We start from the raw sequence: 57671 nt of genomic DNA, 5'->3' as shown, positions 1-57671 counted from the left end.
TACTTCCTGCCAGAAAGGGTCGCGATGCGCTTTACTTTCAACACTGCCCGGATTGCGGCTGCGGCGGCTTGTCTCGTAGGATTGGGAACGGCCGCGATTGGCGCTCCGGATGCGCCGTCGGGCGAAGCTTTGCTGAAGCAGCGCGGCTGCACGGTCTGTCATTCGCTGACGATGGGCAGGAATTTGAACGGCCCTTCGCTTGCGGGTGTCTACGGAAGGCCGATGGGAAAGGCGGCGGGGTACAAGTATTCGGCCAGCCTTAGCGCGGCGAAGGGGAAATGGGACGCGGCCACGCTGGATCGGTGGCTGGCCGACCCGCGCGCTATGGTGCCGGGTACGAAGATGGCGGTAAAGGTTGCCTCGGCCGCAGACCGGGCTGCTCTTATTGCCTACCTCAAGAATGCACAGGCAAAGTAGACCGGCGGTTGCGCAGCGTTTCGGAGGGGCTGCAACCGTACTGTTGCCGGTAATACTGGGCATAGCGGCCGAAATTGGTGATACCGCAATCAAGCATCTTCACGGTGATGCTCGATTGCGGATCGCCGGTGCTCAGCGCGGCATGCAATTGTTCCAGCCGGTGCCGCCGCACGTATTCGACCGGCGTAAGGCCAAGGAACTGGCGAAAGCCGTTCTGCAGGCTTCGCACGCTGACTCCCACCTGCATGGCAAGATCGGTGACGGAAATGGTATCTTCCAGCGCGCCATGGATGATGTCACGCGCGCGCCGCACGTGCCAGGGCGTGATGTCATTCCCATGCAGCGAAAGCTGATCGGAATAGCTGTTGGGAAAATGGTTCAGCAGCAGATCTACCATAACCGTTGCATATTGCCGCTGGGTCTGTGGAGAGGCCATCAGTGCGGGCGCGATTTCCAACTGCGTGATGATGTGCGAAAGCAGGTTGCGCCAGACTTGCGGCAGTTCGCGTCCACTTTCGGACCCGGCGCGAAAGCGCACCGGGCGACTGGCCGGGATATGCATGAACTGCGTCAGGTAATCTTCGAAGGCCCGCGTGGCGATGCGCACGGTAAGGTGACGGCATTCGCGCGTCATGCGGATGCGCGTGCCCTGTCCGGGGCAGCTGATGTAGAGGTTGTCCGGCTGGATGAAGTGTTCCACCCCGTCCCCCCAGATCGAGGTGCGGCCCTGCATTGCCGCATGGATCAGGAAGTGTGCATCCAGATCGATCGCCTCAATCGCCACATCGGCGCCATAGGCGATATCGACCAGGTGGGCCTGCGCAATCTGGAAGCTGCGCAGCTTGAGATCCATCGCCTCCGGGTTGGGCATGTCCATCCCGTGGGGCGCAAGGCTGCGGCCGACATAGTCGACGATTTCGTCTGCATTGCGCGAACGAAAGTCGCTGACGGCAGGTGGCCTTGCGATGGCGGACGTCATGGTGGCGGTTGCAGTAAGCACGGCTCCTCCTTGCCGTCATTGCATGGTGACGGATCGATTCGAGGCAGTATTTCGAGCTTGGATTTTCTTCCCTGAACGCCAAGGAAAACGCGATTTAGTTGAATTGTCAAGCGCTCGTTGAGCTTGCGGAACGTACAGCGTTTATCTGCCTGATCGGTACTGGAACTGCGCTTTGCGCATAGCGGCGTGTGAACGGCGCCTTAGGCTCAGCGCTGCTACTTCATCAGTTCCCGAGAGGATTCCATGCGCGAAACCGCTGACCAGACCAGCCTGCTTTCGGAGGCCGGGCGGGCCTTCGTGTCCACGCCGCTGTCCATGCTTATCGACGGTGAGTGGACCGCGTCCGAGACAGGGCGCACCATTACCGTAACCGATCCGGCAACGGGGCTTGCGATCACCACCGTTCCCAAAGGTTCCGCCGCCGACGTCGACCGCGCCGTCGCCTCGGCGCGGCGGGCGTTCGAGGGGCCATGGGCGGCGACCCGGCCGGTTGAGCGCGAACGCCTGTTGTTGCGGCTGGCCGACATGCTCGAAGCGCGCGGCGATGAGTTCGCGGAACTGGAGACGCTGGATAACGGCAAGATCCTGATGATGGCGCGGTATGGCGATCTCAGCCTTGCGGTGGATTCGCTGCGCTACATGGCGGGGTGGGCAACCAAGATAGAGGGCACCACGATATCGCCTTCGTTCGCATATGTGCCCGACATGCGCTTCACCTCCTACACCCTGCGTGAGCCGGTGGGCGTTATCGGCCAGATCATCCCGTGGAATTTCCCGCTTGTCATGGCGATCTGGAAGATTGCTCCGGCGCTGGCGGCGGGCTGCACGGTGGTGCTCAAGCCCGCGGAAGACACGCCGCTCAGCGCACTGCGGCTGGGCCAGCTGATCTGCGAGGCGGGCTTCCCGGACGGCGTCGTCAACATCGTGACCGGTGATGCGGAGCCGGGGCAGGCGCTGGTGGATCACCCGGATGTCGACAAGATCGCCTTCACCGGTTCGACCGAGGTGGGCAAGATCATCCAGCAGCGCGCGGCGGGCACGATGAAACGCCTGTCGCTCGAACTGGGGGGCAAATCGCCGGTGGTGATCCTGAAGGACGCCGATGTCGGCATGGCCGTGCAGGGCGCGGCGCAGGCGATCTTCTTCAACCACGGGCAGGTCTGCACCGCCGGGTCGCGGCTGTTCGTCGAGCGGCCGATCTACGACGCGGTGGTCGACGGGTTGGCGCAAGTGGCGGACGGCTTCCGGCTGGGATCGGGCTTCGACCCGGAAGCCCAGATGGGGCCGCTGGTATCCCCGGCGCAGCGCGCGCGGGTGCAGGGCTTCCTTGACCGGGGCCTTGCCGAAGGTGGCCGTCTGGTCGCGGGCGGTGGCGAGGTCGACGGGCCGGGCAATTTCCTGCGCCCGGCGGTTTTCGCGGACGTGAGCCCGGACATGACGATCTACCGGGAGGAAATCTTCGGGCCGGTCCTTGCCGCCACGCCTTTCGACGATGTCGATACGGTAACGGCATTGGCCAACGACAGCAGTTACGGCCTGGGCGCCAGCGTCTGGACGGGCGACATGCGGCTGGCCAACCACTTTGTCCGCAAGCTCAAGGCGGGCAACGTCTGGGTCAATGCGCACAACCTGCTTGATCCTGCGGTGCCGTTCGGAGGCTATCGCATGTCCGGCTATGGCCGGGAACTGGGCCATGCGGCGCGCGATCTCTACACCGAATCCAAGTCGGTGACGATGGCGCTGTGACCCGATGGGCGCGCGCGGGCCGTTATGGGCACCAGCTGCGCGCCCTTATTTCCATACCCAAGGTGCATAACCGCTTCGCAATCGGGATAGCCCGCGCAAGCGCAGCCTGACAGCATCACCGTGCAAGATCGGCATCAAAAGACCGACCACGCCCGCAGGACGCGCCGCCGCAGCGGCTCAGGGCCAAGAACCAAGTGCTTCGCAGGATCATCGATCACGCGTCCCGTCGGGAAACGGTTCCGACGGGGCGACAGGGTTTCAGGGGGAAATCACATGACACTTGCCACAACACGAAAAGCAATGCGCCTGCGCTGCGTCATCGGGATGTTCGCACTGGCCGGCGCCGGGGCCGGATACGCTGCGCCGGCACTGGCGCAGGACGGTGCCGAACCCGAAGGGCTGGAAACGATCACCGTCACCGCGCGCAAGCAGACCGAGAACCTTCAGTCCACGCCGATTTCCATCACCGCCTTCAGCGCGGAACGGCTGGAGGCGCAGGGGATCACGCAGGTCAACCGCATCCAGGACTTCACGCCGAACCTGACTTTCGCGAACATCCCGTCGAACAGCGGCATCGCCTCCAACGCGGCGGTCTATATCCGTGGTATCGGCCAGAACGACTTCGCACCCACGGTTGAGCCGGGCGTGGGCATCTACATCGATGGCGTGTACCTTGGCCGCACGGCAGGCGGTGTGTTCGACCTGATCGACGTGGCATCGATCGAGGTTTTGCGCGGGCCGCAGGGCACGCTGTTCGGCCGCAACACGATCGGCGGCGCCATCAACCTCACCACCTTGCAGCCTGATGACACGCTGCGCGCCAAGATGGACATGAAATACGGCACCGACGATCTGGTGAACGTGCGCGCGATGGTGTCCGGGCCGCTGGCGGATGGGCTGTTCGCCAAGGTCAGCGCCGGGATTTCGCGCCAGGACGGCTATGTCGATGCACCCAACCTTGGCGTGAAGTTCGGCAACAAGGATACCAAAACGGTGCGCGGCGCCTTGCGCTTCGCCCCCGGCGGCAGCCCGCTGGAGGTGACCCTGGCGGGGGACTATACCCGCGACAAGAGCAACGGCGCGCCGGTAGTCGTCACCGGCATCGACGAGACGGCGACCGGCAGCTTCGTGACCCTTGCCAACGTGATCGGCAGCGGCACCGGCAACCCCGGTGACTGCCTTACCGCAGCGGCCGCCAGCAACACCGCCTGCTACAATTCGCGCCTTTACAGCCGCGATACCAACTATGCCACCGATCCCACCTTTTCCGACCTTGAACTGTGGTCGGCCGCGCTCACCGTGTCCTACCAGCTGGCGGACGAGATCGAGGTCAAGTCGATCACTGCGCTGCGGCGGATCAACGGCACTTTCGCGCAGGACCGCGACGGGTCGAACCTGGGTATCAACTACGTCTACGACACCTTCACCCAGAAGCAGTTCAGCCAGGAATTCCAGATCGTCGGAAAGGCACTGGACGGGCGCCTGAACTGGGTCACCGGCCTCTACTTCTTCAAGGAGAAAGGCAAGGATATCAATCCGATCGACTTCCTTGTCGTCTACGCCAATTCGGGCGGATACTACGATTACAAGAACTGGGCGGCCTTTGCGCAACTGGGTTTCGAGATCACCGACGGGCTGACGCTGACGGGCGGAATCCGCTATACCGACGATCGCAAGTCCTACCTGCCGGATCAGTACGTCATATCGACGCTGGAGCCGTTCCTTTCGATCCCCACCGGCACGCGTATCGTTCCTTATGAATGGGTCGATGCCAACGTGAAGAAGTGGACGCCGATGGCGAACCTTTCGTGGCAGGCAACCCCTGACCTGATGGCTTATGTAACCTATTCGCAGGGCTTCAAGGGCGGCGGTTACACCCAGCGGGTCTTCCCGCCGGAGGAATCGCTGCCCAGCTTCCGGCCGGAGACGGTCGATTCCTACGAAGCAGGCTTCAAGCTGATGGCGCTTGGCAACCGGCTGCGCTTCAACGGCGCGGCATTCTACACCGATTACAACGACATGCAGTTGCTGGTTGCCGATGCATCACGGGTGGGACCGTTCATCACCAACGCAGGCAAGGCGCGCATCCAGGGCTTCGAATTGGAAACCAACATCGCGCCCGGCGGCGGCTTTCGGCTCAACGCGGCGGTCGGCATGACCGATGCGAAGTTCAAGCGGCTGGAAGATGGTGTGCAGGGCCTGACGCTCGATTCCAAATTCGTGATGGTGTCCAAGTGGACGGTAAGCGCATCTGCCGAAAAGGAATTCCTGATGGATGCGGCAGGCACGCTGACGCCGCATCTGGACTGGTCCTATCGATCCGGCTTCTACACCAATGCCAATGGCATCAATACGCCCGAACTTTATCAGCCGGGCTACAGCGTCTTCAATGCCAACTTGCGCTGGCAGGATGAAGGGCAGCACCTGTCGTTGACGCTGGGTGTGGACAATATCGGCAATCGCAAGTTCCGCACTTTCGGCGATTACCAGCCGTCTTTCGGCTTCTACATGCAGGCCTTCGATCGCGGTCGGCAGTATTACGCAAAGCTTGGCTACAGCTTCTGATCAGGGATATGACCATGACTTTCACGCTTACCCGCCGCGCCGTGGTGGGCAAGATGGCTCTGGCCGCAATGCTGCCAGCCATCGCCGCCAGCCCGTTGTCCGCAATCGCTGCCACGTCCACACCAAAGCCGACGCCGGAGGAGCCGGCCACTGCCGCGCTGCTGCACACAGCGTTCCCCCATGCCCGGTTGGACGCGGCATTCTATTCAGGGGCCGCCGGCCGCTATCTGGCGGAGATCGCGAAAGACCCCGCCGCAATGGCCGAGCATCGCCGCGGGCTGGCGCTGCTTGACGGCTCCTACATCGCCCCCTTCGCGCAACTGCCTGAAATGGTGCGCCGCTCGATGGTGGCCAGGTATGATCAGGAGCCGTTCTTCAAGGCGCTCATCTGGCGCGGGGCGGAGCTGATCTATCGCGATGCGGCAGTCTGGAAGATGGTCGGCTACGAAGGGTCGTCGGTCGAATATGGCGGCTACATCGAACGCGGCTTCGACGACATAGACTGGCTGCCCGCTGCGGGAGGCGCGAAATGACGCAGTTCTCGCTGGATGACAGTTCGGTCTTCGTCGTCATCGGTTCGGGCGCGGGCGGCGGCGTTCTGGGCAATGAACTGGCGCAAAAGGGGCATAAAGTGGTGTGCCTTGAGGCCGGGCGGCGGCTTGAAATGTCGGACATCGTCAACGACGAGGCCGAGATGTTCGGCAAGCTCACCTGGCTCGACAGGCGCATGGCGACCGGCAAGCCGGACCCCAACTTTCCGGTATGGGGCTGCAAGACGGTGGGGGGCACGACCATGCACTGGACCGGAGCCTGCCCGCGCTTCGAACCGCATGAAATGCGGGCGCGAACTACGTACGGCGCGCTGCCGGACACCACGCTGGTGGACTGGCCGGTGACGCCCGAGGAAATCGCGCCGTGGTACGACAAGGCCGAAGTGCGCATGGGTGTGACCGGGCGGCAGGGCATGCCGTTCCTGCCGCCGGGTAACAACTTCAAGGTGCTGGAAGCGGGCGCGCGCAAGTGCGGCTATACCGACATCGACACGCACAACATGGCGATCAATTCGATCGAGCGGGACGATCGCCCTTCGTGTCATCAGCTGGGCTTCTGCACGTCGGGTTGCGCGGTCGGCGCGAAGTGGTCCACGCTCTATACCGAAATCCCGAAGGCGGAGGAGACAGGCCGCTTCGAACTGCGCCCCGAATGCATGGTGACGGGTATCGAACTGGGGCCGGACGGACGCGTTTCGGGCGTCACGTATCTGCACCAGGGCAAGCGGGTGACGCAAAAGGCGCGCGCGGTCGCAGTGGCGGGCAACGTGGTGGAAACCACGCGCCTGCTGCTCAACAACTCCAGCGACCGGCATCCGCAGGGACTGGCCAATTCCAGCGGACTGGTAGGGCGCAACTACATGCGCCATTTCACGATTCAGGTCATGGGCGTGATGCCCGGCAAGGTTCACTTCCACCGTCAGACGCATCTTGCGGGCGTGGTCCGGGACGAGCGCGGCCACCGGCCGGAGCGCGGCTTTGCGGGCGGCTTCCTGATTTCGACTGTGCCCTTCACGCCTGAAATCCTGGCGAAGAACATGATCATCGGCGGCTGGGGGCGCGATCTGACCGAAGTGCTCGACAAGTATGACCAACTTGCCGGGATGCTGCTGACGGGAGAGGATCCGCCGCAGCTGTCCAACCGCATCACCCTGCACCCCACCGAGCGCGACGGCTATGGCCTGCCGGTGCCGGTGATCCATTACGAGGACCATCCCAACACGATCGCGATGAAGGAATATGCCTGGAAGGCGGGGCGGCGCATCTACGAGGCGCTGGGAGCGGAGAACGTGATCGAGATGGGCGATTACATCCCCGCCACCCACAACATGGGCACTGCGCGCATGGGTGATGATCCCAGGGCAAGCGTGTGTACACCGTTCGGCCGCACGCACGATGTCGCCAATCTCTACATCGCCGACGGCAGCCTGTTTCCGACGGCCGGCGGCTGCAATCCCACGCTGACGATCGTGGCGCTGGCCTTGCGGCAGGCGCAGCACATCGACCGCGAGGTCGCGGCGGGGAGGTTGTAGAAATGGCTTAACATGCGGTGGCTGCCATGCGATGCAACTTGAAACTTCAACTAAAATCGCGTGAGGCGCGCATGAAGATTGCAGTCGTAGGAGCAGGCGCGATGGGCGCGCTGTTCGCCGCGCGCATGGCGGCTGGCGGGCTGGCGGTCACGCTGGTCGATATCGATCCGGTGCGGATCGCGCAGATTGCCGCCGATGGCCTGCGGGCAAGTGTCGCAGGGGAGGCGCTGTGCAGCCATGTGCCCTGCGTGGCGCCCGATGCGTTGGACGGCGGGCAGGATCTGATCGTGCTGTTCACCAAGTTCGCCGCCCTGCGTCCGGCTCTGGCGCAGGCGTGCCATGCCCTTGCGCCCGATGGCATCGTGGCCGTGCTGGCGAACGGGCTGGATGCGGCGGGGCAACTGGACGGCCTTGTGCCCGCCGAACGGCTGGTCATCGGCGTTACGGACGTGGCGGCGGACTTGCGCAATGGCATCGCCCATAGCGACGGCTCGGGCGTGGTCAAACTTGGCATGGCTGATCCGGCATCGTCGGCCCGTCCCTGCGGGCGTGTTGCAGCGTGGCTCGAAAGGGCAGGCTTTGCGGTAACACAGCAGGCGGATATCCGGACTGCCGTGTGGGAAAAGGTGGCGTTCAACGCCGGCTTCAATGCGCTGGCAACACTCGCCGATGCCTGCGTGCGCGATCTCGACAATGAACCCGGACGGCGGATCGTCGGTTCGGTGCTGGACGAAGTGGCCGCCGTCGCCAAGATCGCTGGAGTGCCCTTTGACCTGGGTTCGGTACGCGCGCGCGTGGATGCGGCGTTCGCGCTTCAGGGCGGGCATCGCCCCTCCATGGCGCAGGATCGCCGGGCGGGCAGGCGCACGGAAATAGAGGCGATCAACGGCGCCGTGGCCGCCTGTGCCCAGCGGTTGGGAATGGCCGCGCCGATCAATCTGACGCTGACTGATCTGGTCCTGTTGACCGGCGGCTAAGATGATTTCTGGCACGCACTATTTTACTTGAAATATCAATTGAGACGAAGCAGCATGCGGCCACAACCAAACATATAAGCACCTTCGGGGGGTAAAGTGGTTCAGCAACAGCATCGGCGCGCCTGGCTGGTCGTGGCGCTATGCATGATCGCCTACGTGTTCTCTTTCATCGACAGGCAGATCCTTGCGCTGCTGATCGAGCCGATCAAGGCCGACCTCTCGCTTAGCGATACGCAGTTCGGGCTGCTTCAGGGGTTGGCGTTCTCGTTGTTCTACGCGACGATGGGCATACCCATCGCCAGCCTTGCGGACCGCTATCCGCGTCCGCTGATCATCGTTGCAGGCGTCGCCTTCTGGAGCGTTGCCACGATGGCCTGTGGGTTTGCGCGCAGTTTCGGGCACCTGTTCGTGGCGCGCCTCGGTGTGGGGGCAGGGGAGGCCGCGCTGTCTCCGGCAACGTATTCGCTGATCAGCGACCTGTTCCCGCGTGAGAAACTGGGGCGCGCGGTTGGCGTCTATTCCATGGGATCGTTTCTGGGCGCGGGTATCGCGTTCCTGGTCGGCGGCAGCGTGATCGGCATGGTCGCCTCGCTGCAGGGGATGGAAGTGTTGGGGCAGCCGATGGCGTCATGGCAGCTGGTCTTCGTGATCGTCGGCCTGCCGGGCGTCGTGCTTGCCGCGATCATCGCCCTGCTGGTACGCGAACCGCGCAGCGCCACGGGCGAAGTGCGCGGAAAGGACGTGCCTTCCACCCCGGCGGTGTTCCGGTTCCTGTGGAGCAGGCGGGCGATCTTCGTGCCGCACATGCTGGGCTTTTCGCTGATGGCGACGTCGCTTTATGCGGTGCTTGGCTGGTCCCCGGCCTATCTGATGCGCACCTTCGGCATGACGGCTGCGGAGTGCGGCCTCAGACTGGGCGTGGCGGCACTGACGGCGGGCGCAGCGGGCGTCTTCGCCAGCGGCTGGTTCATGGACCGGCTGACGATTGCCGGTCGCCGTGATGCGCCGTTTGTCACCGGCATCGTCGGCTCGGTGGGCGCCATTGCTTCGGTTGCGGCGCTGCCGTTCACGACTTCGGGCAACGTGGCGACGGTGCTGCTGGGCTGCGCGCTGTTCTTCGTATCGACCCCAATGGCCCCTTCCACCGCCGTGATGCAGGTAGTGCCGCCCCCCTCCATGCGATCGCGGGTTTCGGGCATCTTCCTGTTCTTCAACAGCTTCGTGGGGCTGGCGATGGGCTCTGCCGTGGTTGGCCTGCTGAACGACAAGGTCTTCTCCGGCGTGGGCCAGTCGGTAGCGACGATCGTGGTGCTGGCATCGATCCTGGCGATCGCGCTGCTGAGTGCGGGGCGCAGGCCCTACGCCGCAGCGGTGGCTGGCTGAATGCAGATCGGCCCGGCTTTTCCGTTGAGGAAGGCCGGGCCGACAGAGGGAAAGATTGACGCTGCGCGTTACTTCAGATCGGTCAGCCTGATCCGGTAGATGGTGGCGACCCCGCGTTTCGGCAGCGAATTGGCGAAGACCTTTTCCGACAGACGCGCATCGGCGATGTAGAGGTATCCGCCCGCCACGGAGAACCCGTCCCCCCAGGCGATCGCTTCCGTTTGCGGCACCACATGCGATGCCAGCGTGCTACCGGTGGAGCGCAGGCCGACGATGCCGCCATGTTCCAGATCGCCGCCATAGAGCGTGCCCTCGGGTGTCATGATGATCCCGCCGGTGATCGGGCCTTTGCCAAGGAACTCCACACTGGCGGACAGCTTCGCGGCGGGCAGCGCTGCATCCGCCAGCGCGGCGGCGGGCACGCGCCAGTAGTTGTGATCGGTCAGCGTGCGATAGTAGACCCACTGGCCATCGGGCGACATTTCTATGCCGTCCGCATGGACGAGCGGCGGCTTGCCGCTGCGCAGCAGGCCAACCTTGCCGCCGATGTGCAGGTGTTCTGCCGGGTCTGCGCGGGTAGAGCGGTCTGCGATCAGCACCTGCCGTGCCTTGCCGGTCTTGAGGTCAAGCACCACAAGACTGCCTTCGCGGTCGATGTTGGTAAGGTAGGCCAGCCCGCGCCGGTTATCGATCCTGAGATCGTTGAGCGAATCCCCGGCATCCACCGCACCTTCGAAATCGTAGGTGCGTTCCACCCGGTTGCCCGCCAGGTCGAATTTGACAAGCTTCGCCGGGCCGGTCGGCGCGGGCGAGGGGAGGGTCGGGCGGCCTGAGTCCAACACCCACAGGGCGCCGGCATCGTCCACCCACAGCGCTTGCGGCGCGAACCAGCAGTGCCGGGTGTCTTGCCCCGATACCTGCCAGCCGGCGGCGGGAAAGGGGGTGATGGCGCCGGTGCGGGGATCGATCTCGATCACCTTGTTGCCACTGGTCGCGGCGGGAGCGCTGGCGAAGATGCGCCCCGCCGGGGTGACGGCGACCCCGATCAGGCCGAACCCGTCCAGCTGCCGCACAACTTCCAGTCGTTCGGCAGCAGGCGCCGGTGCGTCGGCAAGCGCGCCCCCGCCCCCCGCCAGAGCGCCCGCCAGCACCAGCGCGACGGCCAGCAGCGATGCCCGCGCCCTCATTGCACCGCTCCCCGGATTGCGGGCATCATGTCGCGGTGGCGAAGCATTGCCACGAATTCGCTCAGCCGTCCGGCGCGATAGGCGGCAAGATCCATGTCCTGATAGTCATAGAAGCCCTTGCCGTCGCGCACGCCGTTGTGCCCTTGCGCCATGTTGCGTTCGACCACTTCGGGCGCGGCGAAGCGCTGCGGGTCAAGCGTACCGGAAAGGTAGCGGCTGGCATGGAACAGGATGTCGCCGCCGCCCCAGTCGATGAATTCCAGCAGGCCGAGCACGGCGAAGCGGAACCCGAAGCCGACGCGGATGGCGGTATCGACATCCTCTGCGCTGGCCACGCCTTCCTCTACCAGTCGCGCCGCTTCGTTCATGGCCAGCGCCTGGATGCGCGGCACGATGTAGCCGGGTGACGAACGGCACACGACCGGTACTTTGCCGATGCCGCGCAGGATCGCGCACAGCGCCTCCACTTTCGCGGGATCGGTGACGTTCGCGGGGCTGACCTCGATCAGGGGCACCAGATGCGCCGGGTTCAGCCAATGCGCGTTCATGAAGCGCTGCGGCCCCGGCAGCATCTCTGCCAGCGTATTGGCATCGATGGTGGACGTCGTCGACGCGACAAGGGCATCGGCGCGCACGGCCTCCCCGATCGCGGCGAAGGCTTCCTGCTTGGCCGGGATGGTTTCGGGCACGGCTTCGAACACCAGATCGCAGCCCGCCAGAAGCGCGGATGCCTCTGCGGCCGGAGCGACAAGGACGTCGTCCAGCACGCGTGCCATGGTTGCGGCGTCAAGCAAGCCCGCTTGCGCAAGAAAAGCGACGTCACGTTCCACGTCGAGGCGGGCGGCGGCGGCAAGGTGCGCAAAGTCTTGTGCACTGCGCTGGCGCAAGTCGAGCAGGCGCACCTGATGGCCCGCCAGGGCAAAGGCGGTGGCGATGCCCCGGCCCATGCGCCCCGCTCCGACCACCCCGATCACGGCGTCAGAACCCGTCATGGAGACGTTCCTGCAAGGTTGCCCGATCGCAGTCCGCAAGGCCCAGACGTTCCAGCGTGCGGCCGGCGGCATAGAGGTCTTCCCCGGTGATCGCCGAGGCCAGCGCCAGCAGTCCTTCGCCCACCGGCATCGGCTTGCCCGCCCAGCGTGCGATGGAGGTGAACAGGGAAAGCCCGATCGCGGTGTCTTCGCGCATGTAGCGGTGAGTCTGCAGGTTGATCTTCTCGCGCCAGTCGCCGCTGTCGGTCAGCTTTTCATGCGCGGCATTGCCGTACATCCACTCATCGCCATCGGGGCTGTAGTGGTCGGCCAGCGGGAAATGCGGAGCAGCATAGCCAAGATGCTCGCGCACTGCGATGCGTTCGGCATCCAGCGCATTGGTGACCGCGCGGATCGACGGCTGGGTGCCTTCGTTGTGGATGTCCCACGCGTCGAAATGCTCAAGCGGCCCGGCGTTCATCATGATCAGCGGGGGGTGGATGATCGGCCCGGCATTCATGAGCGCGCCGGAAAGCACGTCACCGGCAGGCTCGACGGAGGGGTAGGCCTGCTGCAGCAGCGCGATCACCTCGTCCGCATCGCGCGCGGGGAACACGCCGGTCGGCAGGCGCGTGGCATAGACGCTGACGACGATGCTGGCGGGGCCGTGCTTGCGCACCAGGTAGGGCAGGGTGCCGGTTTCGGCGAAGCGCACGCGGGCCTCGTTCCCGGCGGCGCGGGCGGCTTCCACGAAGATCAGCGAACCCAGCGTGCCGGGCGGCAGGAACACCACCTGCCCATCGCGCCAGTGCGGGGCGCAGGCCCTGGCAAGATCTTCATGCGCCGTGGCAGGCAGCGGGATCACGACCAGTTCGGCTGCCGACAGAGCCTCTTCCAGTGAAGAGGTGAGGTGGGCGATCGGCACGGTGCGCGTTCCCGCATGGTCGCGCACTTCGATCCCGCCCTGCGCTTCGATGGCGGCGAAGGCACCCGCATCGCGGCGCCAGAACCAGACCTCGTGACCCCTCTCGCTCATTTCCGCCGCGGCGGCGTAAGAGCCGTGTCCTCCGCCCAGTACTGCGATACGCATGATGCTCTCCTTGATGTGATGGAGGGCATTGTGCGCAGGCGCGCCGCCATGTGCTATCCGCTTCGCGCAACGCCGTGCGCGAGGTGCAGCAAAATGCGGCTCAATCGTCTTCGAGGCGCACCACTACCTGACGCAGCTGACGGTTCAGAGCGTCGAAGTCCATGCCCTCATCCCCCGTGAACACGCGCGAAAAGATCTTGCCCGCCGTCTGCCAGGCGCGGGTGCGGGCGGCCAGACCGTCCTTGGTCAGCGAAACGTCGGTGACGCGCCCGTCGGTGGCGCGCGCCTCGCACGAAACAAGGCCCTCTGCCTCCATGCGCTGGATCAGCTTCATCATCGTGGGCAGCTTGACGATGGCCAGTTCGGAAATCTCGCTCACGCTAAGCGCCTGACCGGGCTGCACGCACATCAGCACGCGCCAGCGGCCGATGTCGAGGCCGACCTTCTTGAGCCCGCGCTCAAGCCTGCTGAGGTAGAGGCCGGTGGCATGCGTCAGCCAGAAGAACGGCCATTCGCGCGCGTCGAATTCGCTGCCGTCCGAATTCGGATCGGGCGGGGTCGAGCTGCGTCGCTTTGCCTTTGTTGCCTTGGTGGCCATAGGCTCCTGCTCCACGTCCTTCATTTTTACAGTCTTTCTCCGAGTATACGATCGCCGTGCCGGAGTGAATGCCCAGCATATCTCACTTGAAATATCAATTATTATGCGGCAGCCATACCAGAACAGGGTAGGCTTCTGCAAACCTGTGCGATTTCCTTGGGTTTCGCGCCCATTCAGGCGACGCCGGGGCGATCGGCGAATCTTCAGGTAAGCGAGGGCGAGTTGAGAATTCGGGCAAGCCGATCATCCAAATCCGGGCATCATCGATGCTAGGCGCGCCGCTTTTGCCCTCGCGCCGGTATCGCCTTCGCGGTGATCCGCAGCGAGCGCTGTCGATCGCCGAATTGCGCGCCATGGCGCTGCATCGATTGCCTGCGCTGGCGGCGGAGTATCTTGAAGGCGGGGCCGAAGACGAGATCGCGCTTGCCGCCAATCGTCAGGCTTTCGACCGCTTGCGGTTCCGTCCGCGTCTTGCAGAGGGTGACGCACCTGCGGGCGAATGCCGGTTTCCCTACATTATCGCACCCACCGGGCTCAACGGGCTTTACTGGCACGGAGCCGACATTGCGCTGGCGCGCGCTGCGGCGAAGGCCGGGGTGCCTTTCACGCAAAGCACCGTCTCCAATGTACTGCTGGAGGATGTGGCAAAGGTGCCGGGGCTGGAGCACTGGTTCCAGCTCTACATCTTCAGCGAGATGGCGCTGGTCGAAAGGCTGCTTGGGCGGGTGGCAGCGGCCGGTGTTCGAACGCTTGTCGTGACGATCGATGCCAACACCTTTGGCAACCGGGAATGGAATGCGCGGCTCTACGCGGCAGAGGGGCAGGCAACGCTGGCCGCACGGATGGATGCGCTGCGCCACCCCCGCTGGATGGCGCAGGTCTTCCGCAAGGGACTGCCGGGCTTTCCCAACATCGCCGAATGGTTGGGCGCCGGTTCCGCCGATCTGCTGGAGGCAAGCCGCTGGCTGCGGCAGAACATCGCACCGACCGTTTCCTGGCGCGAACTGGAGCATGTGCGGGCGCTCTGGCACGGGCGGATGCTGATCAAGGGCATCGGGCACCCTGCTGACGCGCGGCGCGCCGCCGACATGGGGGCTGATGGCGTCGTGCTGGGCAACCATGGCGGCCGCCAACTTGATGGAGCCGCCCCCGGCCTTGAACTGCTTCAGGCGACCCGCGCGGAACTGCGCGCGGACGTTCAGGTGCTGGTGGAAGGCGGTGTCCGGCGCGGTGCCGATATTCTCAAGGCATCCCTGCTGGGCGCCGACGGCGTGATGGGCGGCCGCGCAACGCTCTATGGAGTGGCGGCGGGAGGCGAAGCAGGCGCGACGCGGGCGTTGGCGATACTTGAACAGGAATACCGGCGGGCGCGCATCCTGCTGGGTGACGGCGACATGACCTGCGAGAAAATATAATATTCAATTGACATTGTTATAACGCAGGGCATGCTGCGGCACTCAGGGAGCCAGCCCGAGAGAGGCGGCACGGCAACGCACCGGGGAGGTGTCCGGGCATTGGTGTTCAGGCAGGAGGGCTGTTTGATGATCTCGTGGATGTTCCCGCGCCGGCAATGCCGCGCGGCCGGGCGGTTCAAGTCGTGAGGGATGGGGTATCGCTGCGATACGCGCTTGATGACGGCCCCTGGACCCGCTTCCAGAAACAGGCGGGGATCCTTGCGATTCTCGCGGTCGTTCTCGACGGGTTCGACATCCAACTGATCGGCGTTGCAATCCCGGCGTTGATGAAGGCGTGGTCGCTTCCGCGAGAGGCGTTCGTGCCGGTGTTGGGGCTGGGGCTTGTCGCCATGAGCGTGGGGACGGCGATCAATGGCTGGCTGGGCGACAGGATCGGTCGCAAGGCAACGCTGCTGGCCAGCATGGTGGTGTTCGGGCTGGGCACCCTGGCTTCGGCGTTCGCGGGCGGGATGACGCTTTTCCTGGCCAGCCGTCTCGTCGCTTCGGTTGGACTGGGCGGGGCGATGCCAAGCGCCGTGGCGCTGCTTTCCGAATTCACGCCCGTGCGCCGGCGCAGTTTCATGGTGACCTTCGGGATGATCTGTACCCCCGTGGGCGGTGTCATGGCGGGTCTTGTCGCGGCATGGCTATTGCCTGCCCACGGATGGCCCGCGCTGTTCCTTGTCGGCGGCGCCCTGCCGCTGGTCCTTGCACTTGTCATCGCGGCGGTCCTTCCGGAATCGCCCCAGTTCCTTGCGACCCGCCCGGCGCGCCGCGCAGAGCTTGAACGGATCGCACGACGCCTTGGCGCGGCAGACGCAGGGGGCTTCGGCCCCATCGCCGGGCAGGCGCCTGTGGCAAAGGCAGGTTACGGCGCCTTGCTGCAAGGGGAGGAACGCCTGCCCAGCATCATGCTGTGCGTCCAGTTCCTTGGGGTGCTGACGGCTGCCTACACTGTGTTCAACTGGCTGCCGGTGTTCAGCGTAAGCCGGGGGCTGGACATGGCGGCGGCAGGCACCTTGCTGGCGGCCTTCAATTTTGGCGGCATGGGCGGGGCGCTGATCGGCGCGCTGCTGATCGACCGGACCGGATCGCGCAAGCTGACGCTGACGTTCGGGATCGGCGGCGCACTGGGTTGCCTGCTGACGCTGGCGGCCTTTGCGGCGGGCGCTTCGATGCCGGTTCTGGTGGCGGGGCTGGCGCTTGCCGGACTGTTCATCGCCGGGTTGCAGCCAATGCTCTTTGCGATCGCGGCCAACGCCTATCCTGCTTCGATGCGATCGACGGGCATCGGCGCTGCGCTGGCGATCGGACGGTTCGGCGCGATCGCCAGCTCCTTCATCGGCGCGATGCTGGTCGGTGCGGGGGCGGGCGCGTTCTTTGTATTTCTGTGTACCATGATGCTGATCGTGACGGGCGCCCTGTGGTTCATGCCAAGGCACGTACCGGGCCGCAGCCAGACGGGAGAATGACCATGACCACCTGTTCCGACGAGGAGTGGAAGCTGCGCCACGATCTGGCGAACTTCTATCATCTGATCGAATATTTCGGCTGGCACGAGATGATCATGAACCACATCTCGGTGCGGTTGCCGGAGGGGGATCGTTACCTCGTCAATCCGTTCGGCCTGAACTATTCCGAGATCACGCCCGACAACCTGCTGGTGGTCAACGTCGACGGTGAACTGGTGGGGGAATCCGAATACTGGGCCAATCCGGCGGGCTTCGCCCTGCATGGCGCGATCCACACGCATCGTCATGACGTGCACTGCGTCGCTCACACGCACACCATCCCGATTTCGGCGGTGGCGATGAAGGATGCAGGCTTCGATCATAACAACTTCTACGGCGCACAGCTGATCGACCGCGTCGGCTATCATGAATTCGAAGGCATCACCCTGTTCGCGGACGAGCGTGACCGCATGGTCGCCAGTCTTGGCGACAAGCACGTGCTGGTCCTTCGCAATCACGGCGTCGCCGTGTGCGAACGGGACATTCCATCGACGTTCATGCTGCACTACATCGTCCAGCGCGCCGCCGAAGTGCAGTGTCAGGCGGGCATGATCCCCGGCCCCGACCGCAAGATCGGCCCCGAAGTCATGGAGCGCTGCCGTACTTCCGCCGCTCGTCTCAACGAAAGCAATCGCTTCTCGGCACTGCTGTTCGAAAGCCAGGTGCGTGCCATGCGCAAGGCGAAGCCTGTCGACTGGTATCGGCCCTGACCATGCGGCAGACCTTCGCCGCCTTGCCGCAGCGGATCGAGACGCGAGATGCCGACGCAGTGGTCGCGATGCTTTCGCGCATACTGGCCCCGCACGAGATGGACATGCGGGAAACAGGCCGCACGATCCGCGCGCAAGTGCGCCACGTTGCGGCAGGGCCGTGCCGTCTGGCCGACCTGACTTACGGAGCGCCCGTGCGGATACGCTCGCGCGTGCCGCAGGGGCGGATACTCGTCCATGCCGTTGCCGAAGGGCGCAGCCGGATGGCGCTGGGCGATCGCAAGGTTGCCGTGCTGGAAGCGGGCATGATGCACGTGTCCCCTCCGGGGTCGCCGCTGGACATCGCGTTCGAAAGCAGCAGCCGGCATTTTACGGCAAACCTGCCGTCCGGTCTGTGGCCTGCGGTATCGGGGCGCTACGACGCGCTTGCCGGCGGTGAGGCGATGGTGTGGATCGATCTCATGCGCTTCATGCTCGGCTGGGCGGAGCTTGGTCCGGGAATGCCGGACCTGTTCGGGGACCGGGCGGAAAGGCTGATCACCGAATTCCTGCGCGACCGGACACACGTGTCGAGGCCCGAGGTCGGCGCAGCCGTGCCGTGGTTCGTGAAGCAGGCAAAGGCGGCGATCGCCGGTCTTGTCGCGAATGGTGCGCACACGATTTCCCTGTGCGAGATCGCGGCCGATGCGGGTGTAAGCGTGCGAACGCTCCAGTCCGGGTTTCGGCGCTTCCTTGGTCACACGTTTGGAGAGGAAGTGCGCGAGCAGCGGCTGGAACGGCTCGATCACCTGATCGTTGAACGGGGTGACCAGTTTGACGTCACCGCATTGATGCAGGCTTGCGGAATCGTCAGCATGGGCCGGTTCGCAGGATACTATCGCGACCGATTCGGCGTGGCCCCATCGGACCGTCTGCGCCGCCGACATTGATCGCCGCAACGCGCGCGGATCAGCGGAAATTCGCTTACGGTATAAATTGACATTTCAAGTGAAACAAATATGAGTCTGGATATGTCACGCAACAACGCCATCTTCACGCCGGTCAATCTGGGAAGCGGTGCTGTCACCGTTGCGGTTAAGGACTGCATCGATATCGCAGGGATGCCGACGAAGGGCGGCAGCGCCGCTCTTGATGACGCACCTGCCGCCGAAGCGAATGCCGCAGTAGTCGAAGCGCTGCTGGCGGGCGGCTGCCGGATCGTCGGCAAGGCGAACATGCATGAACTGGCTTACGGCGTTACCGGCATCAATGCCTGGACGGGTTCCGCGATCAATCCGCACTTTCCCGATCGCGTCCCCGGTGGTTCGTCAAGCGGATCGGCTGTCGCGGTTGCCGAAGGGCTGGTGGACTTTGCCATCGGCACGGATACCGGCGGCTCGATCCGAACGCCCGCCGCTTGCTGCGGCGTGTTCGGGCTCAAGCCCACGTTCGGCAGGGTAAGCCGGGCAGGGGCTTGGCCGCGCGCATCGTCGCTGGACTGTATCGGGCCGTTTGCCCGTTCCATGGCGCAGATCGAGGCGGCAATGCGCATCATCGCGCCCGGCTACGCCCCGTCGGCAGATGCCCCGCCACGTTTCGCGATCGTCCAGGCAGAGGGCGTCGACGCTGCCGTGCAGGCGGCGTTCGATGAAGCGATGGCGCCGTTTTCTGCGAATGCGCAGGTCAGCCTGGCACAGCTGCCGGACGCCTATGGCGCCAACATCGCGGTGATCGCGGCGGAAACTTACGCTGCCTTCGGGCACCTGCTGGCGGGCGGAAAAGTCGGTGCGGACGTGGCAGCGCGGCTTACCGCGGCGGCAAACGTGGATGCGCAAAAGCTGGCGCAGGCCGAAGTGGTGCGCGCGCGCTTCACCGCTGAGGTCGATGCGCTGCTTGAACAGCATGAACTGCTGGTGATGCCGACGATGCCGTGTTTCCCGCTGGCGCTGTCCGAAGCCGGCGATGCTGCCGCCGCGCTGCGCATGACGGCGCTGGTGCGCCCGTTCAACCTTTCGGGTCATCCGGCGCTGACCGTTCCGGTGCTTGCCGCAGAAGGGCTGCCGATCGGCATTCAGGTGATCGGCCGGCATGGTGCGGATGAGGCCGTCTGCGCCTTTGGCCGCATGCTGGAAAATACAATTTCCGTGATCATGGACCCAGCAGGGGAGGATACCAACCGATGACCGTTGCCGATATCTCCAAGCCGGGCGAGGCGGCGCTGGGCAAGGCTGAGGCGCTGGAGCGACTGCTTGCCGCCGCGCGTGAACGCCATGCGGAGTTTGCAGGGCAGACCCATGTAAGCGCCGACGTGATCGAACTGATGAAGCAGGCCGGCGTCTACCGCGCCATGGTGGCCAGGCGGTTCGGCGGCGATGAAATGCACCCGTCCGATTTTCTGCGCCTGATCGAGACGATCAGCGAAGCGGACGGGTCTACCGGATGGGTGGCCAGCTTCGGGTTCTCTGCCGTCTATCTCAGCTCGCTGCCGTTGCCGACACTTGAAAAGATGTACGCAAACGGCCCGGACGTGGTCTTTGCCGGCGGTATCTTCCCGCCGCAGTCCGCCGTTCCCGTGGAAGGCGGCGTAGAGGTTTCCGGCCGCTGGAGCTGGGGTTCGGGCTGTCGCGGCGCCGACGTGATCGGCGTGGGCATCAAGGTGGAGGGCGGCGGCCCTACCGGCGGCCTGCCGCTGATCGCGGTCATGCCCGCATCCAGCATCGAGATCGTCGACAACTGGAACGTCACCGGCATGCAGGGCACCGGCAGCCACGACATGGTGGTCGACAAGGTGGTCGTGCCGCAGGAGTGGACCTTTATCCGCGGCGGTGCATCCAGTCTGGATACCCCGCTCTATCGCTATCCCTCGATGCCGCTGGCGGCGCAGATGCTGGCGGTCGTCGGTCTGGGTGTGGCGCGTGCTTCGCTGGACTGCCTGATTACGCTGGCGGGCGGGCGCACGTCCATCACCGGGGCGCCGACGCTGGCTGACCGCGCCTATGTCCAGACCGATATTGCCAAGGCCGAGGCGGCGCTGCGTTCGGCGCGCGCGTTCTTCTACGAAACGACCGATGCGGCCTTTGCCCAGCTGGAAGCGGGGGCGGAAGAACTGGACGTGACCACGCGTTCCCTGCTGCGGCTTGCCTCCACCAATGCGGCGCATGTCGCGGCTGAAGTGGCGGGCACGGTCCACAGGCTCAGCGGCACCACCGGGATCGGCGCGGATCACCCCATCGCGCGCTACTTGCGCGATGCGATGGTGGTGCCTCAACATGCCTTCCTGGCCGATGGCACCTGGCAGAACGCCGGCAAGATTATCCTGGGGCTTGAAGCGGCCCCCGGCTTTCCCTGATCGAGAAGGATGCAAAAGACATGACCGATACCCCTGCCACCAAGCCCCTGCGTGTCCTGTTCTGCGGCGCTGTGCTGCAGAACTTCTTCGACCTGCCTGCCGCCGAGATCGGCAAGGTCTGGGCCGCGACCGGAGAAATGCTCAAGGGCATTCGCGACCTGCCCGGCGTGACCGTGCTGGGCACGCTGGACGATGACGAAACGATGGTTGGCACCTCGCCCAACGGCTGGCCCTGGACGTTCTATATCCTTGCCGACGTGCCCGACCGCGCCACTGCCGTTGCCGCCTGCAACCTGTTCCGCACGATCGAGGTCGGCGAATACCGTCTGTGGAAGTATATGCGGGTAGAGGCGCGCATCGGCCGCGAACTGGTCATCCCTGCATGAACGAAATGGCTCTTCTGGCCCGGCGGGTCGCGCTGCTGGAGGCGGAAGTGGCGGTGCGCCGCGTGGCCATGCGCTACTTCCGCCTGTGCGACACGCTTGGCCCGGAAACGCCTTTCGACGAGTTGGGCGACCTGTTCGCTGCGGATGCGGTGTGGGAAGGGCGTGGACGCTACCGCAAGGCTTTCGGGCGGCACGAAGGGCGCGACGCGATCGTGGCGATGCTGGCAAGCTATTCGAACCCGCCCCACTTCGCGCTCAATGCCCACTACCTTTCTTCCGAGGTCATCGAGGTTACCGGCGATGACAGCGCTACCGCGGGCTGGATGATGCTTCAGGTGTCGACTTACCGTGATGGACGCTCGGACTTGCGCAGCGCGGCCCTGACGCTGGATTTCCAGCGTCAGGACGGCGTCTGGCGCATCGCCCGCTTCGTTACCGAGAACATCTTTTCCCGCGATGTCGGGCCGTGGAACGACGAGGCGCCGATCTCGGTGCCGGACGCATCAGAATAACGACACACATCAGGAGGCAGCTATGAGCGACCATGACTACGCCACGCTCGTCCGCGAAGACCGGGTCCATACCTCGCTTTATCGCGACGGGACCATCTTCGACGAGGAGATGGACCGCATCTTCAAGAACACCTGGGTCTGGGTCGCCCATGAAAGCGACGTTCCCGTAAAGAACAGCTTCAAGACATCGTGGGTCGGCCGCGAGCCGGTGATCGTCACGCGCGACCGCGAGATGAAGGTCAACGTCCTGCTCAACCGCTGCCGCCACCGCGCCGCCAGCGTGTGCGAGAAGAAGAAGGGCAAGGCCAGCGTCTTCGTCTGCCCCTATCACGGCTGGAGCTACGATCCCGACGGCACCTTGCGCAAGGTGCCGCACGCCGCCGGTTACCCGGAAGATTTCGACAAGAGCGAATTCCCGCTGATCTCGCTGCGCGTCGAGACGTACCAGGGCATGATCTTCGCCACGTTCAACAATGATATCGAACCGCTGGTCGATTACCTCGGCCCGGCGCGCAAATGGATGGACCTGTTCATGAAGCAGGGCGCCGGTTACGGCGTGAAGACCCTTGGCGAACACAAGTTCCGCTTCCCCGGCAACTGGAAGATCCAGCTGGAGAACACGACGGACGCCTACCACTTCCCGATCGTCCACAAGACCTTCCTCGACAGCCTCGATGCCGAGACGGAGAATGTGTTCGACGTGTTGGGGCAGGGCGGCTGGGTCGAGGATCTGGGCAATGGCCATTCGGTCATGGTGATGATCCCCGATCTTATCGACCTTGAAGACAACCTCGACGCGCCGATCCCCGATCGCTTCGCGGAACTGGCGCAGGAACTGCGTGACGAAGGCCACGATGACGCCACGGTGCGCAAGGTCGTGCGCGCGGTGGGCGGTTCGGGCTTCAACCTCAACCTGTTCCCCAACGTCGCCTGTTCGATGGCGTTCTTCCGCGTGCTTCGCCCGGTCACTGTCGAGGAAACCGAGATCATGCACGTGGCGATCGGGATGGACGGCGGCCCGGCGGCGGGCAACCGCGAGCGTCTGCGGCTGCACGAACACTTCCAGGGCCCGATGGGCTTCGGGACCCCCGACGATGCCGAGGGGTGGGAGCGCGTCCAGCGCGGAGCCCACGCGGGCGAGGACTTGTGGATCATGCTCAACCGCGGCGTCGATGCGCCCGCAGGCGTGGCCGAGCCGGGCCATAACGCGGGCGACGTCAGCGCCGAAACCGGCATGCGCGCTGCCTACCAGCAGTGGAAAAGGATGATGACGGCATGAGCGAGGCGCTGGAAATGACCGCAACGATCACGCTGGCCGAAGCCACGCAGTTCATCTGGGCCGAAGCGGACCTGCTTGACCGGCTGGACTACAAGCCCTGGCTCAAGCTTTGGACCGAAGGCGGCAAGTACATCATCCCGACCGAGCGCGATCCGGCCGACTACGCCGAAGTGCTCAACATCGTCTACGACAACAAGGTGATGCGCGAAGCCCGTGCCAAGCGGCTGCTTTCGGGCTTCTCGATGTCGTCTGCGCCGCCCGCGCGTACGGTGCGCACGGTGTCGCGCTTTGTGGTGACGGCATCGGGGGACGACTTCATCGAACTGCGCGCGGCGCAGATGCTGGCCGAATACAAGTATGGCCACATGCGCTTCCTGCCCGCCGACATGCGTTATCGCATCGTGCGCGCCCCTGACGGCACCCTGCTGCTTGATGAGAAGATCGTCACCCTCATCAATGCCGAGGATTATCAGTTCGGCATCGGATACCTGCTATGAGCAGCGCACGGACCGTTTTGATTACCGGCGGCGCGCAAGGGCTGGGGGCGGCGCTATCCGCCGCCTTCCACCGCGCGGGTTACCGCGTGGGCGTATCCGATATTGACGAAGCGGCGGCGATCGCCTGTGCCGAAGCCCTTGATCCAGCTGGGGAAACGGCGGTCGGCTTCGCGCTCGACGTGCGCGATCAGGCCGCCTTCGAGGCCGCGCGGGACCGGCTCGTCGCGCTATGGGGTTCAGTCGACGCGCTGGTGAACAACGCCGTGGTCACCGTGGCGCGCCCGGTGCTGGAGATCGACCCGGACGAATTCGACCGCGTGGTGCAGGTCAACTTGCGCGGCACGTTCGTAGGTTGCCAGGTCTTCGGGCGCTACTTCAAGGAGCGGGGAGTGGGGCGGATCGTCAACATGGCCTCGCTGGCGGGACAGAACGGCGGCACTGCCACCGGGGCGCACTATGCCGCGTCCAAGGGCGGGATCATCACGCTTACCAAGGTCTTCGCGCGCGATCTTGGTCCGTTCGGGGTTACGGTCAACGCGATTGCGCCGGGGCCGCTCGACAGTCCTGCCGTGCGCGCGCTGGTGCCGCAGGACAAACTGGCGGGCATCGTCGCGGGGATTCCGGTGCAGCGCCTGGGCTCGCTCGATTACGTGGCCGACACGGCCGTGCATCTTGCCGGTGAAAACGCCTTCTTCGCCAATGGCGCCACCTGGGACGTCAACGGCGGGCTGTTCATGCGCTGAGGGCCGCTGCACGATGATAGAAAGCCCGGACTTCCGTGCGGCCATGGCCCGCCTTGGCGCTGCGGTGAACATCATCACCACGGATGGTCCGGGCGGCCGCCACGGGATGACCGCGTCGGCCGTGTGCAGCATCAGTGATACGCCCGCTTCGCTGCTGGTATGCATCAACAAGAGCGCGCGCATGCACGCTCTGGTCGAGGCCAACGGCGTTCTGTGCGTCAATGTGCTGAGCGCCGGGCAAGAGCCCCTTTCGGCACTGTTTGCGGGACATGCGGCAAGTGCGGATGAACGTTTTGCGCAAGGATCGTGGTCGGCCATGGCCAACGGCGCCGCAGCCTTGTCCGGTGCGCTGTGCACATTTGGATGCCGGGTTACCTCGATCCACGAGGTCGGGACGCACAGCATGTTCGTCTGCGCGGTGGAGGAACTGCGCATGCGCGAGGACGGCGATGGGCTGGTCTATTTCGGCCGCGCCTATCACCGCCTGCCGCAGACGGTGACAGGCTAGGCCGGCCTGGGCCAGCCGTCGAGTTATCCCTGCCCGGCCCGGAAGCGGCACAGGTCATGGATCAGGCGCGCCACTGGCATGGCAACGCCTGCCTCTTCGGCCAGATCGAAGACCGACTGGCAGATCGCGCCCAGTTCCAGCGGTGTGCCGCGCCGATAGTCCTGCGCCATCGACGTGTAGAACGGCCCGGCCCGCCCGCCGATCTCAAGCATCTGTTCCAGAGTGAGGCTGGGCTCGATCCCGTGCGCGCGCGCTAGCCGGATGGCCTCTTCGAGCGCCGAGATGACCACCGGCCGCAGCGAGGGTGAATGGAACTGCTGTTCCAGCGTGGCATCGGCAACCACGGACAGCGGATTGGTCGCAAGGTTGAGTGCCACTTTGGCCCAAAGTTCCGGGCGCAGGTCGGACACCGTGCGAACCTCTATCGGGGTGTCCTCGAACAGCGCGGCAACGGTCCCTGTGCCCGCGATTTCCCCGCTTACCGCAGGGCCAAGGATAAGGCGTTCCGCGCCGCGCACGTCGATCGCGCCATCCGCAGCAAGGGCACTTGTAAGGAATACGACTGATCCCACGACGCGCTGCGGGTCGAATGCCGCAGCCAAAGCGCCTTCCGGATCGACCGCCGTAATGGGCGCGGCCGCGTGCGGCTGCCGATACCACCAGGGGATGCCGTTGATCAGCGGCACCAGCAGGGTGCGGGGCCCGACGAGCCTGAGCAGGTCGGGCAAGGCTGCGGGAAGATCGCCGCTCTTGAGCGCGATGAAGACGATATCCTGCACTTCCACATCGCCGGCCGCGCGCGCGTGGACCCTGACGGTGTGGCTGGTCCCATCGGCGCCGCGCATGCGCAGGCCGTTGGCGGCAATGTCCTGCAGACGCGCGCCGCGCGCCACGACTGTCACTTCGTTGCCGGCCAGCGCCAGTCTGGCCGCCACCATCGTCCCGATGGCCCCCGCGCCCATCACGCAAATGCGATGCGCCGCGTTCATCGGTGCCCCGCAACGCATATCTGTTGCAGCAGGTGTGGTAATACAATGTCGGACACGGTGCTTTCCCGGTTGCGAATGGGCTTCAGGCGAGAACTACGCAAAAAGCCGTGCGATGTGTGTGCGTTATCGCGCCGTTCCTCCTGGATTTTGCAACGAGCGTGCATGGTTGCGGCTTGTCGGTGCAAGCGCCCCTCTCGCCTGTCGGCCCGGATCGTTCAGCAATACTCCAGGCTTAGTGCTGTCGTGCTCTTGAGCTGCTGCATGATGATGAAAGTGCGCACATTGTCGACCTCGTTGCCGGCGAAAAGCTTGGAATTGATGAACTCGCTGTAGGATTGCAGGTCCTTGGTATGGACGCGGAGCATGAAGTCGATCTCTCCGGTGGTGTAGTCGCACGATACGATTTCAGGCAGCGTTTCCACTCGCTTGCGAAAGGACTGAACCAGTTCGGCGGCCTGCGATCTCAGCCGCACCGAAACATAGGCCGATATTCCAAGGTTCAGCTTTTCAGGATTGAGGATCGCTGCCGTGCGTTCGATATATCCTTCTTCCCGCAGCCGCTGCAGCCTTCGCGACGATTGAGAGGGTGACAGGTGGATCAGAGTGCTCAATTCGCTGGGGCCAAGGTCGCCGTTGCGTTGCACGAGTTCCAGAATCTTGCGGTCGAAGTGATCGAGGCGGTCCTTGGGCACAATGGAGCTCCTGTTGCGAAAAGAAGATGCGGACTGTGTGCGCATATTGGCGTGATTATGAGCGATCCGTGTGAATTACTGGCCTAAAACGCAGAAAAAGCAAACCGTGCGCAAGCGGTTGAGCGTACAAGGCCCAAAGATTTTGTCGATCAGGGAACGCAATGTTTTTCAGTTGTTTGGATGCGCAGAAGCCCGACCCCTTGTTGTCGCTTATCGAAGCCTTCGCCAGCGACCAGCGGCCGGGCAAGCTGGATCTGTCGGTCGGCGTTTACCGCGACGATCACGGCCGCACGCCGGTCATGCGCGCCGTCAAGCTGGCCGAGGAAAGGCTTGTGCGCGATCAGCCTTCCAAGTCCTATCTTGGTCCCGATGGGGATCGCCGCTTTGCCGAATGCCTTGGCGAACTTGTGCTTGGGCGCGGCCTTTCGGGGCAGGCGCGCGGAATTCAGACGGTGGGCGGCACCGGGGCGCTCAGCATCGCGGCGGGGCTGCTTGGCGCTGGCGGTGTTTCGCGCAAGATCTGGCTGGGGACGCCGACCTGGAGCAATCACTTGCCCTTGTTCGCGGCAGCGGGCCTGCCGGTCCGGACATATTCCCATGTCGACGAACAGGGCGGAGGCTTCGCGCTGGACGCATTCCTTGCAGCGGTGCAGCAGGCCAGTCCCGGTGACGCTTTCCTGTTGCAAGGCTGCGGTCACAATCCGACCGGGATCGATCCCGACATTGCCACGTGGACGAAGATCGGCCGTGCGCTGGCCGACAGGGGGCTGATCCCTCTGATCGACCTCGCCTATCAGGGCTTTGGTGCAGGTGTGGAGGAAGACGCACGCGGCATGCGCGATCTGCTCGGCGTCGTGCCGGAAGCTGTCATCGCGGTGTCGTGCAACAAGACCTTCGGGTTGTATCGCGACAGGGTCGGTGCGCTGCTATGCTATGGAAACGATGCGGCGGGACTGGATCTGGCGATGGCCAACGCCCGTGGCATCGCCCGGTGTTCATACTCCATGCCCCCCGATCACGGTGCAGCCGTGGTACGTACCATCCTTGATGATGCCGGTCTCGCCGCGATATGGCGTGAGGAACTGGACGCCATGCGCAACCGCCTGCGCGCGACGCGCCGGGCTCTTGCGGCCAGTCCCGGTGCCGACGCCCTTGGCCTTGGCGGTGTGGCAGGGCAGGGCGGCATGTTCTGTCTGTTGCCCCTTGATGGCGCGCAGGTGGAGCGCCTGCGTTCGCGCTTTGCCATCTTCGTGGCGCCTGACGGGCGGGTCAATCTGGCTGCCCTGCCGCTGGAGCGCGTCGGCGCATTCACTGAAGCGCTGGCAGACGTTGCGCTGCGGGTCGCTTCATAGTTCAGGGCTACGGCGCAAAGAAAAGGCCGGGAGTGGGGCGCCACTCCCGGCCTTTTTCATTTGTCCGAGTCTTCCTCAGCGCTGGCCTTCGGGCACCGGCGGCGGGGCAGAGGGCGCGGCATCGGTTGCGCCCAGCTGCTTCCAGTTGAGCATGGCGTTGTAAAGCATGCGGAATTCGCCGAAGTTCTGCCAGCGCCAGATCGGGTTCGTGGCGAACATCAGGATGCGGCCGTTGCCCTGCGGCACGTTGATGATCGCCGCCCGGTCCTTTACCGCTTCGGCTTCGCGCATGAAGCCGCTCATCACCCCTGCCTTGCCGCCGGGGAACTGCATCAGCACCTGCCCTTTCAGGCGATCTGGCAGGGCATACAGGGTGTTATCGGCCCAGCGAACCGGCATTTTCGCGTCGGTCATGTCGCCCTGATAGCCGTAGAATATCGGGCTTTCGGGCTTGAGCACCTTCGCCGACACGATCGGGCCGGGCGCGTAGAAGTCCTTCGGCGGGGCGCTGGTGGTGATATCATCGACAAGGCCGAACTGCACCGGCACGGCGCTGGCATTGCCCGTGGTGATCAGCGTGCCGCCTTCTTCGACGAACTTGCGAAGCGCCATCAGACCTTCCAGCCCCATACCGCCGCGGATATCTTCCGAAGAACCAAAGTCACCTGAAAAACGGTACTTTTCCGTTTTGGTATAAGGCAGCGGCTTGCCCTTCATCGGCAGGTCGAAGACGATGTCGCGTGCGGACTTGCCCTGATTGGGAAGGATGATCACGTCGAAATCGGCACGCAGGTTACCCTGCCGCACACGCTCCTTGTAGATCAGGTCATAGTCGATGTCCTGCTGGTCGAAGGCGTATCGCAGCCAGCCCACCTTTTCGGTGGCACCCCATGTGCTGAACACTGCGGTGCGTGGCAGCGTGCTGTCATGGGCGGTGAACGATCCGGATTTGCCAAGGCTCACCGTCTTGAGGCCAAGTTCCTCGACCTGCGGCTTGAGTGTGGCGTAAGCGCTGCCCGGCACCAGGAACGACCCCGCCGGGATCGTCTGGCCGCCGGCCTTCATGGGTGCATCGACAATGCGCACGCCCACGCCTTTCAGGCGATAACGCAGCGTCGCCATGTTGACGGAGCCTTCGTCAAGCACCGCATAGGTCGCTGCGCCCGGACCGCTGATCGATCCGGCCAGCACCGCCTTTGCATAAGGCGTCACCGGTACGTCGAGCACGGCCTTGTCGGTGATTTCGACGATCTTGGTGTGGGTCATCAGACCCATCGTCCATGCAGCGTCGTCGTAAGTCATGAGCTTTTCGTCAGGGTAATTATCCTGCAGACGCAACAGCATCTTGGCAAGGCGCCCATATGGCTGGTTCAGCTTCACCACAAGCGAACCGGCGGGGTAGGAGGCGTCCTTCAGCCTGATCGCCTGGCCTGCCCGGCCGATCTCGATACCCTGCATCTGCAGCACGTCGGTGACGAACTTGAGGCGCGCTTCATCCGCCTGTCCCGCCGGGATGATGTAGGCATAGGGAGCGTCCTTGGTGCCTGCCTCGACCGCGTTGGCGCTCTTCTTGTAGAAGTTTTCAAGGATTACGTTCGGAAAGCGCGATGCCAGATCAAGCGCGGTCAGCACCCCGGTTTCCATGTAGTTGGTATTGTTGCGCATCGACCACATGACTTCCTTATAGGGAGGCAGAGGGCGATACCAGTCACGCTTGGTGTAGTCGCCGCCGCGCACGGAAGACTGCACTTCAGGCGCCACGTGACGCAGCATGGTAGTTGCGCCGGCATTTCCGAAGGTTTCGTACATGCGCAACATGCCGTTGTGGTTCGACGACATGAAGGCAAGGTAGCCGGGGGTCCAGGCATCGACGAAACCGTGCGTCCACACGCCCGGCATGCCGTACTTGGTCATCTGCGCCATCTCGAAGTTCGAGAACCAGGGCAATTCGCCGAAGAGAATGGGGTCCAGATCGGGGTTCTGCGGCGCCTGCCCTGAATAGGTGTACATGAAAGGGACGGATTCATGCAGTTCGTGCATGATCGGCGGATGCCAGTCGAGGTAGAACTTCATCAGTTCGCGGGCACTGACGTCCGAGAAATTGATATCACGGTTATTATCGTGATAAATGTACTTGCCCCAGTACGGAGGTCCGCCGGGTTTGTTCATGTCATCGCGTTCGTCGATAAGGTTGCGATAGTACCAGTCGACGTAACGATCGCGTCCGTCGGCTTCGAGCACCGGCGTAAGTGACACGACGAGGTTTTCGCTGATGGATTTCATCAGCGGGCTGTCTTCCGTCAGCAGACGATAGGCCAGCTCCATCAGCATTTCCGGCGGCCCGGTTTCGGCCGAGTGCAGACCACCCGAGATGTGATAGATCGGCTTGGTCGCGGCGATGATGTCGGCCGCTTCGGCGGCGTTGATCTGGCGCGGATCGGCAAGACGGCCAAGGTTCTGGCGGTAGGTGTCGAGCTTCGCGATGTTGGCCGGCGAGGAGATCATGACGACCACGTTTTCGCGGCCTTCTTCGGATTTACCGATTTCGATGATCTTTACCCGGTCAGGCGCTGCGGCGGCGAGTGCGCGATAATAGCTGATGATCTGTTCGTAGTAGTGCAGCGTGTTCGGCGCGCCGATGTGCTGGCCCAGCACCTGCTTGGGCGACGGGATGGTGGACGAGGCGGGAAGATGATCCACCAACGGGCTCATGAACTCGGGCTTTGTGGTCCAGTTCTTGACGGAACTGGCGAAATCGCCGTCCATTTGCTGCGCGGATGCTGCGCTGCACAACAGGACGGCGGTTGCGGCCGCGGCAAAGCTCTTGGTGATCATCAGTCCTCCTGTTTCGAGACTGCACCGGCTGGAACCCGCTCCGACCAAGGCGTCGCAAGGGTGTCCTTCCGGTGTAGCTGGTATGGTTGCCCGCAGGCATCTTTTCCTTTTGGCTGCCTGGATGCAACAATATTTCTGTTTTTTGCCACAGGCTTGGCTAAACCATCGCGCAATCCTGCGGCAAAAATCGGTTTTCAGGGCATTGTTTTGCCGATGATCGTCATAAAACTGAACGATCGCGCAAGAAAATTCCATCTATCGTTTAAAAAATGTGATTTGGATGCGAATTGCTGCGGCAGTTCCGAAATATTTTGTTGACCTCCCCTCGCTCATATTCCACGCTGATCTGGCCTAAGGACCTGGGGACAGCATTGGGCCAAGCCACCGGAAAAGAGGCGGCATCATGGGGAGCGACCGTCCGGTCCAGCAACACGGGGTCATTGGAAGCTTCGTCAGGTGGCCATCGCAGATAGGGGCGATGGTGGGGAATATTGCGCCCGCGAAACATGGCGGGCGTGGCAACATGAGGGGTTACAGATGTCGAAATCGAAGTTGCGTCCTGCGTGCGGGCGCCGCACTCTTGCGACTGTGCTGCTGTTCGGGACGGCCGGAGTGGCGCCTTTTTCGGCGACCGCTCAGGAAACCGCGGAACAGCCGGTGGGCAACGAGATCGTCGTTACCGCGCTGAAGCGCAGCACGACACTGCAGGAAACCCCTATCTCGATCTCGGCGATTACCGGGGATACGCTGTCGAAGTCCGGCGTGCAGAGCATCGGTGACCTTTCGGCAACTACGCCGGGCCTCAATCTGGTCGACGGCGGCCCTTCGCAGCGCCGCGTCGTGATCCGTGGCATTCAGGGCGCAGGCGAGCCGATGATCGGCACCTACTATGATGAAACCCCGGTCACAGGCATGATCGGGGCCAGCAATGACGCTGGTGGCTCCACGCCGGAACTGCGCCTGTTCGACGTGGAACGGGTCGAAGTTCTGCGCGGTCCGCAGGGCACGCTTTACGGCGCAGGTTCGATGGGCGGCACCTTGCGCATAATCTACAACAAGCCGGTGCTCGACAAGGTCGAGGGCACGGTCGATGCGGGTCTTTCCAACACCGATCATGGCGGCTGGAACTACGAAGGCAGCGCGATGATCAACGTGCCGCTGGCGACCGACAAGGTCGGCGTGCGCGCGGTCGGCTTCTATCGCCGCCAGGACGGCTTCATCGACAATACCGCGCTCGATATCGACAACATCAACGTTCTCAAAAGCTACGGCGGCCGTATCATGCTGCGCATGATGCCGTCCGAACGCTGGACCTTCGACGTTGCCGCCTTCATCAACCGTACCCGGACCGACACCGCCGGGTGGGTTGAGGACGCGGGCAAGTACAAGTCCGATGCCTACACGCGCCAGCCGGTGCGCGACGATGTCGAACTTTACAGCATCACGTCGAATTATGAGTTCGATTTTGCCACGCTGACCGCCTCCGGCTCCTACATGCATCGCGAACTGTCGTCGGTAAGCGACGTTTCCCGGTATATTCGCGGGCAAAGGACTGAAGCGCGCTGCCAGACTCTCGTGGGCGGCGGTTCTCCCTGTAGTGGCACGCAACTTTCAAACTTCTACGATCTGGTGGATTCCCAGTCGACCTCCGCGCTTTATCCGCAGCAGGAGATGGACGCCTGGACCGCCGAACTGCGCCTGAGTTCGAACGGCAACGGCCCGCTGAACTGGACGGTCGGCGGCTACTATTCCGATCGCAACATCTTCGTGCAGAACCCGCAGGTGAACGCAGATCCGACCACGGGCCAGATCATCCGCCCGCTGGAAATAGCCACGATCCGCACGATCGACGACACGCTGACCCAGCTGGCCGGGTTTGGCGAAGTTTCGCTGGATGTGTTCGAGGGCTTCAACCTGACCGCAGGTGCACGGTATTTCCACTATGAAAAGGACATCGTCGGCGAGACGACCGTGCCTTCCATCCTTGTCGGCGCAAGGCTGACGCCGCCCACGCGGGTGGCCTCTTCGGAAAATGGCTGGGTGTTCCGCTTCAACGGTTCGTACAAGATCACGCCTGACATCATGCTCTATGCCGAAGCGGCGCAGGGCTTCCGTCCGGGCGGTGCCAACCAGGTGCTTGGTCTTGATGCCGGACTTACCGCTTACAACTCGGACAGCCTGTGGAACTATGAAGTCGGCCTCAAGACCAGCTTCCTCAACCGCATGGGTACTTTCAACGTCGACGTCTATCGTATCGACTGGAGCGACATGCAGATCACGCTGCGCACGCCCAACGGTGCGTTCTCGTACCTGGGCAATGCGGGCAAGGCGCGCGTTGAGGGTGTCGAGGCCGAACTGGGCCTCTTCCCGATCGACGGTCTCGCCATTCAGGGCAACCTGACGTACATTGATGCGCGACTTACCGAAGACCAGAACACAGGCGTGACCGCCACTTCGGGCCTCGATGGCGATCGCATCCCCTATGTGCCCAAGTGGATGGGCGGCGGTTCAATCCAGTACAGCTGGGCGCTGACCGAAAAGCTGGGGGCGATGGCCCGCGTCGATGGCAGCTACGTCGGCGGTTCCTGGTCCGACTTCCGCCACACTTACGTCTATGCGCGTGAAGTGGACGGTTACGCGCTGGTCAATGCCCGCGTCGGCATCGAAGGGCCGGACAAGGCTTGGGGCGCTTACCTGTTCGCCACCAATCTGTTCAACGCCACCGCTATCACCCGCGCCAGCTCAAGCGCAATCGCCGTCGGCCGTACGCTGGTGAACAGCGCCACGCCGCGCACGATCGGCATCAACGTGCGCCACAGCTTCTGACGCCGTACCGGCCCTTCCCGCATTTACGGCTCGCATTTACGGATAGATACAATGAATGTTTCGATGTTGACCAAGTCCCTGCCGCTGGCGATCGCCATGCTATGCGGCGCATCCGGCACGGCCATGGCGCGCGATGTCGTGATCCACGCCGGACAGCTTTTCGACGGAACCGGAAGTGCGATGCGTTCCAAGGTTTCGGTGGTGATCCATGATGACAGGATCGTCGCGGTTGAGGACGGCTTCGTCACGCGTGACGGCGCAGAGGTTGTCGACCTTTCAGGCAAGACGGTGCTGCCGGGCCTGATCGATACGCATGATCACATCACGATGGGCTACAGCGGCAAGAACCCGGTAGCGGAGCGGGCGCAGGAAAGCTCGATCGATAACGCATACGGCGCGGTCGGCTATGCGAAGGCGACGCTGGATGCGGGCTTCACCACGATCCGCGACGTTGGCGCCGAAACGAAGGTTATCGTCGGGCTCAAGAAGGCGATCGCCGCAGGCAAGTTGCCGGGGCCGCGCATCTGGGCGGCAGGCTACCCCCTCGGTCCGACCGGCGGCCATGGCGATCCGCAGAACGGGATGAGCCCGGAACTGGACTTTCATTCCGAAGGCCGCGTGATCGATGGAGCGGATGAAGCCTCAAGGGTCGTGCGTGGAATGCGGCGCGATGGTGTTGACCTGATCAAGATCATGCCCAGCGGCGGCGTCCTGTCGATCGGTGACGATCCCAATCATCAGACCATGACCGACGAGGAAATCCGCGCCGTCGTCGATACCGCGCACGGGCTGGGCATCAAGGTTGCCGCACACGCGCACGGCAAGGCGGCCATCCTTCATGCCTCCGAAATGGGCGTGGATTCGATCGAGCATGGTTCGTTCGGGGATGCGGAAACCGATCGTGCGATGAAGGCGCATGGTACGTATCTGGTGCCGACGCTGCTGGTAGCCGATACCGTCGTGCAGATCGCCAAGACGCATCCCGAAACGCTCAATCCATCGTCCGCGGCCAAGGCGCTTGAAGTCGGGCCGATCGTGATGCGCAACCTGAACCGGGCCTATAAGGCCGGCGTGAAGATTGCCTTCGGCACCGATCAGGGGCTTTCCCCGCATGGCCAGAACGCGAAGGAATTCGCGCTGATGGTAAAGGCGGGGATGACCCCGCTCGATGCGATCAGGGCGGCTACGGTCAATGCCGCAGACCTGCTTGGCGCCAGCGATCAGGTGGGATCGATCCAGCCCGGCCGCTACGCCGATCTCATTGCCGTGGCAGGCAATCCGCTGGAAGACGTGACGCGGCTTGAGCATGTCGATTTCGTGATGAAGGGCGGTGCGATCGTTCGCTGACCCGGACCGGGCTCTCTCAACTTCCTTGGCGAATGGGGCAGGCGTGATCAGGTGATATTCATGCGCAGCGCGTAGGCTTTTGCCTTCCAGCGAAGGAATCATCATGCTGATCCGCAATGCACCTGATCTCAAGGACTGCGACGTCACCGATCAGGGCCTATACCTCGCCCGCCGGCAGTTCATTGCCGGCGCGGCGGGGCTTGGTCTTGCCGCTTGCGGCGGAGCCAGCCCGGCTTCCGCCGCTCCGCTGAAATACAGTCCGAACCGCATGTCGATCGATGAAAACAAGACGCCGCTCGATGACGTGACTGGTTACAACAACTTCTACGAATTCGGCACGGGCAAGGAAGACCCGGCGGCCTATGCGAAAATGATGCGCTCGCGGCCATGGACCATAACGGTTGATGGCCTGTGCGATCGACCGGGGAGTGTCGATATCGACGAACTCATCCGGCGTTTTCCGCTGGAGGAACGCATCTATCGCATGCGCTGCGTAGAGGCATGGTCCATGGTCATCCCGTGGGTTGGCTTTCCGCTTGCCAGTCTCATCAAATCGGTGGGGCCGAAAAGCAGCGCGAAGTACGTGGCGTTCGAGACGCTGCGCGATCCGCGCCAGATGCCGGGGCAGCGAAGCGCGGTGATCCAGTGGCCCTATCGCGAAGGACTGCGGCTGGACGAAGCGATGAACCCGCTTACTCTGCTGGCTGTCGGGCTTTACGGGCAGACATTGCCCAATCAGAACGGCGCTCCGATCCGGTTGGTGGTGCCATGGAAGTACGGGTTCAAGGGCATCAAGTCGATCGTGCGGATTCGCCTGACCGACCGCCGCCCGCAGACCAGCTGGCAGATGCTGGCGCCGGGTGAATATGGCTTCTACGGCAATGTGAACCCGGCGGTCGACCATCCCCGCTGGTCGCAGGCCAAGGAGCGTCGGATCGGTGAATTCTTCCGCCGCAAGACCCTGCCTTTCAACGGTTACGGCGAGCAGGTGGCGCACCTTTACCGCGGGCTCGATCCGCGCAAGCTCTACTGATGGCACGCGCAAATGCCGCGAGGCTGGAGTCGCCGGCGGTGTGGGCGCTGTGCGCGGCGCCGTTGCTGCTGATCTTCTATTGGGGCTTCACCAGCCAGCTGACCGCAAACCCGGTTGAATTCGTGCTGCGCGATCTTGGGCTCTGGGGCCTCAGGTTCCTGTGCCTGACGCTGGCGGTGACGTTGCTGGCCAAGTACGCGAACCTACCGTGGCTGATGCGTTATCGGCGGCGTATCGGGTTATGGGCCTTCGCTTATGTCGCCCTGCATCTGACGGTCTATCTCGGGGCCGCGCATGAGTTTGACTGGGCGGAAATCGGCGCCGACATTGCCAAGCGCCCCTACATCACTATTGGCATGGCCGCGTTCGCCTTGCTGATCCCCCTGGCCGTGACCTCTGCCGCTGCGGTGCGCCGTCGCATGAAGCCTCGGTCCTGGCGGGCGCTGCATCGGCTGGTCTACGTCATCGCGATCATGGGTGTGGCGCATTACTTCCTGCTGGTGAAAGCCGATATCAGAAGTCCGTTGCTGTACGCGGCAATCGTGGCGACGCTGCTGGGTGCGCGCCTTGTGGCTTCTGCCCGCCCCCGAAAGGCGCGAGCGGCGGGGTAGCGCTTTCGGCGCCAGCCCGGCCGCTCGCCGTTTTGCGCTTACTGGTCGCGCTTCCAGCCGAAAGCGGAAAGCATGATGTCGAACAGGCGGGTGTTCGGCATGAAGCCGTGGACTTTGTCGGCTCCGGGACCAGATGCGGCCACGATCACTTCCTCGCCGGTGTGACCGTCCTGAACCGAGATGACGCCGTTAGATTCGTTCGTCGTGCCGGGCTTGGCGGCTTCGGCATCGTACTGCTGCAGCAGCGGGGAGCCGCGTTCACCGCCGCCCATGCGCAGGCCGAAACTGTGGTCTGCGGTGAACAGGATCAGGGTGTCCTTGCCGGCGATTTCGTGCACCCGGCGAATCATGTCGTCCATCTCGACGACATGGCGCAGACCCTTCTTCGGATCGTCGGTATGCATGTCCCATTCCACCATCAGGAAGTAGCCCTTGGGGTTCTTCGCAAGCTGGGCGATGGTTGCTTCAACCGCAGGAATGGGTGCGAAATCGCTGTCACGCAGAACCGCGACGCGAGCGGCGTCACGCACGATGGCGGGGTCTTCACCAAAGCGGTATCCGGCAGTGGCGAAGGCTTTTTCGGCAGTCGTCTGGCGCGCGGCAAACGAAGTCACCGCATCGGCGCGCCCCTTGCCGATCAGGATGTCGACACCGTCGCCGAAGCGGGGCTTGAGCATTTGCTGGAAGATGGAATCCTTGTCCTTGCGTGCGGCTACGTGCGCGTAAGTCGCCGCAGGCGTTGCGTCCCAGATCTTCATGTTGGTCATGACGCCGGTGGAAAGGCCCCTCTGCTCTGCATATTCGAGCAGCGTCTTGACCGGGGACACGGCGCCGTTCGGGCCGGAAGGAATGGCGGAAACCATGGCATTGTTGGTCTTGTGGCCGGTCATGATCGCGGTCATCCCGGCGCCTGAATCCGTCACCCAGCGGTTTGCCGAGGACGTGTCGGAAAGGGCCACGTAGGGCATCGTGTGGATGTACAGAGATTGCGGCTTGTCGTGGGCCAGAATGCCGCCGGCGTTGAGCGTGGGCAGTCCGCCGGCGTCGCCGAGGAAGATGATCACGTTGCGCGCTTCCTGCGCCTGCACGATGCCCGCCGTTCCGCTCAAGAGCGCAGCCGCCGCTGTGGCCAGTGCCTTTATGGAGTTACGCATTTTCAGGGTGTCCTTCATGATGTGCGGAGGTCGTCGATACCGCCAATGCGGCGGTCGGGGTGCGCAGGCGGCGGTGCCTTTCCCATGAAGGAGGCACCGCCGCCTGTGCTCATGGTCAGAAGTTCAGGCGCACGCCGGCAAGATAGCGGCGACCGAAGGTTTCGTGCTCGATCTGGTGCTGGACGTTACCCTGATAACGGATACCCGGTTCGTTGGTCAGGTTGTTGGCATCCAAGTACAGCTGCAGGTTCTCGTTGATCGAGTAGCGCATCGAGAAGTCGAGGCGCGCAACGTTGGCCCAGTAGGCGTCACCCAGGATGTCGCCCGAACCGATCGAATCCAGGTATGCCTTCTGCCACTGGTAGCTGACCCGCGCCGAAAAACCGTAGCGTTCATAGTAGCCCGAAATGTTGTAGATCAGCGGCGAGGCGCCCGGCAGGTCGGTAGTGCGCCCGTCCGGCGTGGTCGCCTTGGAATCGTTGAGCGTCAGGTTCGCCTGAAGTCCGAAGCCCTGCGCCCAGTCCGGCAGGCCGGCCGAGCGGGCAAGCCCTTCGAGCGGCTGGGAAAAGGCGAACTCGATGCCCTTGATATGCCCGCTGCCGCCGTTGGCGACCGTGGAATAACGGTAGTCCGAACGATCGATGCCGTCAGAGTTGAGCACGTCCGATCCGAACGTGGTCAGTTCGACGTCGTACAGGATATCGTCCAGCTTCTTGTAATATGCGCCCACCGAGAAGAACCCGCGTGAAGGCATGTACCATTCGAAGTACACGTCGACGCCCTTGGCCCGTTCGGGCCGCGCATCCGGGTTGCCGCCCGAAACCACCTGGTCCACGTCATCGTAGGAGAAGTTGGGGCGCAGCTGGTCGTAATCGGGGCGAGCCGCGCCGGTATTGCCCGATACGCGCAGCTTCATGTCCCGGTTGATGTCCCAATTGATGTGAACGCTGGGGTAGATCGACGTGAAGCTGCTGGAGACATGCGTGGGCGCCCAGGCATCGTCGATCATGGACAGCGCCGATCCCGCGTTGGTCACCTTTTCGACGCGCGCGCCGTAGACGATGTTGCCCCAGTCGAAGTAGGTGGTGCCCATCAGGTAGCCGGCGATGACTTCTTCGCTGACACGGTAGTTGTTCTCTTCGCTGGTGCCTTCCTGCACTTGTGCCGCGCCTGCCGCCAGATAGCTGTCGAACAGCGCTTCGCCCTTGTCGCTGGAGAAGTACTTGAAGCCGTAGCCCAGCGGCAGCTTGCCCTTGTAGGGGGTGTCGATGCTGATGTCGGCTTGGGTCGGGTTGCTCAGACCGGCAGCGGCGAGCGTGGCGGGCGTCACTTCCAGAACGGTGCGGCGCGAAGTCTTGGTGCGCTTGTCGTATTCGCCGCCGAACTGGAACACCGTTTCGGCGCCGAACAGGTCCATCGTGTGCTCGATATCAAGCTTGCCGGTATAGGCGTTGGTCCGGTCCAGCTGCCGGTTGCGCGTCATCGTCAGGAAGTTCAGCTCGGTCGGTGAGATGTAGGGGCGCGCTGCCCCGGCGCTGTACGTGCCGTCCGCGTTGCGCACGGTGTCGTAAAGCTGGACTTTGGCAAGGTTCGGGTCGGTGAAATCATATACCAGTGTCGGCCGCGAGGTGAAGTCGCCGGGGCTTGCCCACGATGACTGGAACGGAGGCTTGCTGCGATCGTCTGCGCGGGTGTAGTTCGCGCGCCACCTGATCTTCCAGCCGTCCATTTCATGTTCGCCGGCCAGCGTGTTGGTGAAGATGCTCTGACGCGACGAATTGGAATTGAGCGTGCTTTCGATCTCGGCGCCGTAAAGTGTGCCCTGCATTGGTGTGTTGCCGGTGCGGATATCGGCGTAGCCGGTGGTGGTGCCCACGGTGCTACTGCCGGTCTTCTTGGCGTCCTGATCAAGATCGAAGACCCAGGCATTGCGCAGTTCGTCGTCGCGGAACTGGCTGTAGATCGTGCTCAGGAACACTTTGTTGGCGCTGTCCGGGCGCCATTCCAGGCGGCCGGAATATGACGTGTTGCTGCGCTTCAGGCGATAGAGCTTGTTCTGGGTCTTGGATGCCCAGATGCGGTTTTCGCCGCCTTCTTCCTGATCCTCGGGCGAGACTTCCCAGCTGTTCTCGAAGTTATCCGTCACCATGTCCCGTTCGTAACGCGACGCGCCGATCAGGATGCCAAGGGTGTCATTGGCAAAGCGGTCCGAAAGGAAGCCGCTGAGGTTGTACTGCTTGCCCTGGCCCAGATCGTTGTAGCCATAGCCACCGTCAAGCGCGCCCTTGAATCCGGGGTAGTCGAACGGGCTGCGGGTGACGATGTTGATGTTGCCCGCCACGGTTTCGCCCGGCATGTCGGCGGTAACGGCCTTGCGGATCACCGTCTGGCTGGCGATCGACGAGGGGATCGTATCGAACCGCGTTTCGCGACCCGCAGGGCTGATCACGTTCACGCCGTCGAACGCCATCGTCGTCCAGCTGGCCGGAGAGCCGCGAAGGCTGATGTAGCGCTCCTGCCCCTGATCGCGGCCGACGCTGACGCCCGGCAGGCGGCTGACGGCAGCGGCGATGTTCTGGTCGGGGAAGCGGCCGACACTGTCCGCTGCGATGACGTCGACAAGCGAGGTGGAGGAGCGCTTGAGCTGCAGCGCGGCTTCTTCGGATTCGGCGATCGGGCGGCTGCCGCTGACGACGATGTCTCCTGCCTGATCGGTGGCACGCGGGCGCAGCGCGATCCGCAGGTCCGCAGAGCCGGCGCTGCCGACGTCGACGGACTGGTGGCCGGTTTCAAAGCCTATGTAGGAGATGCTCAGTCGCTGCGTACCGGCGGGAACGCGCTGCAGGGTAAAGCGACCGTCGTTGTCGGTGACCGATACGATGTCCGAACCTTCGACCCGCACTTCGGCGCCGCGCAGGAAATCGCCCGAAGCGTTCAGCACGGTGCCGGAAACACGGCCCTCGGCGCGGGCCCCTGCCGTCGATTGGGCCTGTGCTGGAGAGCAGGCGATGGAAACACTCGATACGGCAACTGCCGCCATGGCGGAACGAAGGTAGAGACTGGACTTCGAGATATTCGAGAACATCGACATGATAGAGCGCCCCCAATTTGCAACCTTGCGATTGCAAATCCGAATTTTGATCATGACGAACGAAGCTCTCGCGCCTGCCATGCGGGCATGCGCAAACGCGCTGCGAAATCCGTCATCGGGATTGCGCAATTCATTGCACTGCAACAAGATTATCGTTCGCCGCGGGTGCCCCTAGGCACGCGTGCTTACGGTTCCGTGACAGAGCGGCAGATTGGGAAGATTTAATAATCCGCCGGGAAATGGCGGGCGCATGATGGCGGTGTCAGTCGGCAGCGGCGAATGTCAGTGCCATTCCGATCGCAACGACACCCAGTACCCTGAGAAGCATCTTGCCGTAAGGTGTAAGGCCCAGATTCGGTATCATGCTGATCGCCACCGTGGCAATTCCCAGGATGCTCAACAGAACCGTGCAGGGCGAAAACGATCCGAATGCCATGAAGGCAAGCTGTCACAACGCCGTCACGGGTTCAACCGTAGCGCCACAAAACAGTTCGACTGGTGGACAGTTTGAAGAATGGCAGGCGCGCGTGCGAACGCGCAGCTTTGCCGCTTCGCTTCTTTAGGGATTTTCCCGGAAACAGGCTGTGGCGGGCAGGGGTGATGGACAGGGACAAAGTAACCCGTTAGCGACGGGCCAAGGGGGCGATCTGTTTATGAAGACTGCATTTGTCGCAGTCGCGCTGGCGGGCACGGCGGTGGCGGCGCATGGCCAGGATACGGGCCAGGATACGGGCCAGGATATGGGCCAGTATCCCGCGCCGTCGGCAAGCGCGGCGAAGACGACGCTGTCCGCCGCTCAGGTGTTCGCGCTGGCGGATAAAGCGCGCGCCAATCGTGATTGGGCGACCGCCGAAGCTGCCTATCGTGCGCTGCAGTCCGATCCCGATCCCGAACTGCGGACGGAGGCGCGCTTTCGGCTTGGTCAGATGCTGGCCGATGACCTCCATCGCTATACCGACGCCGCGTTGGAATTCCGCCGCATCCTGGATGAAAAGCCCGGCGTGGCCTCCGTGCGGCTGGAACTGGCACGGGTGCTGGCAATGAGCGGGAACATGCGGGCGGCAGAGCGGGAATTGCGTGCTGCACAGGCGGCTGGGCTGCCGCCGCAAGTGGAACGTCTGGTCCGCTTCTATGCCAACGCGCTCAATGCCCGCAAGGCGTTTGGCGGATCTATCGAAGTCGCGCTGGCTCCGGACAGCAACATCAACCGTGCCACCCGTTCGGATACGCTGGGCACGGTGATCGGCGATTTCACGCTGGATGAGGACGCCAGGGCAAAGTCGGGGCTGGGGCTGGACTTGCGCGGACAGGCGTACTGGCGCGAAGGGCTGGACCCCGGCACCGACCTGATCGTGCGCCTGTCGACGGGGGGAACCTTCTATCGCGATGCGGCCTTCAACGATATTTCCGCAAGCCTGCAGGCTGGTCCGCAATATGTATCCGGCGCGGATCGGATCACCCTGTCGGCCGGCCCTACCTGGCGCTGGTACGGCAAGGCTATTTATACCAAGGGCTACGGAGGCACTGCGACCTTGCAGCATCCGGTGGGCAAGCGGGGGCAGTTGCGGCTCGACGGTTCGATCCAGCATCAGGACAACCGCCGCAACGCCATGCAGACGGCGGACGATTTCACCCTCAGCGCCACGCTTGACCGCGCTTTTAGCGCCAGACTGGGCGGAGGCATCAGCACATTTGCCTTTCGCGAGAAGGCGCGTGATCCGGGCTACTCCTTCGCCAGCGGGGGGCTGAGTGCCTACGCGTTTCGCGAAGTAGGCCGCACCACGTTCGTCGGCACGCTGGGTTACAGCCACCTTGAAGCGGATGAGCGGCTGTTCCTCTACCCGCGCCGTCGCATCGAAGATCGCTTCAACGCCAGTCTGGCCGCCACGCTGCGCGCGCTGCATGTCGGCGCTTTCGCGCCGTTGGTGCGGGTCAAGTGGGAGCGCAACCGCTCCTCGATCGAGATTTACGACTACCGGCGCGTATCTGCCGAGATCGGGGTCAGTTCGGCATTCTGATCGGGCCGAAGGCCGCCTCTATCCCGAAGAGGCGGCCTGTTATCTGCCCGTCGACGTCTTGTACTGCGATGCAGCGCAAGCTCAGGGCTGCGTATCCTTGGAATAGAGCGGCGCAGCCAGCCTGGCCAGATCCTCCGGCGGCACCTTGGATGCGGCGCGATCGTAAGTTAGCAGCCCGTTGATCTCATCCTCCACGTCGGTCGTCTGCGTATAGACGGCGGCGCTGAGACCGCGTTCCCGTGCCTGCCTGACGATCTCGTTGAACTTGAGCTTGTACCGGGCGAGGTAGTCGGCGGCATCGGTGGCGGACTGGTAGCCCCAGTTGCGCTCGCCGGGGCGCCACAAGTGCTTGCGCATCGGCAGGCCGATGCCGCCGTATTCGCCGATGACCACCGCGCGGGCGGAATCCCGGCTGGGGGCATTGGGGACTTCCTCGTAAGTGTGGATATCAAGCAGGTCCGAGGCGCCGGCAGCAACGTCCAGCCAGCCGCTGTCGGCGTTCACCAGCCTGCTGGAATCCATGCTCTTGACGAAGCCGGCCAGCGTTCGGCTATCGTACTGGCCCCAGCCTTCGTTATCTACCACCCACGTCACGATCGACGGGAAGGCGCGCAAGTGCCCGATCATGCGGGAAAGTTCCAGCTGCTGCTGCGCCATCGCCTCGCTGGTGAAGATCGCCTGAGACTGGCTGGCGCCGACAACGAACTGGCCTTCCAGCCCTGCCGTGGGCATGTCTTGCCACACCAGTATGCCCAGGCGGTCAGCATCGGCGTAATACTGCGCGGGCTCTACCTTGATGTGCTTGCGCAGCATGTTGAACCCGGCCTTCTTGAGCCAGACGATATCGCTGCGCATCGCCTCTTCGGAAGGCGGCGTCAGCAGGCCATCGGGCCACCAGCCCTGATCAAGAACGCCGTTCTGGAACAGCGGCTTGTTGTTGAGCAGCATGACCGGCTGCCCTTCGACGCGCCCCTTGCCGATCGATATCTTGCGCATGGCGAAATAGGACTGGACCGTATCGCGGGCCGCACCGGCCGGTGGCAGTGCGGCATAGGCCTGTTCTTCCTGCGCGGTGAAACGGATCTTGCGGCGCGCGGCTTTCGGCTCCTTTCCGTCCCCGCCCAATGGCGGCTGCACCGTGATCAGTTCGGCGGTAAGATCGTAGAGGTAAGGGTCATCCGGCGACCACAGATGCGCGTTGGGGATGTCCAGAACCGCGTGGCGCCCCGCGCGCACGACGGTGGATGCGATCACCGTCTTGCCTGCCCTTGCGGTAAGGCGGATGGCGTCGCTGTCCTGCGTTTCCCCGCTCATCGCCACTTCGACGTCGAGGCGCCCCTGATCGATGTCGGGAACGGCGCGGACTTCCGCGATATGGAGGCGGGGCACCGGCTCAAGCCATACGGTCTGCCAGATCCCGCTGACGGGCGTGTACCAGATCCCGTGGGGCGTCAGCGATTGCTTGCCGCGGGGTTGGCTGCCGGTCGACGTGGGATCGGCAACGCGCACTTCCAGCGTGTTGTCTCCCGCTTTCAGATAGCGCGTCACGTCGAATGCGAACGGGGTGAAACCACCCTTGTGCGAACCGACCAGCGCACCGTTCACCCATACGTCGGCCTCATGGTCGACAGCGCCGAAGTGAAGCAGAACGTTCTGCCCGTTCCAGCCCGAAGGGATCGCAAAATTGCGCTTGTACCACAGCCTGTCTTCCGGCAGCAGCGCCTTGCGGACGCCCGAAAGCTTGGATTCCACGGCGAAGGGAACAAGGATCTTGCCGTCCATGGCCGAAGGCTTGCCCGCCGCATCGCTGGCGATGGCATAATCCCACTCTCCGTTGAGATTCTGCCATTGTGCACGCACCATCTGCGGGCGCGGATAGCTGCGCCATGCGTTTTGCGCGGTAACCGATCGGCCCCAGCTGGTGGTAAGCTCAGTCGGGTAGACCACCGGCCCGTTCTGATCGAGGTCGCCCTGGATCGTCTGGCCGATCGCGGGCATTGCACAAGTCCCGGAGAGTAGCAGGAGTGAGGCGACAAGCCTGAGATTGCGCACGTGGTTTTTCCTTCTGGATGCGGATTGATGGGAAAGGGGAAACTCGGCGGACGGATCAGCGGGCGATGGTTTCCGGCGGGGCCATGTAGGATTTGCGCAGCCCACCCAGATCGAGCACGATGGAATCCATCACGAGGCCAGGGTCCATCGCAAAGATGCGCAGGCTGTGTGCACCCGGCTTGTCCAGCTGCCACTCGGTCGTCGTCACCGTGGTTGCCCGCTGGACGGCGTCGTCCCAGTCCTTGTTGGCTTCGATGTCCACCACCTTTGCGGGCGCACCATCGATCGACACGGCATAGCGAAGCTTGTGTTCGCCGTTCAGCGGGAACGTAGGCACGAAGCCCAGACGCAGCCGCGCTGCGCCGCTGCCCTGCGTGATGAAGCGATATTCCGCATAAGGGGCAGAGGCGGCGTCATTGCTGCTGGCGGTTCCGGCCCCGCTTTCAAGAGCATGGCCGCTGCGGCCCAGTCCGGGGACATGACGCCACCCGCTGCCACCACGGTTGTATAGCTTGGAATAGTGATGAGGCTCGATCGCCACGATCGCGTTGTCCTCCACCAGAGTACCGGCGCGCGCCGTCATGGGATCGGCGGTCAGGGATACCATCTGTTGCGATCCCATTCCCGCCACAGTGACGTTGCCTTCGGCACGTTGTCCACCCAGGCGGCCCCAGTCTATCGAGATCCACAGCCTCACGTCGCCGCCGGGGCGCACGTCGGAGCGATCGACGCGGATCCAGGGCTCCGACGCTGTGACGGTGAAATCCAGTGCCTGCGCGCCGGTTGAGAACACGTCGATGAAATGGCGCTGGTCAGTCGCGCGCACGAAAGTGGGCAGTCGGTCGCGCGGCGCGTTGTCGTTGCGCCAGGGCTTCATGCGGAGCCCGTAATCGGCTTGCGGGGTCGCGGGTGAGGACACCAGCGCATCGACTGAGCCTTCAACGGCGACGCCAAGCCCCGAAGCTTCGGCAGGCTGCACCCTGCCGACGGGCGGAGCGCTGAAGACCGATTGATAGCGCGGGGCGTCGTCCATGAAACGGGTCCACTTCCCGTCGCCGATCGCGTTGTAGGTGGCCGTGGCGGCCTTGACGTCGCGGAAGGCCGCGATGGCTGCGTCCGCCTGCAGGTTCGCGCTGGCGCGTCCCTGCCAAGCGTAGAGGAAACTGCGGTCCGCGCGCAGGATCTTCTCGTTCATTTTTGCTGCGCCGTGGATTGGATATTGCACCAGCTGGAAAAATCCGTCGCGCAGGTTCTCGGGCAGGGCGTCGGCAATGCGGGATGCCTGCGCATCAAGCGCGAGATAGCCGCGCATCCGGCGCTCCGCCTCGTCTCCGTAGGCAACCGGTGACATGTCGGTGCCCTCTATGCCGAGTTCCTCGTCGTTGTATCCCATGTGCTCGGGCTTTCGCGCGTAGCTCAGACGATAATATTCGCCGAGCAGCGTGGCCACCGCATCGGCCTGTTCCTTGCCGAATGTCCGCGTGGCCCATTGCCTGAGCCAGTCGTGTTGGGTCAGCTTGCTGGTGCCGTCGAAATCGTAGGCAAGATCCAGAAAGTATTCGGTGCCCTTTTCGCCGGGCTTGATGTCACCCACGTTGAGCATCCACATCGCGCGCGCATTCGTGGCATAGGCCTTGCGCATTTCTTCGCCGATCAGCGCGGGGGGCGTGCTGTCCAGCCAGAGGTAGTCGTTGGGCTTGCCCCAGTAGGAGATGTGATAATAGACGCCCCCGCCACCGGCGCGCTTCTGCTCGGCGTCGGTGGACAGTTGCCGGATATAGCCGTGATTGTCGTCCACCCAGCCCAGAATGGCATCCTGCGGCACTTTCATGCCCTTGCGGTAAACGTCCAGCACTTCCTTGTAGGGCACGAAGACCTGCGGCACGGTGGCGGGATCGCGGTTCAGTTCGTTGCGGAAAAGCTGCCGCTGGTCGGCGACCACCTTCTCCAGCAGCGCCACGCCGTCCGCTTCATGACCGGCAACGATCGCGCTGTCATGCAGGCCGCGCATGCCGATGGTATAGAGGTTTTCGTAATTCCCGTTGGCTTTTACCCGTTCGCGCCAGTATTCCAGCACGGCAGGCCCGTTGGTGTCATAATTGTATTCGCCCCGCTGTGTGTGGTTCCATTCTCCCACGTTGTTGCGAAGCATCGGTTCCGCGTGACTGGCACCCATGACGATCGCATAGTCGTCCGCGACCTTTGCGTTGCGCGCGTCGAGGTTGAACGCCACCGTAACCTTGTGCATCGCCGGCCACAGCAGGTTGCCGCGAAGACGCAGCAGAAGCTCGCAGACGCGGGCGTAAGTGTCGGGGCCGATCGTTCCGGTCGGGTCGTGCTCTTCAGCCCATGGCCGGATCGACCAGTCTTCGTCGTTGATGAAGAATCCGCGATACTTCACGGAAGGAGACTTGTGTTCGATCCGGTCTATGGGCAGCGTGATCGTATCCTGATGCGCCGGCTTGAGGTCTGCCCACCATGTCCAGGGTGATACCCCGATCATGCGTGAGAGTTCGAAGATGCCATAAGCGGTGCCGCGCCGATCCGCTCCGACAACCACCAGCGCGCGGCCAACGCCGGAAATTCCCCCTTTGATATCTGCGATCACATATCCTTCGGGCTGTTGCCGGAGGGCAGTGGCGGAGAGCTTCCCCTGTGCCACCAGTTGATCGATGACGGCCGACTGGCCAAGCGTGCCCGCGATAATGGCAACATCACCGGCGGGCGTGGTTGTACGGACCCCCGGAAGAACCCCGCTGACAGCCTCCACGTCTTTCGCGAAGGCTTTCGCGGCGATGGTAACGACGGCGGCGTCGTTGCCGTCGACATAGATCGTCGGCGTTCGCCCTGCCGCTACCAGCGGGAACCCGGCAGCCGTCCGCGCCTGCGCAACGGGTGCGACGAGGGCGGGCAGGCCCACACCGAGGCCGATCAAGGACACCCCGATCAGATACCCGCCCAATGTTGCGTGCGCCTTCATCAAATCTTCCCCTAATATCACTTGCTTGCGCCGGTCCGGCCTTCGAGCGTCAGAAGCCTACGCGCACCCCGGCCATCAGGATGCGGCCGGTGGTCTGGTAGCGTTCGGGCAGGCCATTGCTTTCATTCACGTAGGCATCGTCCGCCTGATCGGTCAGGTTGAGACCCTCCAGCGTCACCGCAAGGGCGGGCGTCACCTGGTATTGCGCCGACATGTCCAGGTTCAGCGTGCTGTCGCGGCCCGATAGTATGTTGCCATAGACCCCCGTGCCTTCGTTGTACGGTCCGCGATACGCCAGAGATCCGCGCAGGCTGAACTTGCTGTCTTCGTAATAGAGCGTGGCGTTATAGGACCACTTGGAAGACCCGAGGAACGACGTATCCACGGTGCCGGGGACAAGGGCAGGGAAGCTTGCCGCATTGGGGTCCGTGGCAGGGCTGAACACGCTGTAGGTGAAATCGGAATCGAGGTATGTCGCATTGCCGACGAAGCCGGTCTTCGAAAGCGGTCCGGGCAGGAACGTGAACGGCAGTTGCAGCCCCAGTTCCACGCCGCGCAAGGTGCCGCCCGGTCCGTTGACGGGCTGGCTGATAGACCAGGGGCGCCCTTCCAGATCGGTACCGGCCGGGGAGTTGGGGCGGATCAGAGACGTCGGCAACCCGGTTGATGCGTAAGTGCCGATGCGGGTTTCTCCGATCGGGAAGCTCGTCACCTTCTTGGCGAACAGCCCCACCGAGACGAGCGCGCCCGGTGCAAAGTACCATTCCGCGGCAATGTCGAAAGTCGTGGCGCGGGTCGGGTCGAGGTTTGGGTTGCCGAAGTTCACGCGATAATCGAAGTCGTCGAGGCTGCCGCCCGGCGTCAGGTCGCCCAGCGAGGGGCGCTTCATGACCTTCGCGATCGCACCGCGCAGCACGAGGCTTTCGGTCGGGAACAGGGCGACGTTGAACGAAGGCAGGAAATCGTCATAGGAACGGGAAACGGACACCGGCTGGCCGGCATTGATACCGCGCGAATGCTGCTGGGTGCGGACGTAACGCATCCCGGCGTTGGCCGCATAGCGCAGGCCGAACAGTTCGCTTTCGACATTGAACTGGAAGTACCCGGTCGTGGTCTTTTCCACCACACCGCGATCGGCGTTTGCGTTGGGGACGATGGGACGGTCATAGAAATTCAGTTCGTCGACGACGGCGCCTACGTCGGGCATCACGAAGGATGACGTGTTGCCGGTGGCGCCGGATCGGGGCAGGTCCCAGACATAGGCCAGCGAATCCGTCAGTTGATAGCCGGTCTGGCCCGGTGCACAGCCATAGGCCGCGCAGTACGTGCTTGAACGTCCGCCCTGCGTGCCGGAAAAGCCGAAGCGCCGCAGGGCGCCGCCGACCAGCAAGGTCACGTCGTCAGTCAGTTTCCACTCGGTATCAAGCTTCACCGTGCGGAATGTGTTGGTGGTGTACTGTTCGTCGTCGCGAATTTCAGTGACGACGTAATCTTCCGGATTTGTCGAATGGTCCGCGATCACCAGCGAAGGCGATTTGAGGTCGGTGAAGTCGTAAGTGTAGTTGCCGCGGGTCTTGCGATCAATGATCACCGTCGTCTGGTGCGGAGCCTTGCCGGTGGATTTCGAGAGCCCGCCGAACAGCGTCGCCTTGAAGCGGTCGGTGATTTCCTGCTCCAGCTTCGCCCCGATCTGGTAGAACTCCGTGGAAGACTGGTCCTGCCGGTGCTCCACACGCTGCTGCACGTTGCCCAGCGTGGCTGAAGTCATCGTGTTGGTTTCGGGGTCGATCATGTAGTCGATCAGGTCGATCTTGCGCTCTTCGCTGCGCAGCAGCACCTGCCCCCACTGCTCACTGTAGTCCTGGTTATACTTGGCGTAGAGGCCGTCGATGCTGATCTTGGTGCGGTCGGTCGGGGCGAACTGCAGGGCGCTGGTCACGCCCAGACGCTCCACGCCCAGCTTGATCGCACCATAACGCGGAATACGCGGGTGGTAGGACAGCGCGGCAGCGTCACAGCCCGGACTGGACACATAGCTGCCGCCGGTGCCGGGTGTCGTGTAGCAAGGAACGCCCTCTACCGAATTGAAGCGCGCCTGCTGCCAGCCAACCGTATGCATGCCCGCGCGCGTTGTCGTATATTTCGCGTAAGCGGCAGAGATCGACGCAGCCCAGCGACCGTCCGGGTCACGCCATGCAACAAGGCCGGAAATTCGTGGTCCGACGTTGTCGTTAAGGTCGTTGTACTGAACCTTGGCCGAGCCTGCTACCGTCAGGCCCGCCTTGTTGGACAGCGGGTTTCCGGTGTTCAGATCGACGACCGCACCCAGCGATCCTTCGTCCAGGCTTGCTTCGGCAGTCTTGTGCACGACGATCGAATTGAACAGGTCCGACGCGAAGACGTTGAAGTTGAAGCCGCGCCCGGTGTTGTCGGGCGTGGTGGCCACGGTCTCCATGCCGTTCAGGCGAACGCGGGTGAAGTCAGGGCCCAGACCGCGCACGGTGATCGAGCTGCCTTCACCATTGCTGCGCGAGATGGCCACGCCGGGAATGCGTTGGAGCGATTCCGCGAGGTTCTGGTCAGGGAAGTTGGCGATGTCCTGAGCGACGATGGCATCGACGGCGGATACGCTCTGCCTCTTCAGCGACAGGGCGCTGCGGATCGATTCCCTGAATCCGGTGACGATGATGTCGGCGTTTTCTTCGGGGGAGGGCGCAACTTCGTCCTGAGGAGCGGCGACCGGCGCGTCCTGCGCGTGAGCCGTGGCCGTCGCAAGGCAGAAGGTCGAAGCTGAAATGAGTGCGCCGCTGATTACATGGCGCCCGAATGCACGAGCCATAGGTTGCACCTCTCCTGAACCCATTCCTTGCCGGATTACCCAGCCAATTTCCGGAAAATGGATTGATCATTCGAAGCTACACATATGGCAACATTGATCAAGTGATTTATCTGATATATACAACTATATCATGGAAAGCAGAGGCTGGTCGGGGTCGAATGCATGACGAAAGCAGAAGGCGGCAGTGCGGAAAGGCTCGGCTTATTGGAAAGCGGAGGCCGCCGGGCGGCAGGTAAGTCGGCACATTTGGTAATGCCACAATCGGAAGCAGCGCACCCCAAGCTCTATGGTCGGGTAGCCCGTCAGATCGAGGAGCACATATCGGGCAGCGCCTATCCGGCCGGGGCCCGATTGCCGGGAGAACGCACCCTTGCCGCCCTGATCGGCGTCAGCCGCCCGACGATTCGCGAGGCGATGCTGGTTCTGGAGATGCAGGATCTGGTCGAGGTGCGGCGCGGCTCAGGCGTCTATGTGGCCGAGCGCGTGGCCCCGGCAAGGCTTGCGAGGAAAGCGGACGTAAGCGCATTCGAACTGATCGAGGCACGCCTGATGTTCGAGGGACAAGCGGCCGGTCTGGCGGCGCGGGTAATGTCAGACGGAATGCTTGACAGTCTGGAGGCCATTCTTGCGCGGATCGAGGGCAGGGCAGCGGCCGATGCGGAGGAACCGGCGCTGGATCGTCAGTTTCATCTGGCGATCGCGCGTGGAACCGGCAACGCGCTCATCGCCCGCACCATTGAGCACCTGTGGGATCTGCATGAGGGTTCGGTGCAATCCTGTCAGGCGTTCCGGGATGTCCGGCGCGATCCGCGTCCCGCTGAGTACCGGCGGGTTTATGAAGCATTGAGAAACAGGGACGGCATGCTGGCTCAATCGGCAATGCGGATGCATCTGGTAAGGCTTTCCGATGATTTTCTGGCCTTTGCCGAAATGGAACTGATCGCCAGCGCCCGCCGCCAGATCAGCGAAAAGCGGCGCCGGCTTGCTCCGGCGTGACGCATGACACATCGATCGCGCGGGTGCTTGCAGCCCGGCGACCAAGGGAGAGAATACCGATGCGTTTCCTTGCCATGCTGGCTTTTCTGGGCGGCTCTGCCCTAGTCCCCGTTGCGACCGTGCCTGCGCAGGCGGCCTGGCCGCAGGCGGACCCGCGCCCCGGCTTTCACTTTGCCCCACAGCGAAACTGGATGAATGATCCGAACGGGCTGGTGTACTACGAAGGCGAATATCACCTGTTTTTTCAGTATAACCCTCATGGCGACCGCTGGGGCCACATGAGCTGGGGTCATGCTGTCAGCCGCGACCTGATAAGCTGGAAGGAATTGCCGGTCGCCATCCCGGAATCCGACGTCATGGCGTTTTCCGGCAGTGCGGTGATCGATTGGAAGAACACGTCCGGCTTCGGGACGGGTGGCAAGCCCGCCATGGTCGCGATTTACACGGGTTTTGATCCGAAGACGCGCAATCAGTCTCAATACGTGGCTTACAGCAATGACCGTGGCCGCACTTTCACGCGTTTCGGCAAAGTGATCGATATCGGGTCAACCGAGTTCCGCGATCCCAAGGTATTCTGGCATGAGCCGACCCGCCGCTGGGTAATGGTCGTGGTCCGGGCCACCGACAAGGCGGCCTCGTTCTATTCCTCGCCCAACTTGCGGGAATGGACGCATGAGAGCGATTTCAGCCACCCTTCGTCCAGCCGCAGCATCAACTGGGAATGCCCTGAACTGTTCGAACTCCCTGTTCGCAATGGCGCTCGGGGAGAGAAGCGCTGGGTGCTGAGCGTCAGTCAGGGCGATGGCGGGCCGGATGGCGGATCGGCGGGGCAATGGTTCGTCGGCGCGTTTGACGGCCATCGTTTCAAGCTTGAGCCCAACTGGCCGGATACCCCCCGATGGACCGACGCCGGCGCGGATTTCTATGCCGCGCAATCGTGGAACGAGGCGCCCGACGGACGGCGTCTCTGGATCGGGTGGGCGACCAATTTGCGCTATGCCTCTGCCATTCCGACTTACCCTGCGCGCGGGTTGATGAGCGTGCCGCGCGCGTTAGCACTGCAGCGAGAGGGGCAGGATTGGCACCTTGCGCAGATGCCGGTACGTGAAATCGAACGTTATCGCACGAAGGTGCAGCGGCTCGTCGACGTGAAACTCGACAATGCTTCCAGGGCGCTCGATCCCGGTGACAGCTTCGATATGACGGTCACGATTGAAGACACTGATGCAGAGCGCATCACGTTCACTGCCAGCGACGCGCAAGGATATCAGACGGTCGTTGGCTATACGCCCGCAACGCGGGAGATATTCGTCGATCGCACGCGGTCCGGGCCGCATTTCCACGATGCCTTCGCGGCGCGCCATGTCGTCACCCTTCCACAAGGGAACGGCCCGGTGACGCTACGACTGCTTGTTGACCGTTCCATCCTTGAACTTTTTGCGGCGGACGGGACGCGCACGATCACCGATCGCTTCTTTCGCGCAGATGGCCCCTTGCGCTGGGAAGTGAGCGCCGAAGGCGGCAGCGCCACCATCCGTTCGCTGGATGTGTGGCGACTGGCTCAGCCGGACTCAATCAAGAGCCGCTGATAGGACGCCAGCCGAAGCATCCTCTCGTATCGGTGCGATACGAGAGGATGACTGGATTATTTGCGGATGGTCGCGATCACGCCGGAAATACCGACATTCTCGGGTGTGCCCCCGACAGTCGATGCGTTGACATAGAACGTGCCGGCCAGTTCCTGCGCATCCGGTCCGAAGAACTTGGCCGAAATGTCGCCCAGGTTTTCGGCTCCCTGGTTGATGTTGCCCTGCAGGCTGGAGCTCCGCGCCGTAATCTGGCCTGCCATGTCATAGTTGCCGAAGTTGGCCGCTGTGCCCGAAGCGCGCTCAGTGCCCGCCAGCGCCAGAGTGCCGCCAAAGGTCTGCGCGCCGAAGTCGACGTTGACGCGAGACGTCCCTGTCACGTCATAGCGTGCCGAGCTGGTGTAGCTGGTTCCGGTTCCATAAGCCACGCCTTCGTAGCTGGCCTTGCCGGTTCGCGCCGCCAGGAAGTTGGCTCCGGTGGTGAAGCCATAGGTGAAGTAGGAATCGCGCGTTGACACACCCGCGCCCGTCCCGGCCCAGTGTCCGAACGATGAATACGTCAGCGTCAGTTCGGCGTTCGTGGTGGCCGGCTTGTACAGTTCAAGCGTCGCCTGAACGGGGCCGTATCCGTTGTCCCCGGTCTTGGCATAAGTCGTGAAGTTGGGGTTCCGGCTCGCGATCTTGTCGTTGATTGTGAAGCGGCCGCCGACCATGGAGGAAGATCCCTGGAAATCGAAAGTTTCCGAGTTCAGCCAGTGCACGCTGCCGCTACCGTCGCCGCCAAGAGACGCTTCCTGCCCGGACATGAGCGCGGCGATCGTCTGGGCGTCCGGAGTCAGGCTTGCGTCACGCACGCCCACGAGAGATCCCACAGCGGCCATTCCCTGTGCGTTGGCGGTCTGGAAGGTCGCCCCCAGTTCCTCGCCGGCCGGACCGTAGAACCGGCCAGATATCGTGCCCGACGCCTGGCCACTGAGGCTGCCGTAAACTGCGGTTCCCGAAAACGTGCCGTCTCCCGAAGAGAGGCTGCCACCGGCGCGCAGTTCAAGGCTTCCGCCAGATGTGGTGGCGCCGCTCACCAGTCCATATTCGGTAGTGTTAGCCTGAGCGGTGAAGATGCCTTGCGTGAAATCGACGCTGAGTTTGCCGCTGCCCTGCATGGAGGCGGGTTCTTCGCCGGGCATGGTGACCAGCCCGAACATGTCGATTCCGTATGCGGCCGCGCCGCTGCGCGGGACGGCATTTGCCACCGTGGGCAGGCCGTAGGTGAAGCTTGAGAATTCTGTCGACTGGCGACCGTCGCTGACGGTGTTGCTCTGCCAGAAACCCATCGCGACATAGCGCCTGGCCGTATCCCCGGTGTAAGGCTGCTTCACCAGTGTCAGGTTTTCTCTGCTGGTTCCGTCCGATCGGCGGTAGACGGTGTCATAAGCATCCTGGGACACGATATCCGTGGTGCCGAACGACACGTTCCGCGCTTCGCTGACCAGCGTATACCCCTTGGTAGCGGCATCATACCGGATCGACAGGACCGCAGCCTTGCTGCTTCCTTCGATTGCGGTGCCGCTGGCCAGGTCCCAGGTCCCGGTCAGTTTCGCGGCATCGCTGGTGAAAGACTGGCTTACCTTCAGGTCGGTCATCGTCGAGTTGGCCGACGGAGTTGGGGTGGGGGCCGGAGTGGGGGCCGGAGTAGGGGCAGGCGTGCTGCCGACGCCGCCGGAACCGCCGCCCCCGCAGCCTGCAAGCCACAGCAAGGCGATGGCGCTTGCCGCGCAGTAACCGATTTTCATGTAACCCCCGCTTCGTAGTCGCGCATTGTCCATGTCTTGGAGGCCGCACAAAGGTCAAGTCACGATCGGCAATGGAGATTAAATTATTGAAACATTATTTTTATCCGGACGATGTCATGTTCGGCATTTGCAGAACATACGATCAAGCGGGCGGGGTGCGTGTGAAGTCGATGAACGCCCGGAGCGGCGGCGGAAGCTGACGCCTGCCGGAATAGTACAGCATCGGCCCGGAGAACGGCGCATCCCATTCGTCAAGTATGCGTTTCAGCGCTCCTGACTGCATCGCGGGGGCAAGCCAGTCTTCGAACAGACGCACGACGCCAAGGCCCGCTGCCGCGGCCTCTACCAGCAAGTCGCAGGCCGATCCGGGCTGGATCAGCAGAGGGCCGGGTGGGTCGATGCGGATCACTTCATCGCCACGCTCGAATTCCCAGGTCGCCCTTGCGCCGCTGGAGAAGCGCAAGCGCAGGCAGGCGTGGTCAAGGAGGTCGCGGGGATGGGCAGGGCGGCCATGGGCGGCGAGATAGGCAGGGGCCGCAGCCGTGATTATCCGCTGGGCACGCGGTCCGATTGGCACGGCAATCATGTCCTGCTCCAGCCGTTCTTCGTAACGGATGCCCGCATCGGCGCCAGAGGCAAGGATATCGACGAAGCTGTCTTCGACGGTCACCTCCACCCGGATCTGCGGATGGGCCCGCAGGAACGGTGGCAGGATGCCGGGAAGTACCGTCCGGGCAACATTCGCCGGGACGTTGAGGCGCAAGGTGCCGGCGGGCTGGTCCGTCTCGGCATGAACGGCGTCGAGAGCAGCTTCGATCTCCGCCAGCGCGGGGGACAGGCGTTCGAGCAGCCGCGTGCCTGCCTCCGTGGTCGAGATGCTGCGCGTGGTGCGGTGTAACAGGCGGATGCTCAGTCGCGTTTCCAGCCGGCGAAGTGCTTCGCTGAGGCCGGATGCGGAAACCCCCGATACCCGCGCAGCCTCCCGAAAACCGCCCGCGCGCGCCACGGTTACAAATGCCGAAATGTCGTCCAGCTCATTTGCCATTGTGCATGATTCCGTACAGCCTGTTCTGGAGTGCACGGCTTATCGATCGTTGGCAACAGGCGCATATGCGGATCGCACCTTCACAGGAGACTTGCGCATGACCGATCTTCCCCCCGCGAAGACTTTTCAACTTGGCGACCGTACCGTCAACCGGATGGGCTACGGCGCGATGCAGCTTGCTGGCCCCGGCGTGTTCGGACCGCCGCGCGATCGCGCCGCCGCGGTTGCCGTGCTGCGTGCCGCGGTAGAGGCCGGCGTCAACCATATCGACACAAGTGATTTTTACGGCCCGCACGTCACCAACCAGATCATCCGTGAAGCGCTGCACCCCTATGCCGATGATCTGGTCATCGTGACCAAGGTGGGCGCGGTTCGCGGCGACGATGCATCCTGGCTCCCGGCGCAGAGCGCGGCTCAGCTGACGCAGGCGGTGCATGACAATCTGCGCAATCTGGGTCTGGAGCAGCTGGACGTGGTCAATCTGCGGCTGATGGGCGATATCCACGTGCCCAGCGACGGCCCGCTGGAAGACCAGTTTTCCACGCTTGCAAGACTGCGTGAACAAGGCTTGATCCGCCATCTGGGCCTCAGCAACGTGACGCCCGTACAAGTGGCTGAAGCGCAAAAGATCGCACCCGTTGTCTGCGTGCAAAACCAGTACAATCTCGTCCACCGCGATGACGATGCCCTGGTGGATGCACTGGCGGCTCAGGGCATCGCATACGTGCCGTTCTTTCCGCTGGGCGGGTTCAGTCCGATCCAGTCGGACGGGCTTTCCCGGATCGCGGCAAGGCTTGGCGTCGGCCCGCTACAGCTTGCGCTGGCCTGGCTCCTTGCCCGCCAGCGCAACATGCTGCTGATACCGGGCACGTCGAGCGTTACACACCTTGCCGAAAATCTGGCCGCCGGGGATCTGCACCTGCCGCAGGATACCCTCGATGAACTGGACGCCGTAGTGGCCGCGTGACAGCCGCGGACTTGTGAAAGGAGCGCCCCGGATCGAAGCCGGGGCGTTACCTTCTTACGTCGCCGCCGCTGGCGGAGAAGGCGTTCAGTTCTTCGGGGCCGACGCGGCACATGTCGCCCGGCACGGTGTGCTTGAGCACGGTGTAGGCGAGCCCGGCCTGTGCGGTTTCGACCAGTCCGGCGCCCTCCAGCCACTTGTGCAGCACGCCGGCGGCAAAGGCATCGCCGGTGCCGATGCGGTCGACGATGCCGGTCACGTCCACTTCGCTGGTCTGGTGCGCACCATCACGCCCATCGAGGCGCGCGGCGATGCGGTGGTGGCCGGAATTGACCACGTGGCGCGCGGTGGAGGCGATCAGTTGCAGCTTGGGGAATGCCTCGAAGGCGGCCAGCGCGGCTTCGCGCCGACGGTCCGAACCATCGCCGGAAAATGCCTTGCCCAGCAGCAATGAGATATCGCGGTGATTGCCGATCATGACGGTCGCCGACTGCATGAGGTCGGTCAGGATCTCGCGCGGGTTGCT

The 57671-nt window shown here is 63.4% G+C and carries 45 protein-coding genes; 29 read left to right on the top strand and 16 right to left on the bottom strand.

Features of this window, described 5'->3' with window-relative positions:
• The first annotated feature begins 24 nt into the window (after window positions 1–24).
• Complete coding sequence (locus tag A8V01_RS13385) at window positions 25–417, top strand: c-type cytochrome (protein ID WP_103096350.1); 393 nt, start codon at window positions 25–27, stop codon at window positions 415–417.
• Here the strand turns inward: A8V01_RS13385 and A8V01_RS13380 are convergent.
• Window positions 395–1417 carry an AraC family transcriptional regulator gene (locus A8V01_RS13380; protein ID WP_245892511.1) on the bottom strand — a complete coding sequence of 341 codons (1023 nt, stop codon included), beginning with the start codon at window positions 1415–1417 and terminating at the stop codon, window positions 395–397. The two genes, A8V01_RS13385 and A8V01_RS13380, sit on opposite strands and share 23 nt — an antisense overlap.
• A 243-nt stretch (window positions 1418–1660) precedes the next feature.
• Here A8V01_RS13380 and A8V01_RS13375 point away from each other — a divergent pair, with 243 nt between their 5' ends.
• From A8V01_RS13375 to A8V01_RS13350, 6 genes are all read left to right on the top strand, one after another.
• A complete protein-coding gene (locus A8V01_RS13375; protein WP_103096335.1) occupies window positions 1661–3163 on the top strand; it encodes an aldehyde dehydrogenase family protein in 1503 nt (500 codons plus the stop codon).
• A gap of 273 nt (window positions 3164–3436) precedes the next feature.
• Complete coding sequence (locus A8V01_RS13370; RefSeq protein ID WP_245892509.1) at window positions 3437–5728, top strand: TonB-dependent receptor; 2292 nt, start codon at window positions 3437–3439, stop codon at window positions 5726–5728.
• Between the two features lie 14 nt (window positions 5729–5742).
• Complete coding sequence (locus A8V01_RS13365) at window positions 5743–6261, top strand: hypothetical protein (protein WP_245892508.1); 519 nt, start codon at window positions 5743–5745, stop codon at window positions 6259–6261.
• The gene (locus tag A8V01_RS13360) at window positions 6258–7811 is read left to right on the top strand and encodes a GMC family oxidoreductase (protein WP_103096332.1); all 1554 of its coding nucleotides are present in this window, start codon (window positions 6258–6260) and stop codon (window positions 7809–7811) included. Before A8V01_RS13365 ends, A8V01_RS13360 begins: the two co-directional genes overlap by 4 nt.
• 71 nt (window positions 7812–7882) lie before the next feature.
• The gene (locus A8V01_RS13355) at window positions 7883–8788 is read left to right on the top strand and encodes a ketopantoate reductase family protein (protein ID WP_170065925.1); all 906 of its coding nucleotides are present in this window, start codon (window positions 7883–7885) and stop codon (window positions 8786–8788) included.
• Between the two features lie 96 nt (window positions 8789–8884).
• Window positions 8885–10171: a spinster family MFS transporter gene (locus A8V01_RS13350; RefSeq protein WP_245892506.1), complete on the top strand. Its 1287-nt coding sequence runs from the start codon at window positions 8885–8887 to the stop codon at window positions 10169–10171.
• A gap of 68 nt (window positions 10172–10239) precedes the next feature.
• On the opposite strand, the gene A8V01_RS13345 is transcribed toward A8V01_RS13350, so the two are convergent.
• The 4 genes from A8V01_RS13345 to A8V01_RS13330 form a co-directional block, all read right to left on the bottom strand.
• Window positions 10240–11358 (bottom strand): SMP-30/gluconolactonase/LRE family protein, encoded by a 1119-nt coding sequence (locus A8V01_RS13345; RefSeq protein WP_103096329.1) that lies wholly within the window; start codon window positions 11356–11358, stop codon window positions 10240–10242.
• Window positions 11355–12350 carry a 3-hydroxybutyryl-CoA dehydrogenase gene (locus A8V01_RS13340; RefSeq protein ID WP_103096328.1) on the bottom strand — a complete coding sequence of 332 codons (996 nt, stop codon included), beginning with the start codon at window positions 12348–12350 and terminating at the stop codon, window positions 11355–11357. Before A8V01_RS13340 ends, A8V01_RS13345 begins: the two co-directional genes overlap by 4 nt.
• Complete coding sequence (locus A8V01_RS13335; RefSeq protein ID WP_103096327.1) at window positions 12337–13419, bottom strand: NAD/NADP-dependent octopine/nopaline dehydrogenase family protein; 1083 nt, start codon at window positions 13417–13419, stop codon at window positions 12337–12339. Before A8V01_RS13335 ends, A8V01_RS13340 begins: the two co-directional genes overlap by 14 nt.
• Window positions 13420–13519: 100 nt before the next feature.
• The gene (locus A8V01_RS13330; RefSeq protein WP_103096326.1) at window positions 13520–14041 is read right to left on the bottom strand and encodes a MarR family winged helix-turn-helix transcriptional regulator; all 522 of its coding nucleotides are present in this window, start codon (window positions 14039–14041) and stop codon (window positions 13520–13522) included.
• A gap of 260 nt (window positions 14042–14301) precedes the next feature.
• On the opposite strand from A8V01_RS13330, the gene A8V01_RS13325 reads away from it, so the two are divergent.
• From A8V01_RS13325 to A8V01_RS13270, 12 genes are all read left to right on the top strand, one after another.
• Window positions 14302–15432 (top strand): alpha-hydroxy acid oxidase, encoded by a 1131-nt coding sequence (locus A8V01_RS13325; protein ID WP_170065924.1) that lies wholly within the window; start codon window positions 14302–14304, stop codon window positions 15430–15432.
• A gap of 182 nt (window positions 15433–15614) precedes the next feature.
• A complete protein-coding gene (locus tag A8V01_RS13320; RefSeq protein ID WP_170065923.1) occupies window positions 15615–16943 on the top strand; it encodes an MFS transporter in 1329 nt (442 codons plus the stop codon).
• Between the two features lie 2 nt (window positions 16944–16945).
• The gene (locus A8V01_RS13315; protein ID WP_103096348.1) at window positions 16946–17692 is read left to right on the top strand and encodes a class II aldolase/adducin family protein; all 747 of its coding nucleotides are present in this window, start codon (window positions 16946–16948) and stop codon (window positions 17690–17692) included.
• A gap of 2 nt (window positions 17693–17694) precedes the next feature.
• Window positions 17695–18621 (top strand): AraC family transcriptional regulator, encoded by a 927-nt coding sequence (locus A8V01_RS13310; protein WP_103096323.1) that lies wholly within the window; start codon window positions 17695–17697, stop codon window positions 18619–18621.
• 81 nt (window positions 18622–18702) lie between these two features.
• On the top strand, window positions 18703–19854 hold the full coding sequence (locus A8V01_RS13305) for an amidase (protein WP_103096322.1): 1152 nt from the start codon (window positions 18703–18705) through the stop codon (window positions 19852–19854).
• A complete protein-coding gene (locus tag A8V01_RS13300) occupies window positions 19851–21020 on the top strand; it encodes an acyl-CoA dehydrogenase family protein (RefSeq protein WP_103096321.1) in 1170 nt (389 codons plus the stop codon). Before A8V01_RS13305 ends, A8V01_RS13300 begins: the two co-directional genes overlap by 4 nt.
• Before the next feature lie 20 nt (window positions 21021–21040).
• Window positions 21041–21406 (top strand): hypothetical protein, encoded by a 366-nt coding sequence (locus A8V01_RS13295; RefSeq protein WP_103096320.1) that lies wholly within the window; start codon window positions 21041–21043, stop codon window positions 21404–21406.
• The gene (locus tag A8V01_RS13290; RefSeq protein WP_103096319.1) at window positions 21403–21918 is read left to right on the top strand and encodes a nuclear transport factor 2 family protein; all 516 of its coding nucleotides are present in this window, start codon (window positions 21403–21405) and stop codon (window positions 21916–21918) included. The genes A8V01_RS13295 and A8V01_RS13290 overlap by 4 nt, the downstream gene beginning before the upstream one ends.
• A 22-nt stretch (window positions 21919–21940) precedes the next feature.
• Window positions 21941–23197, top strand: a complete 1257-nt coding sequence (locus A8V01_RS13285) for an aromatic ring-hydroxylating oxygenase subunit alpha (protein WP_103096318.1) — start codon at window positions 21941–21943, stop codon at window positions 23195–23197.
• Window positions 23194–23694, top strand: a complete 501-nt coding sequence (locus A8V01_RS13280) for an aromatic-ring-hydroxylating dioxygenase subunit beta (protein ID WP_103096317.1) — start codon at window positions 23194–23196, stop codon at window positions 23692–23694. Before A8V01_RS13285 ends, A8V01_RS13280 begins: the two co-directional genes overlap by 4 nt.
• Window positions 23691–24437, top strand: coding sequence for an SDR family NAD(P)-dependent oxidoreductase (locus A8V01_RS13275; RefSeq protein WP_103096316.1), 747 nt, complete (start codon window positions 23691–23693; stop codon window positions 24435–24437). Before A8V01_RS13280 ends, A8V01_RS13275 begins: the two co-directional genes overlap by 4 nt.
• A 13-nt stretch (window positions 24438–24450) precedes the next feature.
• A complete protein-coding gene (locus A8V01_RS13270) occupies window positions 24451–24945 on the top strand; it encodes a flavin reductase (protein WP_103096315.1) in 495 nt (164 codons plus the stop codon).
• A gap of 23 nt (window positions 24946–24968) precedes the next feature.
• On the opposite strand, the gene A8V01_RS13265 is transcribed toward A8V01_RS13270, so the two are convergent.
• Together A8V01_RS13265 and A8V01_RS13260 are read right to left on the bottom strand one after the other, a co-directional pair.
• The gene (locus A8V01_RS13265) at window positions 24969–25934 is read right to left on the bottom strand and encodes a ketopantoate reductase family protein (protein WP_170065922.1); all 966 of its coding nucleotides are present in this window, start codon (window positions 25932–25934) and stop codon (window positions 24969–24971) included.
• A gap of 215 nt (window positions 25935–26149) precedes the next feature.
• A complete protein-coding gene (locus tag A8V01_RS13260; RefSeq protein WP_245892504.1) occupies window positions 26150–26626 on the bottom strand; it encodes an Lrp/AsnC family transcriptional regulator in 477 nt (158 codons plus the stop codon).
• Window positions 26627–26787: 161 nt separating this feature from the next.
• Between A8V01_RS13260 and A8V01_RS13255 the strand changes: the two genes are divergently transcribed.
• Entirely contained in the window at window positions 26788–27978 is a 1191-nt protein-coding gene (locus A8V01_RS13255; RefSeq protein ID WP_103096312.1) for an aromatic amino acid transaminase, read from the top strand.
• Between the two features lie 75 nt (window positions 27979–28053).
• Here A8V01_RS13255 and A8V01_RS13250 read toward each other — a convergent pair whose 3' ends face one another.
• Entirely contained in the window at window positions 28054–30813 is a 2760-nt protein-coding gene (locus A8V01_RS13250) for a M14 family zinc carboxypeptidase (RefSeq protein ID WP_103096311.1), read from the bottom strand.
• Window positions 30814–31350: 537 nt separating this feature from the next.
• Here A8V01_RS13250 and A8V01_RS13245 point away from each other — a divergent pair.
• From A8V01_RS13245 to A8V01_RS13230, 4 genes are all read left to right on the top strand, one after another.
• Complete coding sequence (locus A8V01_RS13245) at window positions 31351–33639, top strand: TonB-dependent receptor (RefSeq protein WP_103096310.1); 2289 nt, start codon at window positions 31351–31353, stop codon at window positions 33637–33639.
• A gap of 63 nt (window positions 33640–33702) precedes the next feature.
• Window positions 33703–34986, top strand: coding sequence for a metal-dependent hydrolase family protein (locus A8V01_RS13240; RefSeq protein ID WP_245892501.1), 1284 nt, complete (start codon window positions 33703–33705; stop codon window positions 34984–34986).
• Between the two features lie 103 nt (window positions 34987–35089).
• Window positions 35090–36019, top strand: a complete 930-nt coding sequence (gene msrP, locus A8V01_RS13235; RefSeq protein WP_103096347.1) for a protein-methionine-sulfoxide reductase catalytic subunit MsrP — start codon at window positions 35090–35092, stop codon at window positions 36017–36019.
• A complete protein-coding gene (locus A8V01_RS13230; RefSeq protein WP_103096308.1) occupies window positions 36019–36630 on the top strand; it encodes a protein-methionine-sulfoxide reductase heme-binding subunit MsrQ in 612 nt (203 codons plus the stop codon). The genes msrP and A8V01_RS13230 overlap by 1 nt, the downstream gene beginning before the upstream one ends.
• 38 nt (window positions 36631–36668) lie before the next feature.
• Here the strand turns inward: A8V01_RS13230 and A8V01_RS13225 are convergent, their stop codons facing one another.
• Both A8V01_RS13225 and A8V01_RS13220 read right to left on the bottom strand, forming a co-directional pair.
• Window positions 36669–37784, bottom strand: a complete 1116-nt coding sequence (locus A8V01_RS13225) for an alkaline phosphatase (protein WP_245892493.1) — start codon at window positions 37782–37784, stop codon at window positions 36669–36671.
• A 115-nt stretch (window positions 37785–37899) separates the two neighbouring features.
• Window positions 37900–40875 carry a TonB-dependent receptor gene (locus A8V01_RS13220; RefSeq protein WP_170065921.1) on the bottom strand — a complete coding sequence of 992 codons (2976 nt, stop codon included), beginning with the start codon at window positions 40873–40875 and terminating at the stop codon, window positions 37900–37902.
• Window positions 40876–41237: 362 nt separating this feature from the next.
• Here A8V01_RS13220 and A8V01_RS13215 point away from each other — a divergent pair, with 362 nt between their 5' ends.
• Both A8V01_RS13215 and A8V01_RS13210 read left to right on the top strand, forming a co-directional pair.
• On the top strand, window positions 41238–41438 hold the full coding sequence (locus A8V01_RS13215) for a hypothetical protein (RefSeq protein ID WP_103096305.1): 201 nt from the start codon (window positions 41238–41240) through the stop codon (window positions 41436–41438).
• A 90-nt stretch (window positions 41439–41528) separates the two neighbouring features.
• Window positions 41529–42893, top strand: coding sequence for a surface lipoprotein assembly modifier (locus tag A8V01_RS13210; protein ID WP_245892492.1), 1365 nt, complete (start codon window positions 41529–41531; stop codon window positions 42891–42893).
• An 81-nt stretch (window positions 42894–42974) separates the two neighbouring features.
• Here A8V01_RS13210 and A8V01_RS13205 read toward each other — a convergent pair whose 3' ends face one another.
• From A8V01_RS13205 to A8V01_RS13195, 3 genes are read right to left on the bottom strand one after another with little or no spacing between them, the layout of a single operon-like run.
• Window positions 42975–44945, bottom strand: coding sequence for a glycoside hydrolase family 2 protein (locus A8V01_RS13205; RefSeq protein ID WP_245892490.1), 1971 nt, complete (start codon window positions 44943–44945; stop codon window positions 42975–42977).
• 55 nt (window positions 44946–45000) lie between these two features.
• Window positions 45001–47925: a glycosyl hydrolase 115 family protein gene (locus A8V01_RS13200; protein ID WP_103096303.1), complete on the bottom strand. Its 2925-nt coding sequence runs from the start codon at window positions 47923–47925 to the stop codon at window positions 45001–45003.
• Window positions 47926–47974: 49 nt separating this feature from the next.
• Complete coding sequence (locus tag A8V01_RS13195) at window positions 47975–50764, bottom strand: TonB-dependent receptor (RefSeq protein WP_170065920.1); 2790 nt, start codon at window positions 50762–50764, stop codon at window positions 47975–47977.
• A 252-nt stretch (window positions 50765–51016) separates the two neighbouring features.
• Between A8V01_RS13195 and A8V01_RS13190 the strand changes: the two genes are divergently transcribed.
• On the top strand, window positions 51017–51760 hold the full coding sequence (locus A8V01_RS13190; RefSeq protein WP_103096301.1) for a FadR/GntR family transcriptional regulator: 744 nt from the start codon (window positions 51017–51019) through the stop codon (window positions 51758–51760).
• Between the two features lie 59 nt (window positions 51761–51819).
• Complete coding sequence (locus A8V01_RS13185; protein ID WP_245892489.1) at window positions 51820–53349, top strand: glycoside hydrolase family 32 protein; 1530 nt, start codon at window positions 51820–51822, stop codon at window positions 53347–53349.
• 56 nt (window positions 53350–53405) lie between these two features.
• Here the strand turns inward: A8V01_RS13185 and A8V01_RS28615 are convergent, their stop codons facing one another.
• Both A8V01_RS28615 and A8V01_RS13175 read right to left on the bottom strand, forming a co-directional pair.
• Window positions 53406–55136 (bottom strand): transferrin-binding protein-like solute binding protein, encoded by a 1731-nt coding sequence (locus A8V01_RS28615; RefSeq protein WP_170065919.1) that lies wholly within the window; start codon window positions 55134–55136, stop codon window positions 53406–53408.
• Between the two features lie 142 nt (window positions 55137–55278).
• Entirely contained in the window at window positions 55279–56181 is a 903-nt protein-coding gene (locus tag A8V01_RS13175; RefSeq protein WP_103096300.1) for a LysR substrate-binding domain-containing protein, read from the bottom strand.
• A gap of 97 nt (window positions 56182–56278) precedes the next feature.
• On the opposite strand from A8V01_RS13175, the gene A8V01_RS13170 reads away from it, so the two are divergent.
• Complete coding sequence (locus A8V01_RS13170) at window positions 56279–57148, top strand: oxidoreductase (protein ID WP_103096299.1); 870 nt, start codon at window positions 56279–56281, stop codon at window positions 57146–57148.
• A gap of 46 nt (window positions 57149–57194) precedes the next feature.
• On the opposite strand, the gene A8V01_RS13165 is transcribed toward A8V01_RS13170, so the two are convergent.
• The coding region (locus A8V01_RS13165; protein ID WP_245892486.1) for a PfkB family carbohydrate kinase at window positions 57195–57671 on the bottom strand (477 nt) is incomplete at its 5' end.

The sequence above is a fragment of the Novosphingobium guangzhouense genome, assembly GCF_002896965.1.
GTDB classification, from domain to species: Bacteria; Pseudomonadota; Alphaproteobacteria; order Sphingomonadales; family Sphingomonadaceae; genus Novosphingobium; species Novosphingobium guangzhouense.
This window is presented reverse-complemented; position numbering and strand designations above follow the sequence as displayed.

Bases quoted from the DNA above. Each gene is read 5' to 3' on its own strand.
- A8V01_RS13385 (WP_103096350.1), top strand. From the start codon at position 25: ATGCGCTTTACTTTCAACACTGCCCGGATTGCGGCTGCGGCGGCTTGT.
- A8V01_RS13375 (WP_103096335.1), top strand. From the start codon at position 1,661: ATGCGCGAAACCGCTGACCAGACCAGCCTGCTTTCGGAGGCCGGGCGG.
- A8V01_RS13370 (WP_245892509.1), top strand. From the start codon at position 3,437: ATGACACTTGCCACAACACGAAAAGCAATGCGCCTGCGCTGCGTCATC.
- A8V01_RS13365 (WP_245892508.1), top strand. From the start codon at position 5,743: ATGACTTTCACGCTTACCCGCCGCGCCGTGGTGGGCAAGATGGCTCTG.
- A8V01_RS13360 (WP_103096332.1), top strand. From the start codon at position 6,258: ATGACGCAGTTCTCGCTGGATGACAGTTCGGTCTTCGTCGTCATCGGT.
- A8V01_RS13355 (WP_170065925.1), top strand. From the start codon at position 7,883: ATGAAGATTGCAGTCGTAGGAGCAGGCGCGATGGGCGCGCTGTTCGCC.
- A8V01_RS13345 (WP_103096329.1), bottom strand. From the start codon at position 11,358: ATGAGGGCGCGGGCATCGCTGCTGGCCGTCGCGCTGGTGCTGGCGGGC.
- A8V01_RS13340 (WP_103096328.1), bottom strand. From the start codon at position 12,350: ATGACGGGTTCTGACGCCGTGATCGGGGTGGTCGGAGCGGGGCGCATG.
- A8V01_RS13335 (WP_103096327.1), bottom strand. From the start codon at position 13,419: ATGCGTATCGCAGTACTGGGCGGAGGACACGGCTCTTACGCCGCCGCG.
- A8V01_RS13330 (WP_103096326.1), bottom strand. From the start codon at position 14,041: ATGAAGGACGTGGAGCAGGAGCCTATGGCCACCAAGGCAACAAAGGCA.
- A8V01_RS13315 (WP_103096348.1), top strand. From the start codon at position 16,946: ATGACCACCTGTTCCGACGAGGAGTGGAAGCTGCGCCACGATCTGGCG.
- A8V01_RS13310 (WP_103096323.1), top strand. From the start codon at position 17,695: ATGCGGCAGACCTTCGCCGCCTTGCCGCAGCGGATCGAGACGCGAGAT.
- A8V01_RS13305 (WP_103096322.1), top strand. From the start codon at position 18,703: ATGTCACGCAACAACGCCATCTTCACGCCGGTCAATCTGGGAAGCGGT.
- A8V01_RS13300 (WP_103096321.1), top strand. From the start codon at position 19,851: ATGACCGTTGCCGATATCTCCAAGCCGGGCGAGGCGGCGCTGGGCAAG.
- A8V01_RS13295 (WP_103096320.1), top strand. From the start codon at position 21,041: ATGACCGATACCCCTGCCACCAAGCCCCTGCGTGTCCTGTTCTGCGGC.
- A8V01_RS13290 (WP_103096319.1), top strand. From the start codon at position 21,403: ATGAACGAAATGGCTCTTCTGGCCCGGCGGGTCGCGCTGCTGGAGGCG.
- A8V01_RS13285 (WP_103096318.1), top strand. From the start codon at position 21,941: ATGAGCGACCATGACTACGCCACGCTCGTCCGCGAAGACCGGGTCCAT.
- A8V01_RS13280 (WP_103096317.1), top strand. From the start codon at position 23,194: ATGAGCGAGGCGCTGGAAATGACCGCAACGATCACGCTGGCCGAAGCC.
- A8V01_RS13275 (WP_103096316.1), top strand. From the start codon at position 23,691: ATGAGCAGCGCACGGACCGTTTTGATTACCGGCGGCGCGCAAGGGCTG.
- A8V01_RS13270 (WP_103096315.1), top strand. From the start codon at position 24,451: ATGATAGAAAGCCCGGACTTCCGTGCGGCCATGGCCCGCCTTGGCGCT.
- A8V01_RS13265 (WP_170065922.1), bottom strand. From the start codon at position 25,934: ATGAACGCGGCGCATCGCATTTGCGTGATGGGCGCGGGGGCCATCGGG.
- A8V01_RS13255 (WP_103096312.1), top strand. From the start codon at position 26,788: ATGTTTTTCAGTTGTTTGGATGCGCAGAAGCCCGACCCCTTGTTGTCG.
- A8V01_RS13250 (WP_103096311.1), bottom strand. From the start codon at position 30,813: ATGATCACCAAGAGCTTTGCCGCGGCCGCAACCGCCGTCCTGTTGTGC.
- A8V01_RS13245 (WP_103096310.1), top strand. From the start codon at position 31,351: ATGTCGAAATCGAAGTTGCGTCCTGCGTGCGGGCGCCGCACTCTTGCG.
- A8V01_RS13240 (WP_245892501.1), top strand. From the start codon at position 33,703: ATGTTGACCAAGTCCCTGCCGCTGGCGATCGCCATGCTATGCGGCGCA.
- msrP (WP_103096347.1), top strand. From the start codon at position 35,090: ATGCTGATCCGCAATGCACCTGATCTCAAGGACTGCGACGTCACCGAT.
- A8V01_RS13230 (WP_103096308.1), top strand. From the start codon at position 36,019: ATGGCACGCGCAAATGCCGCGAGGCTGGAGTCGCCGGCGGTGTGGGCG.
- A8V01_RS13225 (WP_245892493.1), bottom strand. From the start codon at position 37,784: ATGCGTAACTCCATAAAGGCACTGGCCACAGCGGCGGCTGCGCTCTTG.
- A8V01_RS13220 (WP_170065921.1), bottom strand. From the start codon at position 40,875: ATGTCGATGTTCTCGAATATCTCGAAGTCCAGTCTCTACCTTCGTTCC.
- A8V01_RS13215 (WP_103096305.1), top strand. From the start codon at position 41,238: ATGCTGATCGCCACCGTGGCAATTCCCAGGATGCTCAACAGAACCGTG.
- A8V01_RS13210 (WP_245892492.1), top strand. From the start codon at position 41,529: ATGAAGACTGCATTTGTCGCAGTCGCGCTGGCGGGCACGGCGGTGGCG.
- A8V01_RS13200 (WP_103096303.1), bottom strand. From the start codon at position 47,925: ATGAAGGCGCACGCAACATTGGGCGGGTATCTGATCGGGGTGTCCTTG.
- A8V01_RS13195 (WP_170065920.1), bottom strand. From the start codon at position 50,764: ATGGCTCGTGCATTCGGGCGCCATGTAATCAGCGGCGCACTCATTTCA.
- A8V01_RS13190 (WP_103096301.1), top strand. From the start codon at position 51,017: ATGCCACAATCGGAAGCAGCGCACCCCAAGCTCTATGGTCGGGTAGCC.
- A8V01_RS13185 (WP_245892489.1), top strand. From the start codon at position 51,820: ATGCGTTTCCTTGCCATGCTGGCTTTTCTGGGCGGCTCTGCCCTAGTC.
- A8V01_RS28615 (WP_170065919.1), bottom strand. From the start codon at position 55,136: ATGAAAATCGGTTACTGCGCGGCAAGCGCCATCGCCTTGCTGTGGCTT.
- A8V01_RS13175 (WP_103096300.1), bottom strand. From the start codon at position 56,181: ATGGCAAATGAGCTGGACGACATTTCGGCATTTGTAACCGTGGCGCGC.
- A8V01_RS13170 (WP_103096299.1), top strand. From the start codon at position 56,279: ATGACCGATCTTCCCCCCGCGAAGACTTTTCAACTTGGCGACCGTACC.